Annotated in this window: 39 protein-coding genes (1 of these 39 running past the window's edge); 21 read left to right on the top strand and 18 right to left on the bottom strand. The window is 61.2% G+C overall.

Annotation, left to right across the window (positions count from 1 at the left end):
* Positions 1-141 precede the first annotated feature (141 nt).
* The 3 genes from RFM40_RS12425 to RFM40_RS12415 all read right to left on the bottom strand — a co-directional run bounded on the left by RFM40_RS12425 (position 142) and on the right by RFM40_RS12415 (position 1,721).
* Positions 142-366 (bottom strand): DUF768 domain-containing protein, encoded by a 225-nt coding sequence (locus RFM40_RS12425; protein WP_320277594.1) that lies wholly within the window; start codon positions 364-366, stop codon positions 142-144.
* Positions 363-545, bottom strand: coding sequence for a hypothetical protein (locus RFM40_RS12420; protein WP_320277593.1), 183 nt, complete (start codon positions 543-545; stop codon positions 363-365). Before RFM40_RS12420 ends, RFM40_RS12425 begins: the two co-directional genes overlap by 4 nt.
* Positions 546-1,412: 867 nt before the next feature.
* Positions 1,413-1,721, bottom strand: a complete 309-nt coding sequence (locus tag RFM40_RS12415; RefSeq protein WP_320277592.1) for a hypothetical protein — start codon at positions 1,719-1,721, stop codon at positions 1,413-1,415.
* Between the two features lie 386 nt (positions 1,722-2,107).
* Here RFM40_RS12415 and RFM40_RS12410 point away from each other — a divergent pair, with 386 nt between their 5' ends.
* The gene (locus RFM40_RS12410; protein WP_320277591.1) at positions 2,108-2,398 is read left to right on the top strand and encodes a hypothetical protein; all 291 of its coding nucleotides are present in this window, start codon (positions 2,108-2,110) and stop codon (positions 2,396-2,398) included.
* A gap of 141 nt (positions 2,399-2,539) precedes the next feature.
* Here the strand turns inward: RFM40_RS12410 and RFM40_RS12405 are convergent, their stop codons facing one another.
* Positions 2,540-2,986 carry a Cif family virulence factor gene (locus tag RFM40_RS12405; RefSeq protein WP_320277590.1) on the bottom strand — a complete coding sequence of 149 codons (447 nt, stop codon included), beginning with the start codon at positions 2,984-2,986 and terminating at the stop codon, positions 2,540-2,542.
* 4 nt (positions 2,987-2,990) lie between these two features.
* Positions 2,991-3,824 carry an ATP-dependent DNA ligase gene (locus RFM40_RS12400; protein ID WP_320277595.1) on the bottom strand — a complete coding sequence of 278 codons (834 nt, stop codon included), beginning with the start codon at positions 3,822-3,824 and terminating at the stop codon, positions 2,991-2,993.
* Positions 3,825-4,001: 177 nt separating this feature from the next.
* Between RFM40_RS12400 and RFM40_RS12395 the strand changes: the two genes are divergently transcribed.
* Together RFM40_RS12395 and RFM40_RS12390 are read left to right on the top strand one after the other, a co-directional pair.
* Entirely contained in the window at positions 4,002-4,187 is a 186-nt protein-coding gene (locus RFM40_RS12395) for a DUF3606 domain-containing protein (RefSeq protein WP_320277589.1), read from the top strand.
* Positions 4,188-4,444: 257 nt separating this feature from the next.
* A complete protein-coding gene (locus RFM40_RS12390; protein WP_320277588.1) occupies positions 4,445-4,726 on the top strand; it encodes a hypothetical protein in 282 nt (93 codons plus the stop codon).
* Between the two features lie 477 nt (positions 4,727-5,203).
* Here the strand turns inward: RFM40_RS12390 and RFM40_RS12385 are convergent, their stop codons facing one another.
* A complete protein-coding gene (locus tag RFM40_RS12385) occupies positions 5,204-6,502 on the bottom strand; it encodes a hypothetical protein (RefSeq protein ID WP_320277587.1) in 1,299 nt (432 codons plus the stop codon).
* A gap of 62 nt (positions 6,503-6,564) precedes the next feature.
* Between RFM40_RS12385 and pglW the strand changes: the two genes are divergently transcribed.
* The 6 genes from pglW to RFM40_RS12355 all read left to right on the top strand — a co-directional run bounded on the left by pglW (position 6,565) and on the right by RFM40_RS12355 (position 24,337).
* A complete protein-coding gene (pglW, locus tag RFM40_RS12380; protein ID WP_320277586.1) occupies positions 6,565-10,725 on the top strand; it encodes a BREX system serine/threonine kinase PglW in 4,161 nt (1,386 codons plus the stop codon).
* A 113-nt stretch (positions 10,726-10,838) separates the two neighbouring features.
* A complete protein-coding gene (pglX, locus tag RFM40_RS12375; RefSeq protein WP_320277585.1) occupies positions 10,839-14,564 on the top strand; it encodes a BREX-2 system adenine-specific DNA-methyltransferase PglX in 3,726 nt (1,241 codons plus the stop codon).
* On the top strand, positions 14,561-18,256 hold the full coding sequence (locus tag RFM40_RS12370; protein WP_320277584.1) for a DUF6079 family protein: 3,696 nt from the start codon (positions 14,561-14,563) through the stop codon (positions 18,254-18,256). Before pglX ends, RFM40_RS12370 begins: the two co-directional genes overlap by 4 nt.
* Positions 18,253-20,946, top strand: coding sequence for a BREX-2 system phosphatase PglZ (gene pglZ, locus RFM40_RS12365; RefSeq protein ID WP_320277583.1), 2,694 nt, complete (start codon positions 18,253-18,255; stop codon positions 20,944-20,946). Before RFM40_RS12370 ends, pglZ begins: the two co-directional genes overlap by 4 nt.
* Complete coding sequence (brxD, locus tag RFM40_RS12360; RefSeq protein ID WP_320277582.1) at positions 20,943-22,259, top strand: BREX system ATP-binding protein BrxD; 1,317 nt, start codon at positions 20,943-20,945, stop codon at positions 22,257-22,259. The genes pglZ and brxD overlap by 4 nt, the downstream gene beginning before the upstream one ends.
* Positions 22,256-24,337: a DEAD/DEAH box helicase gene (locus RFM40_RS12355; protein ID WP_320277581.1), complete on the top strand. Its 2,082-nt coding sequence runs from the start codon at positions 22,256-22,258 to the stop codon at positions 24,335-24,337. Before brxD ends, RFM40_RS12355 begins: the two co-directional genes overlap by 4 nt.
* 202 nt (positions 24,338-24,539) lie before the next feature.
* Here RFM40_RS12355 and RFM40_RS12350 read toward each other — a convergent pair whose 3' ends face one another.
* Positions 24,540-24,740 (bottom strand): helix-turn-helix transcriptional regulator, encoded by a 201-nt coding sequence (locus tag RFM40_RS12350; RefSeq protein WP_347349855.1) that lies wholly within the window; start codon positions 24,738-24,740, stop codon positions 24,540-24,542.
* Between the two features lie 140 nt (positions 24,741-24,880).
* Between RFM40_RS12350 and RFM40_RS12345 the strand changes: the two genes are divergently transcribed.
* The 4 genes from RFM40_RS12345 (at position 24,881) to RFM40_RS12330 (ending at position 30,606) form a co-directional block, all read left to right on the top strand.
* On the top strand, positions 24,881-25,324 hold the full coding sequence (locus RFM40_RS12345; RefSeq protein ID WP_320277579.1) for a hypothetical protein: 444 nt from the start codon (positions 24,881-24,883) through the stop codon (positions 25,322-25,324).
* A 24-nt stretch (positions 25,325-25,348) separates the two neighbouring features.
* A complete protein-coding gene (locus tag RFM40_RS12340; RefSeq protein ID WP_320277578.1) occupies positions 25,349-26,878 on the top strand; it encodes a hypothetical protein in 1,530 nt (509 codons plus the stop codon).
* Between the two features lie 233 nt (positions 26,879-27,111).
* Positions 27,112-29,895: a VPA1269 family protein gene (locus tag RFM40_RS12335; RefSeq protein WP_320277577.1), complete on the top strand. Its 2,784-nt coding sequence runs from the start codon at positions 27,112-27,114 to the stop codon at positions 29,893-29,895.
* A gap of 24 nt (positions 29,896-29,919) precedes the next feature.
* Positions 29,920-30,606, top strand: a complete 687-nt coding sequence (locus RFM40_RS12330; RefSeq protein WP_320277576.1) for a hypothetical protein — start codon at positions 29,920-29,922, stop codon at positions 30,604-30,606.
* An 876-nt stretch (positions 30,607-31,482) separates the two neighbouring features.
* Here RFM40_RS12330 and RFM40_RS12325 read toward each other — a convergent pair.
* A complete protein-coding gene (locus RFM40_RS12325; protein WP_126097629.1) occupies positions 31,483-32,646 on the bottom strand; it encodes a M20 aminoacylase family protein in 1,164 nt (387 codons plus the stop codon).
* Positions 32,647-32,861: 215 nt separating this feature from the next.
* Between RFM40_RS12325 and RFM40_RS12320 the strand changes: the two genes are divergently transcribed.
* Both RFM40_RS12320 and RFM40_RS12315 read left to right on the top strand, forming a co-directional pair.
* The gene (locus RFM40_RS12320) at positions 32,862-34,028 is read left to right on the top strand and encodes a D-alanyl-D-alanine carboxypeptidase family protein (protein WP_320224570.1); all 1,167 of its coding nucleotides are present in this window, start codon (positions 32,862-32,864) and stop codon (positions 34,026-34,028) included.
* A 14-nt stretch (positions 34,029-34,042) separates the two neighbouring features.
* On the top strand, positions 34,043-35,146 hold the full coding sequence (locus tag RFM40_RS12315; RefSeq protein WP_320224569.1) for a CobW family GTP-binding protein: 1,104 nt from the start codon (positions 34,043-34,045) through the stop codon (positions 35,144-35,146).
* A 12-nt stretch (positions 35,147-35,158) separates the two neighbouring features.
* Here RFM40_RS12315 and RFM40_RS12310 read toward each other — a convergent pair whose 3' ends face one another.
* The 5 genes from RFM40_RS12310 to RFM40_RS12290 all read right to left on the bottom strand — a co-directional run bounded on the left by RFM40_RS12310 (position 35,159) and on the right by RFM40_RS12290 (position 39,058).
* Complete coding sequence (locus RFM40_RS12310) at positions 35,159-35,401, bottom strand: sulfurtransferase TusA family protein (protein WP_320224568.1); 243 nt, start codon at positions 35,399-35,401, stop codon at positions 35,159-35,161.
* Positions 35,402-35,411: 10 nt separating this feature from the next.
* Entirely contained in the window at positions 35,412-36,707 is a 1,296-nt protein-coding gene (locus RFM40_RS12305; RefSeq protein ID WP_320224567.1) for a murein L,D-transpeptidase family protein, read from the bottom strand.
* A 209-nt stretch (positions 36,708-36,916) separates the two neighbouring features.
* Entirely contained in the window at positions 36,917-37,867 is a 951-nt protein-coding gene (locus RFM40_RS12300) for an acetyl-CoA carboxylase carboxyltransferase subunit alpha (protein WP_320224566.1), read from the bottom strand.
* A 99-nt stretch (positions 37,868-37,966) separates the two neighbouring features.
* A complete protein-coding gene (locus RFM40_RS12295; protein ID WP_320224565.1) occupies positions 37,967-38,881 on the bottom strand; it encodes a site-specific tyrosine recombinase XerD in 915 nt (304 codons plus the stop codon).
* Between the two features lie 24 nt (positions 38,882-38,905).
* The gene (locus RFM40_RS12290; protein WP_040989318.1) at positions 38,906-39,058 is read right to left on the bottom strand and encodes a hypothetical protein; all 153 of its coding nucleotides are present in this window, start codon (positions 39,056-39,058) and stop codon (positions 38,906-38,908) included.
* A 194-nt stretch (positions 39,059-39,252) separates the two neighbouring features.
* Between RFM40_RS12290 and RFM40_RS12285 the strand changes: the two genes are divergently transcribed.
* Genes RFM40_RS12285 through RFM40_RS12275 form a run of 3 tightly spaced genes read left to right on the top strand, consistent with a single transcriptional unit; the run spans position 39,253 to position 41,889 of the window.
* Entirely contained in the window at positions 39,253-39,864 is a 612-nt protein-coding gene (locus tag RFM40_RS12285; protein ID WP_320224564.1) for a shikimate kinase, read from the top strand.
* Positions 39,861-40,991 carry a 3-dehydroquinate synthase gene (gene aroB / locus RFM40_RS12280; protein WP_320224563.1) on the top strand — a complete coding sequence of 377 codons (1,131 nt, stop codon included), beginning with the start codon at positions 39,861-39,863 and terminating at the stop codon, positions 40,989-40,991. The genes RFM40_RS12285 and aroB overlap by 4 nt, the downstream gene beginning before the upstream one ends.
* A gap of 10 nt (positions 40,992-41,001) precedes the next feature.
* Positions 41,002-41,889 carry an HlyC/CorC family transporter gene (locus RFM40_RS12275; RefSeq protein ID WP_320224716.1) on the top strand — a complete coding sequence of 296 codons (888 nt, stop codon included), beginning with the start codon at positions 41,002-41,004 and terminating at the stop codon, positions 41,887-41,889.
* Positions 41,890-42,000: 111 nt separating this feature from the next.
* Here RFM40_RS12275 and RFM40_RS12270 read toward each other — a convergent pair whose 3' ends face one another.
* The 4 genes from RFM40_RS12270 to RFM40_RS12255 all read right to left on the bottom strand — a co-directional run bounded on the left by RFM40_RS12270 (position 42,001) and on the right by RFM40_RS12255 (position 47,452).
* Entirely contained in the window at positions 42,001-43,545 is a 1,545-nt protein-coding gene (locus RFM40_RS12270; RefSeq protein WP_320224715.1) for a SpoVR family protein, read from the bottom strand.
* Positions 43,546-43,587: 42 nt separating this feature from the next.
* Positions 43,588-44,898: a YeaH/YhbH family protein gene (locus tag RFM40_RS12265; RefSeq protein WP_320224562.1), complete on the bottom strand. Its 1,311-nt coding sequence runs from the start codon at positions 44,896-44,898 to the stop codon at positions 43,588-43,590.
* A gap of 19 nt (positions 44,899-44,917) precedes the next feature.
* Positions 44,918-46,867 carry a PrkA family serine protein kinase gene (locus tag RFM40_RS12260; protein WP_320224561.1) on the bottom strand — a complete coding sequence of 650 codons (1,950 nt, stop codon included), beginning with the start codon at positions 46,865-46,867 and terminating at the stop codon, positions 44,918-44,920.
* A 219-nt stretch (positions 46,868-47,086) separates the two neighbouring features.
* Positions 47,087-47,452 carry a hypothetical protein gene (locus RFM40_RS12255; RefSeq protein ID WP_320224560.1) on the bottom strand — a complete coding sequence of 122 codons (366 nt, stop codon included), beginning with the start codon at positions 47,450-47,452 and terminating at the stop codon, positions 47,087-47,089.
* A gap of 282 nt (positions 47,453-47,734) precedes the next feature.
* Between RFM40_RS12255 and RFM40_RS12250 the strand changes: the two genes are divergently transcribed.
* The 3 genes from RFM40_RS12250 (at position 47,735) to RFM40_RS12240 (ending at position 50,984) form a co-directional block, all read left to right on the top strand.
* Positions 47,735-48,547: an alpha/beta hydrolase gene (locus RFM40_RS12250; RefSeq protein WP_320224559.1), complete on the top strand. Its 813-nt coding sequence runs from the start codon at positions 47,735-47,737 to the stop codon at positions 48,545-48,547.
* 308 nt (positions 48,548-48,855) lie between these two features.
* Positions 48,856-49,920 (top strand): SGNH/GDSL hydrolase family protein, encoded by a 1,065-nt coding sequence (locus tag RFM40_RS12245; protein ID WP_320224558.1) that lies wholly within the window; start codon positions 48,856-48,858, stop codon positions 49,918-49,920.
* Positions 49,917-50,984 carry an acyltransferase family protein gene (locus RFM40_RS12240; protein WP_320224557.1) on the top strand — a complete coding sequence of 356 codons (1,068 nt, stop codon included), beginning with the start codon at positions 49,917-49,919 and terminating at the stop codon, positions 50,982-50,984. Before RFM40_RS12245 ends, RFM40_RS12240 begins: the two co-directional genes overlap by 4 nt.
* A gap of 13 nt (positions 50,985-50,997) precedes the next feature.
* Here RFM40_RS12240 and RFM40_RS12235 read toward each other — a convergent pair whose 3' ends face one another.
* On the bottom strand, positions 50,998-51,213 hold the 3' portion of the coding sequence (locus tag RFM40_RS12235; RefSeq protein ID WP_320224556.1) for a BolA family protein. The gene runs 87 nt beyond the window's last position; only the last 216 of its 303 coding nucleotides appear in the window; its start codon lies beyond the right edge, outside the window; it ends in the stop codon at positions 50,998-51,000.

The following is a 51,213-nucleotide window of genomic DNA, read 5'->3' as shown; positions in this document are numbered from 1 at the left end:
GGACGGCCATTCGGGACTGTAGCAGAACCTCGATCCGAGTTTGACCAGCTACAGGTAGAAGAGCGAATTCCGCAGCGCGAGCCAAGGTGTCCTTCGTTGTGGAGGATGGCAATTTAGAATGGGTGAAGCGCCGCCCGGCAGTCACTCGGATTCGAAATCTGGCGGGCCATCTATTGCCGCAAGTATCGCTTCATAGGCACTGCCGATTTCCTCCTCGATCTCATCCTCGGAAATACCCGCGGCCTTCGCATCGGCGAACAGTTTGGTCGTCACCTCCGCCACAGAAATGATGTCGGTGCCGACGCTGCCGCGCATCACGTTGTCGGTGATCCACTTCCCAAAGAATTCTGCCCCGCGTTCGCTCATAGTCGGTGCCGCGCCTTCAGGAAGTGAGCCTCTCGAAGCAGGGAATTCCAATCGGTCCCGATCAACGTGATCAGCTCGCGGGCTTGCTCTTCGGTAATGTCTGCCTCTCTGACCAGGCGATCGGCCAGAACCTTCATCGCCCCACTTTGCGAACCTGATCTATTGTCATCGTCGCTCATGAAAACGACCTCCTAATCGTTAGAACGATCTAAAGTGCGGACTGTTCAGGTCAGGCAAAAAATTCGGCGTCGGCTGAGCCAGGGATCATCCGCGGACCGGGCCGCTGACGATCGTGCCAGAAAACGCAAAGGACTGACTCACCGCCGACAGACCTCCCGATTTTTCTTCGCGTCAGGCCTGCCGTGTGAGATAATTCGGAGGGGCGTTGAGGGCGTCGACAATGTCATTGTCCCGCTACAGTGGTGTTTACGAACCCGCTGATCTGGCCATGCTCCAGCGGGTGTTTGATCGGACGACGCCTAGCCAAGAAAGACCGTGAGCAGCGGGAGTTCCTGGCTATGGAATTGTTCCAAATTTTCGACGACGGCACCCACGACGAAGCTGACCTATTGCGCGCCCTCTCTAAGCAGCGACAACGCGCTGGTTAAAAGCCCGCCGCCTCAGGGAGAGAACGACGGGCTTTTGCTTGGGCTTTAAGAGCTGGCGGCCAAGGGGGAAGACGGCCACCTCCGAATAATGGCCGGGCTAGCATTCAGTTCCGAACATTTTGCGAAATCTGAATGGCAAAAGAGGGCTGGTGGGAACATCGCGGCACACACGGCAATAGATCACCTTGATCAGTTCCCAATGCATCGCGCCATGATCAGGCCCGAGCCGCTTCACCAGCTCGGCGACATCGAGCCCCGGTTTTCCGTTTGCAGGTGGTGAGGCAGTCGACCGATATGCCAGTGCCGGCCTTCAGCTTCTTGCCGAGCGTGTCTTCTGTGAATGGCAATTTCATTGTCATGGCGATCCTCGTGAATGGGTCGCCGCACCTCGGAGGATTATATTCCTGGTCGCCGATCGTTAGCCAAGGGCTTCCGTGATCACTTCTGGTCTGGCTTTGAGATCGTCGCCCAGGTGCCATCTGGCTGGCACTCATTGCCTTCATGGACGGCGCCAGTGTTGAAGAATTTTTGTTCGAAGACACAACCGGACGCTGCCGCCTTGCTGGTCTCCCATACAAACGAGGGCGTGCACAACATGACACCCTCTCCTGCGCGAACCGTTGCTCCAGGAGAATAGCTCGTCGATCCCAGCCAGCATCGTGGCTGCTGCTCTGGAGCAACTTGCTCTTGGGCGAATGCCGCATTTGAGACCATCAGAAACGCTGCTGTCACGAGCATCATGCGCATGGATCACTCCTCTCGAAATGGCGAAGCGTATGCTCCGCCGCGAAGGAACTTTACACGGCTAGACTTTCGGGAACCTCCCGTAGCCCGGCTCGCTTATCGAGGTGACACAGGATTTGCGGGCCGGGCTAGCGTCGACAGCTCCGGAGGGGAGAATGGTTTACGTCGACACCGCGATAGATTGTCCAGTTACCAATAAGTCTGCAATCGCGACCGAGGTCCTAAACTCCGGAGCATTGGTCCGACTGCACGTTGAAAAGCGCTTTTTCGGGAATAAAGCGACGGGGCGCGGCGTTAAAGACATGAAGGGACGGCCGTCCCTGCCGGGCAACTTAAGGTAGCGCATCGGACGGGACGTTGAACTCCAAACAAGCAATTGGAGACCGATGATGCGAACACTTATCATCATTGCAGCATTTTCGCTGCTCGCCGGCCCCGCGTCGGCAGCCGATCACCTTTTTACCGCCACGGAGGCAGGCGGTTTGACGACCGACAGCCAACCGTTCCAGAACGGCATAAACAACACGGCTCCGACAGGCGAGGACGTGCCTGGTGGGGGAAGTCCGCTGTCGGGTGAAGACCATACCGTCCCGGCCACCGACACCCAGACGGGGGCCGCGACCAAGGACATGCCGGCGGCCACGCAGGGCAAGACGGCGCCATCAGCCAACGCCCACTGACAATCGCGTCGCTTCGTGACAGGCCGTTGGCGCGGCAGTTCTCGCGCCCGTCTGGCTGATATCAAATTTTGATGCTGGACGGGCACGCGGTCCGTCAGAAGCGATGGAGCGCAAATCGGACGGCCACAGCAGTCGCGGGTGCTATGGCCTCGGCGGGAAATTAAGCGCGCTGGTTTGCCAGTAGAACTTCCATTCACCCGTTCGGAGCTTCGTATAGATTTTGCAGACGCGACCCTTCCAGTGAAAATCAGCGCCTGTCGCTCTGTTTCGCCAAAGGGTGTCGATGTCGACCACCGCGAAAGCCGCGTCCTCTGTTGGAGCCACTTCGATCTTCGCGGTCTTGCGGTGATTGTGGATCAGGTCATGAGCGGCAAAAAGTTCGTTGTAGCCCTGATGCCATCCTTCTTTATCGAAACGCCCCAACACGAACACCCAGTCGATTGGATCGTGCGCGTCTGCGTTCGGGGCAAATGGCCACGCCATGTCAGGGTGGATCATGGCAAGGAAGGGCTCGATGTCTTTTTCATCCCAACCCTTCGTTTCCGCGTCCACCAACCTTTGTATCGTTTCACGCACCTCATCTGACATGACGCTACTTCTCCTCTCGGAAATTTTTCAGCGAAGCATGCCGCAGCTTGTCCTCGCCCTTCAGGAACTTCACCTGACCGACCAGGCCAGGCTTCAGCCATTCGGCCTTCTCCTTCGCCAGTCCCTTCGGCGGGAGAGCGCCGCCCTTTTCTTGAGCCATGGCCCATAGCTCCTGCCGCTTGTCGGCTTTGAACGTCACGAAAGCGCCGCCCATGTAGCGGCCGTTTTCGGCCATGAGCACCATCGCCGGCTTGCCGGTCTCGCGCTTCACGCCGATGATGTCCATTTCCCTCTCGACGTAGCACTTGATCTTGCGCCAGTTCATCGTGTTGCCGCTGCGGTAGACGCTGTCCAGTCGCTTCGAAACGATGCCCTCCAAGCCCGCTTCGCAAGCGAGGTAATAGACCGCAGCGCCATCACCCGGCAGCGCTTCGCTGAATTGAATGTGGCCGCCGGCAGGGATGAGTGCCTGCAGGATTTCGAGCCGGTCCTTCAGCACCATGTCGCGCAGATCGTGGCCGTTGAGATGCAGGAGATCGAACGCGACCAGGTAGAGATCCTGCGGTCGCCTGGCGATCGCCGAGCGCAGCGCATGGAAGTCAGACAAACCGGCTTCGTTGGTAACAATCGTCTCCCCTTCGATGATGAAGCTTTCCGCCTCGATCGACTTCGCCTGCGCGGCGAGCGGTCGATATTTGGCGGTCCAGTCTATTCCGGTCTTGGTGTAGAGGCGGATGCCGTCAGCATCCTTGATGAGCTGGGTGCGATAGCCGTCGAATTTGACTTCGTGGCTCCATCCGTCGCCCTTGGGCGGCTGCTCGACGAGCTCGGGCTCCATCGGACGAATGAAGGACAGCCGGGCGCCGCCGGCAGGCTTACGCATCGAATACCCCACGCAATACTCGAATTTGATTTCAATATCGCACAGCTCCAGGCGTTCCGTTAGCGATTGCTGAAAAAGCAGGTTGGAACGTTCGTCCCCTGTCTTGGTTTTCCCTCGCAGGGAGGAACAGCCATGACAGACGACAAAACGAAGCGCGATTTCCGGGACCGCGACCGCGTATCTGCGGACGAGGACTACGAGGTCCGCTACTTCGCCAAACAGCACAGGATTACGCCCGAGCAAGTTCGGGAACTGATCGGCGAGCACGGCAGCGACCGCAAGACCTTGGCACGCGAGGCCAGGAAGTTGCACGGGTGACGAAGCTTTCGGACCTTGGACCGCCCATCGTGGGGCACCGACACGGGGCCGACCCTCCCCGCGAACTGGATCACTTCTACGATTGCCGGAAATGCGGCCAGCCAGTCGACCGGCGTGATCTCCGGCAAGTCATTTGGCATGAGCAACCGGACCATGAGCCGCTTGAACTGGACAGTTGATCTCAGATTGTTTTTCCGGGACCCGGAACAAATATCGCGCGTCGAAGTTACTTAGCGCTGCTCACGGGGACTCACGCGATGCTCCTTGCCCTGGACGATGCGATCTCGACGGCTGTTTTGGCCGGCAGAGGCGCAGACGCGGAAATCTTCGGAGTGATCGACCTCACCAGCAAAATTGAAGCCCGGATAGGCGCCATCAGCTTAGGGCGCGCCATCCAGTTCGTCGCCAATGCGTCGGTGCTTGGATACGACGTTCGCGGTGCAATCATTTTATACGGGGAACCAGGAACGCCAAGCTTGAGGGTATGGGACTGCGAACACCTTTGGGCGCAATACGGTGGCGCCCTGCTCCAACCATAGCATGACGACGCCTTGGGAACTGGTTATAGCTCCCTGATCGCTGAACACCTTCCTGGCCGCCTTGAGTCCGTGCAATGCATGTTCGTGACCTGGGATCGTTATCACCGGCGACCGGCGCTCGGGTGATCGCTGACGAGTACCTTGGGAGGGCTAGAATGAAGCCCTGGTCCGAAACAGCATCGTTCATGGGTGAGTGTCCCCGGGCACACTTGGGCGGCTGCCTGAGGATTGTGTCGGCCTAATCATGTTGGTTAAGAATACCGGGAAGCAACTCCGTGCCCTCCAAGTGGGGTGGTTCCGAATGAGCATCTCCGATCCAGACACCGGACGACCCCATATGCCACCATCGCCCCTTCGGGCGATTATGCGATCACTTCAGGACTACGAAGCGAGGGTTGCCTATCTTGAGGCACTGGTGGCCAGGCAGGCGCTGGAAATAGAACGCCTGAGGAGCTTGGTTGGGGATGCCGAAGATCTCTAAAACTCGTCTTCAAGGTTTTGGAGAAATGCCCTCGACAGGACAGGGTCGATCCGATCGGCATTCTCGTTCGCCCATTGTGCCCAGGCATCAAACTGCGCTTCGGGCACCGCTTCTGTGCTCGCAATCGCCCTTCGCGCGGCCTCGACATAGGCCCTGATGTCCTGGGCTTGGCGGAAGGCTGCCGCCTCGCCGACCAGCCTATCGATGCGCTCTCTTTCGGCCTCGGCACGCGCCTCTGCTGCGGCGCTGATGGCTTCCTCGTGGCGCCTGCGCTTTTCCTCGATGATCTGCTGCTTGCGTTGGACAAGCCACTTGTGATGGCCGATCTCGCGATTGCGATATTGCAATTCGCCAAACACGATAACGCTGACGACGATGTCGGTCGCCTGCCCCTCAACCGGGTCGTTCGGCTGATCAGTCCACTTCTTGTGCGTCGGTTGCGTACTGTGGCTCTTGATCTCCACTGTCATAGCTGCCGACGCTGGCCTGTTCGCATCGCTCTCGTGCCGCCAGCCATACCTGCTGATTCCAGGGTGGTCCGCGCTTAACGACACTGCCAGCTCGCCAACGATCACTTCGAAGTCGTCTGGATCTTTCTTGCGAGCAATAACGTTCATGCCGTAGCGCTGGAAGGCCATAAACAGCCCGGACAGCAGTCGCAGGCGCCGCCTTTCGAATGGGAAATCGAACAAGGGACCATTTGACAGCGAAACGTATTTCGCACGCAATTGCTCCTGTCGGCGACTTTCGTCTTCCTGCAGTAGGCGAGCTATCTGATGATGCGCGCGGTCGAGGTTTCGAGGAATGCTCACCGCGCCGACGAGCTTCCTCACTCTCTGCGTCAGCTCTTCTTCGCTCTCAGCGAATTCTGGCGGCGGAGGTATGTCGATCTCATCCAGGTTCGGGGGAGCTGAATATCTATCCCAATATGTGCGCCCGGTTCGGATGATTTCCGGCATACCGAATCCTCGGACTGGCAAAGGCTCGCCCCGAGGCTTGTATCCGGCCTCGACCCGCGCCCAGTAGCCTCGCGGCGGAAGCGGAATATTGTGCTTGCGGCACAGCTTGGCGAAGGCAACGTCGGAGATGCCGTATTCCGAAGCTACGGCTCGGACAGGTCTCGACCAAACCAGCTGATGGAGTTCTTGACGGCTGAAGGATCGCGACATTTCACCAACCTTGCATGGACGATGCGAATATCTGGGGAGAGGGGACAGGATGAGCATCCGCCGGAATCCATCGCAAGTGGGCCACATCGGATCCTGGTAGGCCCAAAGCAGTTCGGCATCGGCCAAATTTGCTCTCCACGTCGTGCCTCTATTCGAATATGTAAGGTCCGGGTTGTGTGGGCTTCGTTATGCCGATGAGATCAGGTCGTTGGACGGCGGTGAGCCAGTCCGCCTTCGAATGGGAGCGAGACGCGCTGGATTTCCTGCGCGAGCATCTGCCTGATCATGAGCCTTGGCGCGCTTGGTCGAACTTCGAGTTCATCGACGATGAAGGTCGCGTAAACGAGGTCGACGTTCTCGTGCTCACGCCTGTTGGATTAGTCCTCATCGAAGTGAAATCGCGCCCGGGCACATTGCGCGGCGATGCCTATAGTTGGACCTGGATAACGGAAGGGCGTCAGGTCACGACCGACAATCCTCTGCCTCTAGCTAACCGGAAGGCGAAACGACTCGCCTCGGTGCTTCGCCGACAGGAGGTGCTCGGTAGAGGCTCGTCACGCGCGGCGCCTTGGATCGAGCCGCTCATTTTTCTCTCCGCGGTCCGCAAGAACCCTGTTCTCGATCCTGGTACCGAGAAGCGGGTTGTTCTGCGCGGCAGCCCGGGTGCACCTGATGACGTCGGTGTCATTGGAACCCTCCTCCAAGCGCACGAGCTTGGCCTCGCACGTCGAGGCACGCCCGACATTGCCGTAACTCGGTCATGGATTCGAGCCATCGAGCAGGCAGGGATTCGAGCGCCTGGGCGCGGCCGTCGCGTCGGCGACTACGAACTCGGCCAGCTCCTGGGAGAGGGAGAAAACTGGCAGGATTTCGCTGCCCGCCATGCGGCCACTGGCGTGAATAGACGGGTTCGCATTTATCCGTATGCGCGTGCCGCAACCCCGGAAGCTCGTGACCGCTTGGCACGCACTGCGCAGAGGGAGTTTCGAGTTCTGGAGGGCGTTGAGCACGCTGGCATTCAGGGTGTGCGCGACTACCGCGAGGCGGAACTCGGCCCAGCGCTCATTTTCGAGCACGACCCCAACGCTGTGCGACTGGATAGGTACCTGGCCCAAAAGGTTGGCGGACTGTCGCTCGCCCAGCGTTTGGCTCTTATCCGGCAGCTTGGCGAAGCAATGGCCTACGCTCATGGCAAACGCATCTACCACCGCGGGTTAGCGCCTCAGAGTATCCTTGTGCGTGATCCAGAAGGCGACACCCCTCGGCTCCAGATCACCAACTGGCAGGTGGCGAGCCGAGGCGGAGGAACAAGCGCTGGAACCGGCGTGACTTCTGGAACTCAGCACATTGAGGATCACCTCGCTGACCCCGCCAAGGCCTATTTGGCTCCTGAAGCTATTGCAGGTGGAGACGAAAGTGCAGCGCGAGCTGACGTATTCGCCCTCGGTGCTATCGCCTATCATATCCTCACCGGGCGAGCGCCGGTGACCAATCCATTGGATCTGCCGACGAGCCTGCGAGACGGCAACGGTCTTCTCATCTCCAGTGCCATGAATGGCGCAGGACGTTGGCTCGAGGAAATGGTGCGCGTCTCTACCGCGCCAGTCGTTCGTGATCGTCCTCGGGACGCGCGAGAATTCCTTGATTATCTTGCCGAGGCGGAAAAGGAGGCCCTTCCCGCGGAGCCGATGCCCTCAACCACGGTCGACCCGGCGATCGCCGGGCCTGACGACCTTCTCGATGGCAGCCTGAGTGTTAAACGTCGTCTCGGCCAGGGCGGCAGCGCGGATGTCCTCCTCGTCCAGCAAGAGGGGGGCGATGAGGAGCTGGTGCTCAAAGTTGCGTTAGACGATGCTCACGCCGACCGCATCCGTGCCGAGGCGGATGTTCTTCGTCGTCTCCACCACCAGAACATCGTCCGCTTCGTTGCGGAAGTAGAGACCTCCGGCCGCCCGGCAATCCTGATGGAGCGCGCAGGAGACAAGACGCTTGCCCAATGGATTCGCGGTGGCGACCCGCTCTCTCTCGACCTGATGCGCCGCTTTGGCGAACATTTGCTGTCGGCGATCGAGCACCTCGAGCAGGAGGGTATTGCTCATCGTGACATAAAGCCGGACAACATCGGCATCTCGAAGACTCCTGGAAGCGGTGCCTACCGCCTGGTCCTCTTCGACTTTTCACTTTCGCGTGCACCGGTCGAAACCATCACAGCAGGGACCCGCCCGTACCTCGAGCCATTCCTGCCGGATCGCAAGCCTCCTCGCTGGGACTTGCATGCAGAACGGTACGCGGCCGCCGTAACCCTTCACGAAATGCTGGCTGGCGCACCTCCCTCCTTCGGTGACGGGCTTACCGATCCACGACTGACAGACGATGAGGCGACAATTGCCGTCGACCGGTTCGACCCGTCACTTCGCGATGGCCTTGCGGCCTTCTTCTCGCGTGCCTTGCGGCGTGATCCGGCTGAACGTTTTGGGAATTCGGAGGAGATGCTTCGTGTCTGGCAAGAGGCCTTCTCGGCTCTGGACCGCGCCAAATCCCCAGAGGACAGCATCGAGCTAATTGCTCGGCGGCTTGACCGCTCCAGCAATATCGCGGAGGTCGGCTATGGGGTCGAGGCTCGCGCAGTGCTCGATCAGATGGGCATCCACACCGTTCATCAGCTCCTTGGTGTCCCACGCCTCAAATTCCGTTATCTCACCGGGGTGGGCGACCGCATCCGCCGCGAAATTCGCGAGCGGGCGAAGCGCCTGGCGCAGCTCCGACCCGATCTTGTTCCCGGTGGGACCATCGACGACGGAGATGGGCGTGCGAGCGTGGATCGCCTTGCGGAGCAGCTACTGCCGCGCCGGCCGGCTGGGGATGAAAGGCAGGAAGACAGGATTCTGGCTTACTACCTCGGCATCGACGATGACGCTCCGGCTTGGCCGAGTGCTGGTGACGTTGCCGTTGCGGTCGGAACCGCCCGGAGCGCGGTGGCCGATGCACTCGAAGCCGCTCGCGATCGTTGGCATAAGAGCGCCGATCTGAATGCCCTTCGCAGCGAGATCCACGTATTGCTGGCGTCTGCTGGCGGCGTAGCGACCGGCGATGAACTGACCGCACAGGTGCTTGCCGCACGCGGGTCTGTGGAAGACGACGAGCGGCAGCGGTCCCGCCGAGCACGGGCGATAGTTCGTGCTGCAGTGGAACTAGAGGCTGCCGTATTGCCAGTTCGCTTTGCCGCTCATGCCGAATCTGCTGGTGCAGTGCTGATCGCGGCGTTGCCTGAGGCAGCAGAATATGCCCGTCGGTTGGCTCGGCGCGTTGACGCCCTTGCGGCAGAGGACCCATTACCGAGTCCTGGTCGTGTCGAGGAGGAGCTCGGGCTCGCGCCCGTTCCGGAAGGCGCTGGGCCGCTCACGGCGGAGCGGCGCCTGCGTCTCGCCGTCGCCGCTTCAAAAGGGGCTGCCCTATCCGCGCGAGGAGAGCTCTACCCGCGTGGCATGCCTGCTATCACGGCCCTTCGGCTTTCATTAGGCGCGCTCGCCGGCCCAGAAGTCCTGCGAGAGGATCAGGTCCGGGCACGCGTTCGCGGTCGCTTCCCGGAAGCCTCCCCGCTTCCGCCGCGACCAGAACTCGATATCTTGCTGGATCAAGTCGATGCGGGGCGTGTCTGGAGCGAGCCGGCTGGGGGCGAGGCCGGCTACCACGCGCGTACTGTTTCGAGCACGGGCACCGGTACGATGACGATCATCCGTCAGCCGACGTTCGCTCCGGCTGCGGAGGTAACGCCTGAAGTCCTGAATGCAAGGGCCATCGAGGATAAGATCGCGTACGCTGCCGAACGAGGAATCTTCCTTGCCTTGACGGTCGAGCCGCGACGCGCGCGCGATGCGGAAGCAGAGCTGCTTCGCCGATTCGCTCGGCAGACCGTCAGCCTTGAGCGCCTGATGCTCCGGTCGATGCGGACGGAAGCGGAGGCGCGGCGAGTTCAGTGGCCTAAGGCTTTGGCAGCTGACGCGGCCTCTCGCGACAGCACTGACTTCAAGAATCTCCTTCGTCTCGCCTCCAAGGCGGCGGTGCGGGTGAAAGAGGATGTCCTCGCGCTACGCACGCCGACACTTCTGACCCGGCCTGGCCTTGTCGCACGTTACGACCTCATGGAAATGCTCGTGGTCTTTTCCCAGGCCTCCGGCACGGCAGGTGGGCCTCCAAGCATATGGCTGTTGATTCCGCAGGCTGAACAGGGGTTGCCACAGATCGACGGTGCGGTCCTGCCCGTCATCTCCGCGGCGAACTGGGCCAGGCTTACGGAATCCTGGCTAGCGAATGCCCACAGGGCAGGCGGCGGTCGCAGCGCCGCCTAGGCGGCGCTATCTCGGTGACGTATAGCGTATTGATCTTCGGCGAGAAGGATTCGTCTGATCGATCGCAAGTTCTGGCGATCCAATAAAAAGCAAGACAGGGAGATATTTAAGTCATGATCGATCCGGCGGGGCTACTCGGGGACCTGAAAAAGCTCAGGAAGAAACTCGAAGAAGACCTAAGGGGCTATCACGCTGCGTCAACCGGACGTGCAGCCGTTGAAACGGAGTGGCGGGAGGCGCGAGGTACAAGGCGCACCGCCGACACCTTTGATACCTTCTTTGGCGCGGCCGTGGACCAGTCAGCGGTGCACTGGATTCTGGCGCTCGTGTTCCTCCGCTTCCTGGAAGACAACCGTCTGATCGACCGCCCAATCATCGCCGGTCCCGGCGAGCGGCTGGATCTGGCGGTGCTTCGCCAGCGAAACTGGTTCCAGTTGAGGCCGGAGGACAGCGATGCCGAGTATCTTCTGGCGGTATTTGCGGAGGCCGCGCAGCTACCTGGCCTGACTGGCCTGTTCGATCCCTCACACAATCCTTTGTTTCGCTTACCTGTCTCGGGTGACGGAGCGATCGCTTTGTTCGACTTCTTTCGTCAGCGATCGCCCGACACCGGCGAGCTATTCCACGATTTCACTGATCCGGACTGGAACACGCGTTTCCTCGGCGACCTGTACCAGGACCTGTCGGAGGAGGCGCGCAAACGATTCGCCCTACTGCAGACGCCTGAGTTCGTTGAGGAGTGGATCCTCTCCCGCACCCTCGATCCTGCTATCCGAGAGTTCGGGTACGAGGAAGTGCGGATGATAGATCCGACCTGCGGTTCGGGCCATTTCCTGCTCGGCGGCTTCGCATGGATGCTGGAAGAATGGCGGCGACATGCGCCGGAAATGCCGCCCGCTGCACAGGCCCAGCGGGCTTTGGACGCAGTCGCAGGCGTAGACTTGAATCCTTTCGCGGTAGAGATCGCCCGTTTCCGGCTCCTGGTGGCTGCGCTGCGGGCTGCCGGCGAGACGCGCCTCGCCGCTGCGCCTGATTTCCGTTTCCAGCTCGCCACAGGCGATAGCCTGCTGCACGGACATCACTTCTTTCGAAGAGAACTCGGTGGGACGGATGAAGGCTTTCGGCGCACCGTACGCCACCATTACGAAGCTGAGGACACTGATGTACTCGATGCGGTGCTCGGGCGCCAGTACCACGCCGTAGTTGGCAATCCCCCGTATATCACGCCCAAGGACTCGGCTATGCGTGATGCCTATCGCGAAATATACCACAGCTGCCACCGGACCTATGGCCTTGGCGCACCCTTCACCGAGCGGTTTTTCGATCTGGCCCAGGAGGGAGTGCGGGATCGCGCGGCTGGCTTCGTCGGACTCATCGTCGCGAACAGTTTCATGAAGCGGGAATTCGGCAAGAAGCTGATCGAGGACGTGCTGCCGAAGCTCGATGTCACCCACGTAGTGGACTGCTCCGGCGCCTACATTCCGGGTCACGGCACGCCGACCGCTATCCTGTTCGGGCGCAATCGGGCGCCGATGGCGCAGGTAGTGCGGACTGTGCGCGGCGTGCGGGGCGAGCCCTCGGCACCCTCGGATCCGGGAAAAGGCTTCGTTTGGTCGGCCATCGTCGCGCAGGCCGATTTAGATAAATCAGAGAGCGCCTTCATCAGCACCGAGGACACTTCGCGCGATTCGCTGGCCCGACATCCCTGGAATATGGGCGGCGGAGGGGCGGCAGAAGTCCAAGAATCCATCGAGCAAGCTCCTCAGATACTTGGCCAAATTTGCACTGAGATCGGCCGAACTACTCACACTGGTGAGGACGACTTCTTTGAAATTGGCCGGCCGCAGTTATTCCCGGGTCTCACCGTACCGATGGTGCTTGGAGAGCATGTTCGCGACTATGCACTTCTCTCGGGAACTGCCGTGCTGTTCCCCTATGACCGTCGCACGGGACGAGTTGTGCGGTCACCGAGTTCCTTGTTTACCCAAAACGCCTGGATCTATCGCACTGGCCTCAAAGCGCGTAGGGACTTCGGCCAAACGATTGAGGAGCGTGGTCTGTGTTGGTTCGAACACAACATGTTCTTTCCTGATAGATGGCTAAGACCTTTGGGGATCGCCTTTGCCTTCGTCGCTACACACAACCATTTCGTGCTCGACCGCGGCGGCAAGGTGTTCAACCGTTCCGCGCCCGTTATCAAGCTTCCGGCGGACGCCCCGGAGGACGATCATCTCGGGCTGCTCGGCCTCCTCAATTCCTCCACAGCCTGCTTCTGGATGAAGCAGGTGTTTTATCCCAAGGGCGGCGATCAGCTCGGTCAGGAGGGGGCTAGACTAAGTAAGACGCCCTGGGAGGATCGGTACGAATTTGCAGCCACGGCGTTGGGACGATTTCCTCTCCCCTCGGGGCGTCCCTTCGATCTAGCTCGCGCCCTGGACAGCGAGGCGCATCGCCTCTCGACGAACCTGCCAGCCGCACTATGCGCGCGCGCCCTTTCGACGCGCGAAGTCCTGGATATAGGCCGCGCCGAGGCCCAAGCGGCCCGCGGCCGCATGATCGCGATGCAGGAAGAGCTCGACTGGCGATGCTACTGGATGTACGACCTGCTGAAGGACTCACCTCAGCATTTGAACCCACCGCCCCTGCGCCTCGGCGAGCGCGCTTTCGAGATCGTTATGGCGCGCCGCATAGCGGCAGGCGAGCTCGAGACCGCCTGGTTCGAACGTCACCGCTCGACGCCCATCACCGCTCTGCCAGCCCACTGGCCAGCGGACTACCGCGCCGTCGTCGAGAGCCGCATTGCTCTGATCGAGTCAAACTCAACTATCGGCCTCATCGAGAGACCCGAGTACAAGCGCCGCTGGCAATCCGAGCCGTGGGACCAGATGGAAAAGGAGGCGCTGCGCATCTGGTTGCTCGATCGGCTGGAAGATTCACGATTCTGGCCCCTGACTGATCCGCGCATCCTCTCCACACAGGCACTCGCGGATGTTGCTCGACACGATACCGATTTCCTTTCGGTCGCCGCGCTCTATACTGGCCACATGGCCTTCGACCTGGATGCGCTGGTGGCAGAGCTGGCGGCAGGCGAGTCCGTGCCCTTCCTCGCTAGGCTCCGTTATACCGCAACGGGTCTACGCAAGCGTGCTGATTGGGAGGCGACTTGGGAGAAGCAGCGAGAAGAGGACGCTGTGGATGCTGCGGTAGAGGCGCGTCGCGACGAGTTCCTTCATGCGGCATGGAGCAGCATAAATCTCCGTCGAGACGACGAAAGCGCGGAGGACTATGCCTTCCGTATGGCGGATGGCCTCGGCGCGGAGGATGTGCGCAAGTCGGCCGAAGCCGCGATCACAAGGGAGGCAAAGCGGCGCAGGGAGGTGGAAGTCGGGAATATTCCCGTGCCTCCGAAGTACAGGAATTCCGATTTTCAGACTCAGCACTTCTGGCGGTTGCGGGGTGGCCTCGACGTGCCGAAAGAGCGCTTCGTCTCCTTCCCGCATTGCGCCCGCGACGCAGACGCAAGCCTGCCGATCCTTTGGGCCGGTTACGACCATCTCGCTCGCGCACGTGCCATAGCCGCCTGGTATGTTGAGCGCAAAGATGTGGACGGGTGGCCAAAGGAGCGTCTGACACCGTTGCTGGCGGGCCTGCTGGAGCTAGTTCCCTGGTTGCGCCAATGGCACAATGAAATCGACGCCGAAACGGGACTTCGCATGGGGGATTTCTTTCGAGGGTATATCGAGGAGCAAGCTCGGGAGCTCGGCCTCACATTAAATGACCTCTGCGCCTGGACCCCGCCGGCGCAGGAGCGCGGCCGCGGACGGAGGGCCGCAGCATGAGCGAAGCCCGCCCGCTATTGCACGATCTTATCCACATTCCGGAGAGGGTCCAGACCAACGATTTCGTTCTGAAGCTGTCGGAAGGCGTGACTGACACCGCGGCCGCCGAGACCATCAAGAACTATGTCGTCACTCCGCAGCTCGCAAAGGCTTTCAATGAGGCGCTGGGCTTCATTCGCGGGAGCGTCGAAAGCGGCCGCAGTGCTGCCTGTTACCTCGACGGCTCGTTCGGATCCGGCAAGTCACACTTCATGGCAGTGCTGGATCTGCTGCTGGTTGGAAATGTGAAGGCCCGCAGCATTGCCGAGCTTGCCAACGTTGTTACTCGCTATGAGCCAATCCTGAACGGTCGGCGCTTCCTGATGGTGCCCTACCACATGATCGGGGCGCGGGATGTCGAAACGGCAATCCTTGGCGGGTATGCAGACCATGTCCGGCATCTGCATCCGGATGCGCCGGTGCCAGGATTCTATCTGGGGGAGAAGCTGTTCGAAGATGCGCGGCGCCTGTGGGTAACTATGGGCGACAGGGCGTTCTTCGCAAAGCTGAATGAGGGAAAAGAGGGTGGGGGAGACGGTTGGGGAGATCTCGGGTCTGAATGGGATTCTGTTTCCTTCGAGTCGGCTGCCGCAGAGTCGCCGGAAGGAGAGGAGCGTCAGCGCCTCGTTGGCGATCTGATCGGCACCTACTTCTCAAGCTACGCAGATGTTGCCGCCGCGAGAGGCGAGGCATTCCTGGACCTCGACCGCGGCTTGGTGGTGATGAGCCAGCACGCCAAGCGTCTTGGATATGACGCTGTCGTGCTGTTCCTTGACGAACTCATCCTATGGCTCGCGACGCGCGCCGGCGACGTGGACTTCGTGTCAAACGAAGGATCAAAGCTCTCGAAGCTGGTGGAGGCGCAAAGGTCGGAGCGCCCGATCCCCATCATCTCCTTCGTCGCCCGTCAGCGTGACTTGCGCGAGCTCATCGGTGATCACCATGCCGGGGCACTCGAGGTTCGGTTCCTCGATACGCTCAAGCATTGGGAAGCCCGCTTCGACAAAGTGAAGCTGGAGGACCGAAACCTACCGGTCATCGCCGAGAAGCGCCTGCTGGCGCCTGTGAGTGAAACGGCCCGTCAGGAGATCGACGCTGAATTCGACCGGGTCATGCGTCAGCGGCAGCAGGTGCTGGATACGTTGCTCGGTTCCGACGGCGAGCGCGACCTCTTCCGGAAGGTCTATCCCTTTAGTCCAGCGCTTGTGCAGGCACTGATCGCGGCCTCTTCAGTCCTTCAACGAGAGCGGACCGCCCTGAAGCTGATGCTGACGCTGCTCGTGAACAAGCGGGCGGAGCTGCGGCTTGGCAACCTTATTCCTGTGGGCGACTTGTGGGACGAGATTGCCACTGGCGACCAGCCCTTCTCCGAAGGCATGCGAATTCAGTTTGAAAACGCCAAGAAGCTCTGGAACCAAAAGCTGCAGCCCTTGCTGGAGCAGGAACACAATATAACCTGGCAAGAGCTGCAGGAGGGACGAGCCGACCCCCAGGTGAAGCGCCGTTTCGAAAACGATGCACGCATCGTGAAGACTTTGCTGCTCGCCGCACTCGTTCCGGAGGTTCCCGCATTGCGGGCACTCACAGCGCCGAGGCTGGCGGCCCTTAACCATGGCACCGTCGTATCACCCGTCCCCGGGGGCGAGGGCGGCATCGTTTTGCAGAAACTTCGAAGCTGGGCATCGCGGGTTGGCGAAATCCGGATCAGCGACGATCAGGTGCCGGCCGTCTCGCTTCAGATCACTGGTGTCGACGTCGAGCCAATCCTGGCGAATGCAGCCCAAGCCGACAATGATGGGACGCGCCGTACCAAGCTGCAGCGAATCCTATTCGACATGCTGGGGATTGCAGCCGACAATACTCTGCTCAGTGCGCAACCCTTCCAGTCCTATGACCATCTCTGGCGTGGCACACACCGTGACGTGGACCTCTATTTCGAGGTGGTCAGGGAGCTGAGCTACGAGCGCCTTCGCGGGCGTGGATCGCCTGTGCTGGCGTTAGGCATGCCCTTCGATCCGAAAGGCCGATCGCCTGCGGATCATTTGGCCCATGCCCGCAATTTCAATGAGGAGAACGCCTCCGGCGGTATTGTCTGGCAGCCTTCTCATCTGAGTGACCGAGCAATGAAGGATCTCGGGACACTGGTCCGGATCGATTTCCTCCTTGCTGGTGCAGGCGATCGGCTCACTGAAGCGGCTCGCCACCTGTCGGCAAGTGACAGGGAGCAGGCGCGCGCCATTCTTCGCAGTCAGCAAAGCGCACTGCATCAGCGGATACGGGCCTGTCTCGAGGCTGCCTATGGCATCCGGCCCGACAATGACGGTTGCGTTGGAGCCCAAGTGCTGCCTGAGGATCGTCTCGTCTCACTCGACGGGACCTTTCGACCGCAGATGCCGGTCGGCGCCGATATGAAATCAGCTATCTCGGCTTTGCTCGATCGCTACTTCGAGCACCGATTCCCGGACCATCCTCAGTTTGAAAGCGAGGCTCGCGATACGGTGCTCAAGCGCGTGCTGGAGCGGGTACGGCAGGCTGCCGGCGAGCCGAACCAGCGGGTGTTGATCGATGACCATTCCGACCGAAGGCACCTCAGCGCAATCGCTGTGCCGCTAAAACTGGGCGTGATGAGCCAAACCCATCTTCAGCTGTCGCCTCATTGGGCCGAGCGTTTTGCCAGGCAGCATGCCCGAGCAGGTGGCGGACCGTTTACCGTCGGCCGGCTTCGCGAATGGATGGACGAACCGCGGCCGATGGGGCTGCAGCCAAAGCTGCAGAACCTGGTAATCCTCGCGTTTGCGGCCCAGGCCGATCGTGCGCTGGTCAGGAACGGTGCTCCTGCTCAGGTCTCATTGGATCGGATCGACGATGCAGTCGAGTTGAAAGAGGAGGCACTCCCAGACGAAGCGACCTGGAATAAGGCCCGCGAGCGGGCCTCTGCGCTGTTTGGTCTAGTGCCGGGAGAAATCCGGAAAGGGACCGCAGTTGAGCGCTTAGCGGTCGAACTGAAGTCCAAGGCCAGCGAAAAGCGCGGCCATCTCATGGAGTTACTGCGAGACCTGCGGCCCCGCGCGGACGCGCTAGGAGTCCCGCCGACGACAGAGCGGCTCGTGACAATCCGCGCCGCTCAAGCGGTTGTCAGCGAACTTGTCGCCGCAGCCGATCCGCTTGCCACTATTGAGAGCCTTGCCTGTGCAACACTGGAAACGAGCGAGGCAGCGGTGTCGCGACTGCTGGCTGGCGTCGAGGACCTGCGCGGGGCCGTGTCGGCCGCACCCTGGGATATTATCCAGACCGCGCTGAGCCTCAGTGATCATCGTCGAGCGGCAGCTGAAGGATTGCGCGAGAAGTTGGCTGAGGCAATGGCGGCGGATGAGCATGTGATGCCGCTGAGGCCCGTACTTCGGGACATCCAAGCACGCGCAACAAGACTACTCGCAGAAACGAAGCCTAATACCGAGGCACCAACAGTTTCCCCATCGACACCGCCGCCTGCGGATGAGGAAATCCTCGACGAGCGGCCGCAGACGGTGCTCGATGCTGCTGAAGCTACCACGACACTCGACAAACTGCGGGAACGCCTGGCCTCCGAGCCGGGCAGCAGACTGACGATCGCCTGGAGGCTAACTCGGTCCCGAGTTGGAGGTAACGATTGAGTCCTCTGCTCGCGCCTGACCTGCCCGAAATCGAGCGCGAGCTCGACGGCCTTCTGCAGAAGAATGCGGACGCGCGAATCCTCGCAATGCGTTCGCCTAGCCGACGGACCTGGCCGGAATATGTGGAGCGTGGCGGTCGCAGGTTCCGCATAGCGTGGTGCCCGTCCGAGCTAGAGGTGCGGGAGCATCTCGATGACGCTGAAGGAAATGATAGTGGCGGGTTGATCGTTCTGACTCCACTGGATGCCGCATCCCTGGGCGACGATGTCGTGGCTCGCTTCCCTCGTGCTCGCCTGGAACAGTCCGACCGATGGTCGGCCTTGCGAGGCACCTTCCGCGCCAGCAAAGTAGACCCTAGGCTACGCGCACATGGCTGGCTGGCCGACGTCCTCCTGGAGCATTCTCCTGTTGGCGGCTACCCACCGGTTGCCGGAGGTGCCCTCGATCTGGAGAGCGCATGGCGGGCGGTATTGGAGGATGTGCTCGGGATCGCCGATGGCCGTACAGACACGGCCGCGCTGCTTGACTGGGCCTTGGATGCCTCAAATCTCGACCGATTTAACCGCCTGTCGGAACAGGCGCGAAACGCGGTGGCCGAGCGCGTTTCGAGTGAGGGCGGGCCAGCAGCAGGAATGGTGCTCGCCGCAGCCGCAGCCGGGCGTGGTGCCGATGCTCTCCCGATCGCGTTGGCGTGTGGCGTTGTGTTCGCCGAGGCGAACCCCGATCAAGTCTTGCGCGAGGCTGCAATACGCTTGGAGCCTTTGGTGGGTGGTGGGCAGGTGAATCCTGAGGCAGCCCGTATCTTGGCCGAGTCGGGCAGCCGCGTGCTCGACCGACTGACCCGGGAGTCATCTGGAGCTGCCGCAGCGATCGAATCGCGCGCTGCCTCCATACTGACAGTGATACGCGCGGAGTCGTTCGCGGCTCTCAGTCAGGCACTTCAGATCGGCCTTGATGCGCGCATGCGAGACGCCGCTGTGGCGATACTTCGTGCCGTTGAAACCCGGCTTACTGATGACGTCGAGACGGCCTGGAGGCTCACACGTCGCGCCGATCGTCACGACAGGGCTGGAAATAACCGAACGCGCGTTGATCGGCTCTTGATGGCTGTCCGCCTCTTGAGCTGGCTCACGGGACGGCCCAACGCTGCATCTTGGCGTAGCATCTCGGAAGCCTCAGCAGCATACTTTAGTGACGGCGCTTTCGTTGATCGTGCCCGGCACGCCATCCGGTCCGGCGATCCACTTCCTGATGTGTCAGCGACCTATTCTCGACTGGGCGAAGCGGTCACTGCAATGCGAGAGGACGAAAACCGCGCTTTCGCCGTGACCCTTCGGGAGTGGAATTCCGGCGGCTCAGTAGGCGACACACCTTTGCCAGTCGAGCGGATTCTCTCCAGTGTTGTCGCTCCCATGGCAAAGGAAGCTCCCGTACTGTTGCTCGTTCTTGACGGCCTCAGTCTCGCTGTCTGGCGCGCTCTTGCCGAGACAATTGTTGGGTTTGGCTGGTCAGAGCTAGTGCCGACACAAGGTCCGATTATTGCTGCCGCGGTCCTGCCATCGGTGACAGCCGTGTCGCGTACTAGCCTGCTCTGTGGATCATTGAGGCAAGGTGACCAAGCGGTTGAGCGAGCTGGCTTCGCGACCAATGGATCATTGGTCGCAGCTTCGCGATCGGGCTATCCGCCGCATCTGTTTCACAAAGCCGACATCGGGGCCGGGCCAGAGCTCGGTGAGGAGATCAGAGCGGCCGTTGCCGATCCACAACGGCGCATCGTCGGCGTCGTCCACAACGCCGTAGACGCCCAACTCTCCGGAAGCGATCAAGTCGACCTCGCATGGACAGCGGAGGGCCTTCGACAGGTGGCGGCGCTCCTCCACGTCGCTCGGAGTGCAGGGCGCACTCTCATAGTAACGAGCGATCACGGACATATCCTTGACGAAGCGACCGTGCAGCTCAGCGGCGACTCGGGCAGCCGGTGGCGATCGCCAGGTACGCCGGCAAGTGATCAGGAGGTCGCTCTAGCAGGCGGACGGATCCTATCGCCTAGTGGCGAGAAAGCGATCGTCGCGGCGTGGAGTGAACGAGTGCGGTTCGGAGCACGACGAAGCGGCTATCATGGTGGAGCCAGCCCTCAGGAGGTTCTTGTGCCCGTCGCTGTGTACACAGCCGGTGCCGCGCCTGGTGGCTGGTCAGAAGCACCGTCGCCGGAACCCTCCTGGTGGCGTGGAACAAGCGAAGATGTTTCGCAGTTGGGTGTCGCCACAGTGGTAGTCCCGCAACCTTCCCGGCGGCGGCAAGCAGTATCGCGACAAGCTGACTTGTTTGCACAGGAACGGGCAGAGGATACCCGAAGGCCACTCCAAACGCCCGTCGAGATGGCTTGGCTGGACGACTTGTTCGTCTCGGAAACCTTTTCCGCACAGCGACGCCTCGCTGGTCGTGGCGCACCGCAGGATGACCAGGTGCGAGGACTAATCAGCGCTCTTGCCGCGCGAGGTGGACGAATGACACGCATTGGGTTGTCCCAAGCGCTTGGGATGCCTGCGTTCCGAATTGCGGGCCTCATCAGCGCAGCACGTCGGGTGCTCAACCTCGACCAGGCTCAGGTTCTCAAAGAGGAGGCCGACGACGTTGTTCTCAACGAGCTGCTCCTGAAAGCACAGTTCCATCTGGGAGACGGCCGTTGATTGGCGCGGAGAGGCGGGCGGCAATACTCGACGCGCTGCGTCGTGGAACCGTGCCGCGCGAAGGCCTAAGCGCCTTTGCGGTCGGAATGGACCGCTTCGAGGCCGCCCTTGATGCAGACCTGGCGGCAGTTGCCAGTGGGCGCGCCGGCTTCAAGGCTGTGCGCGGCGAGTATGGCTCGGGAAAGACCTTTATGGCGCGCTGGATCCAAGAGCGCTCACGCGTTGCGGGCTTCGCGACATCAGAGGTCCAGATCAATGAGACCGAAACGCCGCTGCACCGTTGGGAGACCGTGTACCGGCGCCTAGTCGAGCGCCTTGCCACCTCCGATACACACGATGGAGCCCTGCGGCCAACTGTCGATGCCTGGTTTTATACGCTCGAGGAGGACATCCTGGCCGAGGGCCGGATCGAGGCAACGGACGTTGAAGGGCTGGCCTCGGCCACCGAGGCGCTTATGGAGCGCCGGCTAGCTGCGATCGCCCGCACCGCGCCGGCCTTTTCAGCTGTCCTTCGAGCCTACCGTCGCGCCCTGATCGCAGAGGATTCCGCCCTTTCGGAGGGCCTTATTGCATGGCTTGGCGGTCAACCCAACGTGGCAGCAGCTGTAAAGCGCGCCGCCGGTGTTAAGGGCGACCTCGACTCCTTCGGAGCAATGCACTTTCTCGCGGGCCTGCTGACCGTTCTCCGCGATAGCGGGAGGTCGGGGCTTATCCTCGTCCTCGATGAGGCTGAAACGCTTCAGCGTATGCGCGCCGATACTCGCGAGAAAGGACTCAATGCTCTGCGTCAGCTGATCGACGAACTCGACGCGGGACGCTATCCGGGTCTGTATCTCGTTATTACCGGCACGACGGCCTTCTTTGAGGGGCCGCAGGGCGTGCAGCGGCTGCCGCCACTCGCACAGAGGCTCCACACCGACTTTGCCACCGACGCTCGGTTCGACAATCCGCGCGCTGTCCAGGTTCGCCTGCAAGGCTTTGACCTCGATTCGCTTGCCGCTGTCGGTCGCCGTGTACGTGATTTGTTTGTCGAAGGGGCACGCGATCCGTCCAGGATCGTTGCGTTGGTCGACGACAACTATCTCGTTGACCTCGCGCACGGCATCGCCGGACGACTCGGCGGTCGCGCAGGAGTCGCGCCACGTCTATATCTGCGCAAGCTCGTAGCCGAGGTGCTAGACCGCGTTGACCAGTTTTCGGATTTCGATCCCCGCCGTCACTACGCTCCGACCGTTAATGAGCGAGAGATGACCTCTGCCGAGCGTGCAGCGGCCGGAGCTAGCGACGTGGACGAAGTCGAGTTCGACTCGTGACGGCAGCTTTCGACGCTCTCCATCCAGCTTTGCGCTACCATATCGTAAGTACCCTTGGCTGGCCGGACCTTCGTCCCACACAGGCCGAAGCCGCTGCGCCTGTCATGGCAGGTGAAAACGTCCTGCTTCTTGCACCTACCGCCGGTGGGAAGACGGAGGCAGCGATATTCCCATTGCTGTCGCGACTAGTGGCGGAAGGCTGGCGTGGGCTTTCCGTCCTCTACGTGTGTCCACTCAAAGCGCTTCTGAACAATCTCGCGCCACGCCTCGAGCGCTATGCGGGATTCCTGGGCCTGCGGGTCGGCGTTTGGCACGGCGATGTCGGAGACTCAGTGCGCAGGCGCATGCTGCGCGACCAGCCCGAACTGCTACTCACAACGCCCGAGTCGATAGAAGCCATGATGATCTCGGCGCGCTTGGACCATACTGACTTTCTCCAGAACGTCCGTGCTGTCGTCGTCGATGAGCTTCACGCCTTTGCGGGCGATGATCGAGGTTGGCATTTGTTGTTCCTGCTGGCGCGGCTCGAGCACTTAACAGGTCGCCGCCTGCAACGGGTCGGGCTGACCGCCACCGTGGGAAACCCTGGCGAGCTGTTGACCTGGTTCACCGCGGTGCAAGGAGGGCGTATCGTCGGCGAGCCGCATCCGGCCACCGACGGCGACGTGACCGCTGATCACGTCGGCTCTGTCGCCAATGCCGTAACTGTCATCGCTCGCCTTCATCGTGGGGAGCGTCGACTGGTCTTTGCGGACAGCCGGACTCGCGTTGAAGAGGTCGCGGCAGGACTGCGAGCCGCCGGAGTAAGAACATTCGTCTCGCATGCCTCTTTGTCACTCGATGAGCGACGGCGAGCCGAAGCCGCCTTTGCCGAGGAACCGGACTGCGTCATCGTGGCTACCTCAACGCTCGAGCTTGGCCTAGATGTTGGCGACCTGGATCGAGTTATCCAGATTGGAGCTCCGCCGGGGGTGGCTTCCTTTCTGCAGCGAATGGGACGTACCGGACGTAGGAGCGGATCTACGAGGAACTGCCTCTTCCTCGCGACAGACGATAAGGAACTGCTTACCTGCCTGGCGGTGACCACCCTCTGGCGCGAGGGGATGGTTGAAAAGGTCGTTCCGCCGCCACGGCCATCGCATCTGTTCGCGCAGCAAATTATGGCACTTGCGCTCCAATCGAGCGGCATCTCGCGACCAGACATCGGTGCTTGGCTCGGTAATCTCGTTGACGTTGTTCCCGAGGATGAGCGTCGCGCCATCTTCGACCACATGCTCGCAACCGGAATCCTTGCCGAGGACGTCGGGGTTGTTGGGCTCGGACCTAGAGGAGAGCGGGAGTTCGGGAGGCGTCATTTCAGCGACCTCGTTGCGGCCTTCAGCGAACCCCTCCTTCTATCAGTGCGTCACGGCCCAACTAATTTGGGTACTGTGCATCCTGCGAGTCTGGTTCCAAGGGGCACCGGTGATCGCCCGGTGCTCTCGCTCGGAGGCAGGGGCTGGGTGGTTGTCGATGTCGACTGGCGACGCAGGGCGGTCTCCGTCGTGCCGGCTGAGGGCTCTGGTCGTTCCCGGTGGCTCGGCTCCAGCCGCGCCATGACGGAGGGTGTCTGCAGGATGATGGAGCGTATCGTGGCTGGGGTTGAGCCTGGGTGCAGGGTTTCGCGTCGTGCTGGGGAGGCTCTTGTTCAGATACGCGATCGCCTTGCCTTCGTTGACGGAGACTCGCTTCCTATAGTGCGGGACAGCGCGGATCGCGCCGTTATCTGGGCGTTCGCCGGCGGCGCAGCGACGTCATCGATTGCGGCGGGTTTGACCGAGCAGGGTCTCGCGGTTGTTGGCTTCGACGATCTCACCATCACGTTGCGAGTCAGTAGTCTGGAGCAGGCCGCTGAGGCGTTGCGCAAGATCGATCCGATGTCTGCCCGTCCGACTTTACCAGATGATCTTGAACCGTCGCTGAAATTTGCACTTTGCCTGCCGCCCGAAGTGATCGAACGTGTATTGGCAGCAAGGACCAGCGATACGGCTTCCGTGGCTGCGACCTGTGGACGGCGTCTGCGGCTGATCAATTCTTGACGAGCTGGAACTCGACGAGCGGCGCGAAGGCAAGGCATGCTTGCGTCGGGATCATCTCGGCGCAGTAGTACCGCTCCGCCTCCTGCAAGGGTTCTATTAGAAAATCCAATTTCCCTTACACGCGGGCTGTCCGGCATCACCGGAATACGCACGCGGGTATTCCTTTACACGCAGATACCAGAGAAAGCGTTCCGGGGGGCCGCTATCCGGCCGCTCTCCGCCGCTCACGAAGGCGGACGCCGGGCCCCTGGCTGTCTTCATCGATGAAAATCACTCCAACTGCTTCCAGGGCGCCTTTGATTGCAGCCAGGTTGTTGGTGTTGGGGGTGCGGCGCCCCTTCTCAAAGTCCACAATCGTGTTGCGAGATACCCTCGCTGATTGGGCGAGATCAGCCTGGTCCATCGCAACAAGTGCTCGACCAGCTCGGCACTGCTCAGGTGAAATCATCTAGGATATCAACGTTGTGCACAGAGTTGACAAGACGCCCACGAATCAGACATGGTGCTCAACCTAGAACTTAGTGCAGGCTAATAGGATTCACAATGCGCCCGACAAGGATTCGTGCGCACGGCGAAGCATTGGTGTCAAAGGATTCAAATTCGCCGTCACGCCAGCTTTTGAATCAGCTTTCATTTGTCCTCTTGCCACCGGATGGCGAGCCCAACTTTTGGACTGTCCTTCCTAGTGACGATGAAACCGCCGACGAGCTTCGAGGTCGCCAGTACGGCTCGCAGTTCACCGAAGCGATCTTGTCAGGGCTTGGTACCTTGACGCTCTCCGAAATCATCCAGGCGATGCCGCGCCCCCTAGGTTCACTCGAGCACGGGTTCCTAAGCACAGTAGCGCTTGCCATCGGGGTTGGCCCAGACATCGCGAGAGCCGCCGTGCGGTATGCAACGGACAAGCAGAAGGTGGAGTTAGCAGATGGTGAGGGGGTGGAAAATGAAGGCCAGCGCAAATCAGGGCGGCCTTCCTTGGAGAAATAGTCAGCAAAGCTGGAGCGCGTTCAGATGCTTCATTTCAAATTTCCCGCCCTGACCAATGTCGCGAGAGGTTTGCATCACCTGATCGTTTGGCAGCGAATTGAGGGCACCGAGAATTCCCTGCGTCGAGAACTCCCTGTCCTATACATCTGTCACCAAGATGGGCGCCCTCCCGAGCTGGTTCAGGGCATGTTAGAGTTCTCGAAAGCCCACGCATCGAGATCGGCGACTTGGCACCTTTATCGCCTTCGGGCTGTTGGCGCGCTAATCGACTACGTCGCCCAATGCTGGCCTTGGTTCCAAGGGCAAAATCGCGATCGTGCCAGAAAGCTTTTCAGGGCTTTCGTCGAGGCGATGGTGAAGGGAACCATCCAGGTAAAGGATGGCCAACTCACCGATGGGTCCGGGCTGTACTGGCTCTCATCTAACGTTCGGGAAGTCGAACGGCGGATGGAGGCGCTCCGTGACGTTGCGCGATGGATGGATACCGAGGGTTACGGTTATGGCCTCGCGAACGCTGTACTGCCAGAAATCCCGTCAGAGCCATCGGGAGTGCTTGCGTTTCTGTACACCTCCCAAGTCGTCAAGCGGATCTCGCTGCTGGACTACCTTTCACCGCACAAGAGCGCCAAGCCGCTTAGAAGCAGGAATCTCTTTGGACGCCCTGGGTCCAAGAGTGAGGCGATCTTTGCTTTCCCCGACGATCGGGTGGAAGACCTGTTGAGGTATGGATTCCCTAATGATTTCAGCGGGATGTTGAACTCCATGTTCATGCTCGGCGGAGGTCTTCGAGAGAGCGAAGGGCTACATGTCTGGGTGTCAGACATCCAGCACGTCGAAGGTGAGGCCGTCCTCTACCTCTATCATCCATCAGATGCGTGGATCGATGATCCTAGCGGGCAACGGGTCACTCGCCGACGATACTTGATGGATCGTTTCAACCGTGTCCCGCGAAGCGACCTGCTAAAGGGCCCAGAGGCGGTTGGCTGGAAGGGACTTCGTGGAGACATCAACGGCGCCTTTGTTCATTGGTTGCCTGGGTCTGGGTTCGCGCAAGCTATTGCAGCCGCAGTTAGAGTCTACATGCGAACGGTGAGGGACCCATTGATGCGAATACGGCGCCACATGGGACTGCCCGACCACCCCTACTTGCTGGTTTCGACCGGTGCCATGGGCGGGGGCTCGCCAGGTGATCCTTACACGATAACCGCGTTTAGGTCCTCCTGGAGGCGAGCGGTGCCGCGGGCGTACTCCGCTGCCAACCTTGAGATTCCAGATATTGTCAAAAGAAATGGCCTTACAGAGCACGCTTGCAGACACCGTTATGCCCAAAACCTGGTCGCTCTTAAACTTGACGGCGCGCTAATTCAGCAGTGCATGCGCCAAGTCAACCCATTTTCGCATATTGCCTATTTGCAGCGGACCGCCTCCGAGACCAGCGCTTTACTTGAGGCTGCTGCCGAGAATGCCCCCCGTCCAGATTGGAGCATGTCGCGCTTCCTTTCGACGACAAACGCTTTGTTGTCGGAGCGCGACCGGAGACATGGCTTGCTATGACCGCTCACTTCCGAAAGTTCGTCGCGAAAGACGGCAGGTCCGTGCTTGTGAGCACAGCAGAGGTTCAACTTGCCTCAACGACAGGGCACCCGGTTCCAATAGGACTGCTCCAATGCCTTAACAGTATTTTTCGGGTGACTAAAAAAAGACGGGCCACCGGCCCGTCAGCAAAACCGTCAATAATCGAAAGAACTCACGTTGGCGTATTGCGAAAACAGAAGCATACATTCTGCATGTCGCCACATCTATTTACGAAACGCTCCGCCGAACGTATTACCTTCACGTTTGCCAATGAAATCCTTTCCCAGTGCGCCTTAGGCAAAAGCCTGAAGAAGGCGCTCAAGAAGGCTGGCCTATTCGCGTTTCTCGACAGGCTGGATCCACGGACAGTGGTTACCTATCGGGCTCATTTAGATGGGCTTCTCGCATCGCTTTGCATGGCGATCAACGGAGTAGAAGACGCCGCCGATATTCCTGTGGAGGCATTCGAATTTTGGCTTTCGCATTTCCGAACGCAGGACGGCTTTAGATGGCGAGGCGACCTTTGGGGACCAGGCCAAGCTACTCACTTTCAATGCCTCAAGGAAGTGGTCACTGCCTTCGCACGGTTCAGCAATACTCCCGAGCTCGTGAAGCATTCGGGCCAAGTACGACTGCAATCAAACGGGACTGATACCTGGAAATTCTTCCGCGCCAGGGCTCAGGAGGCGCAGGGCGTCGAGGCTGAATGGCTGTCCTTTTACGATGACTGGACATCCGGGGCGCGGGTAAGCCGATCGGATTCCCAACTGATGCTAAGGTCGATCTGCGAATGGAGCAAGATCAACTTTCCTTCATCCTCCGTAGCGGAGATAATGGCAACGCAGCAGCGCAGCCAAAAGCTTTCAGCAAAGATAGAGTCGGGGCGCGGCGGCCGTAGGAATACGTCAAACATCTTGCGCCTGACGGCGAGATTCTCGACGTACGTCGAGGACACACTTCGCTCGCTCGGGGTAAAAGACGCTCTGTGGCCCCTTGTAACGAAGTCAGACCAAGCGAAGGCGCAGCACAATGATCGTGCTAACGGCGGCGGCAGCAAGTCGTCCGAAAGCCGCTCGAACCCGCTTCCTCCATATCTGTTTCCTATTGTTGAGGAGATACTTGAAGAGGGCGAGAACGGTTGGCCCGGGAAATGCAGCCTATTCCAGGAGACTTACCTCGATGCCAGAGGAAACCCGCAACGCGTATATTGTCCGGTGATTCCGATTTTCTTTCAGATACTACTTATCCTTCCTTTGCGAGGTGTGCAGCTAAACAGATTTGACAGCGGAGAAGGAGACCTCAACCTGTTCGACGGCAGCGCCCGGACCTGGATTGAGAATGATGGGGAGGCGGCAGGTTACTGGCGACGCCATGAGGGAAAATCAACGCCTGATAGGGGCTATGCTCGGAAGGTGGGAAACGAGCCAGAGCAGATCACGGGCTTTTTTATCAATACCAACAAGACTGGCGAACCTTACGTTATCCCTTGGGAGCAGCCAAAGGCGCAACGATTGCTTTCATATCTTCGCGTCTGGCAAGGCGAGCATTACCCGATCCGCACACCCATGTCGCCGGATCAGTACGTGCGAAAAGACGAAAAGCTCGACGACGATAGCATCTCGCTGCTTCCTTCTATTTTCCCGCTTTTCAGACTTCCTGCCGGCAGGCGCGGTCATGTGCCTGGCGCGCCGCCAAGTTGGAGGCGCAGGGACCAAGCTTGGCAGGAAGTCATGCTCGAAACCGAGCGGCGGTGGAATGAACGAAATCCGACCCGCCAGATCAAAATCGTCAAGCGACAACAGAAAACAGGACAGCCATACGGGGCGCTTTACAACGTACACGGTCTACGGGTCGCGGGCTTAACGCGGCTTTTTATGTCCGGTGTTCCGATAGAAATACTTAGTAAAGTCATAGCTGGACATGCAGGTTTGATTATGACGCTGTACTATCTGAAGTTTAAGCCAGCGGATATTCATCGTATCTTGGAAGAGGCGCGCGAGAAAGCCCCCGCGCTGTCACAGGAATTCATGGAGAGTTTCCGCCACTGGGCTTTCGATGAAGCGAAACGGAAGGCCGTCGCGCTCGATGATAGCGCGATACAGGCTGCGGTAGAGCAAGAGCCAGCAAATAAGCTGATGTATTCGGACGTGACCTACGGGATGTGTCCGTGGGCTGGAACCAGGTGCAGCGACGGGGGACAGGCGATACCGGGCACCAAGAACAACAAAGGCCAATTCCGCCACGGTCCCGTAGAAGGGGGCGAAAAGAACTGCATCATGTGCAGGCACTTCATCAGCGGTCCCGCCTATATGAACCAACTTTGGCTCTTCGGCGTTACCCTGTTTGAGCGCTTCAGTCAGACTGCGCTGCGAATTGAAGCACTTGAAAAGCAGCGAGAAACTTCGATTGCCGCCCAGCTCAGTGCAAACACCGAACGCGAGCGGCGGTCGCAACAAACGCACATTACTGCTCTGGAGATTCAGATCGACGCGCTTTCTTCAGCGAACGTTCTGCTGCTGAAGGCTGTAGCCCGCACAAAGCGCGTCTTGGAAATGTGCGAGCAGATCAGGCAGGACGCCCAAGGGCGATCAGGCGTTGACCTTATCGTGCAGGACAATGCCCCGGTGGTGGAGCTAATGGAGATATCGGAGTTCGAGCGAACCGTAATCATCACTGCCTCAACCCGACTGTTTCCGATGATGCACGACGGCGAGACAGAGGCCCGCCTGCAGGCTTTTCTCGACAAGATACTCTGGGAAGCCGGCAAGACACCCCTTACCTTTGCGCCGCTCTCGGAAGACCAGAAGCGCTTCGGACGGGACGAGTTGGCAAGACTGTTAATGGAGAAACTCGATCGAGCCGAGACTCAGGCACTGGTCGAGGGGCGGCTCACGCTTCACGACGTCGGGCTAGCACCCGAGGTCGATCGTCTCCTTGATCTGCCCGCGCCGCTTTACTCCGGTTCTATCGAGCACGAAGCCATGAAATCCATGTAGCCGTTAGCAGGTTGACAGAACATCATGACGTCGCGCACTTCCTTAATCCTTGAAGCAGCCAAAAAGCGTTCTGAGACATTTCTCGATGCAGTGGGCGCAGAGCGAACTGAGAAATTTCGACGAAATTGTCAGAATATCGGATCAATATGCTTTCAGTTACTGTCTCTTCGCCAACCGCGCGAACCTACATCGATCGTGGTTGCAGAGGAGGGTGGCATAAAGTTTAGCCGCTTCCCAAGGAAGCAGACACTCGACAACACATACGCCGCTTGTTTGGCGATTTGGCGGGAGGCGTATGACGAAATCTGCAACATTGCGGCGGTTAAGTCGAACTTGGATCCGGAGAACCTGACTTTTACTCGATCGGAGTTAGCTCCGTTAGACGAAGGAACCCGGAATCGAATCGATTTGCTTCTTGTGCTTTTTCGTGAGTCGACAAAGCGGAACAACAATCTCCAGAAGTTAATTTATAACGACCGACCCCTGGATGAAAATGGCCAGCCCAAGCTGCTGGCAGCCCCCTCGCTGAGCGAGGATGCTAAGGAAGAGTTATCGGCCTGGCTCGGGCGCCTTCAAAATGGCACAGCTTTGTTAGAGTTGGATGAACTGGGCGTTAGGGTTACTCATAAGTCTCGCCCAGGTACTCTTGTTATAACAACGAAGGTGATCGATGCCCTGAAAGTTTTGGTTGCGTACCCTCAGACCGAATAGATGAGGTTCTTGAGAAGACCCTACAGGGAGGTGTGCCATAGCCATCCGCAATATCGGCAACGTCTGCTATGGATGGGCAATCGATGGGAAAGCGGTGGCTCGCTAGAGCGGGCTCTTGCATCCACAACTTCTGCTCGCACAAGGCCCAGGGCCCAGGCACGAGCTGATTTTTTTCGAGCGCAACCTATGGCTCGAAGGCAGGTCGGCAGAGAACTGAAGTCCCTAACCAGAAATGGTGTCCACGGCAGGAATCGAACCTGCGACCCCAGGATTCATACCACTTCGGCTTCCGCCGCCGCCCCAACGAGGGCGTTTGTGGTCTGGACTGTCCCTTCGCCATAGGCTCCAAAGGAGCCTTTAGGCACCGCCCGTCCAGTCTCTACACCTTCCCAGCGAACCGGGCTTGGCTCGGGATTGGCTGGCCGACATCGGCTTAAGCTTTCCCCGACTTTGAGCGGATTCACCATCGCCGTTTCCGACAGAGGTGCCCAATTAAAAAGGAATCCTGTGCTCTGTCCAACTGAGCTACGTGGACCAATCTCTCCTTACTAACAAAGCGGTCGACGAACGTCATGGAAATTTTTTGTGGTTATCCCGACGTTTGGCTCATCACCCGTCGTAGCTGCTTCGAAGTTAAAACGGTAGCAATACCGATTGCGGAACACCATATGTCGCAAGGCATTGAGCGCTTTCGGTAGCTAAATTCACCCTTAAACGCGCTCTATCCTACTGAGCTACGGGACCACGCGGCCCGACACATAAACGCTTCGGGCCGGTTCGCCAAGAGGCGTTGCTGGCGTGCCGGGCAACACTTTGCTCCGTGACGCCGGCCGTGCGGGCGGCGAGGCGAATCTCGCCGCCGCGCGGTGGAGGCGCTCAGGCGGCCAGCGCCGTCTCCGCCAGCCGCACCCAGTAGCTCATGCCATGCGGGATGACCTCGTCGTTGAAGTCGTACGCCGGATGATGCAGGCCGGCCGAGTCGCCGTTGCCGATGAAGATGAAGGCGCCGGGGCGCGCTTCCAGCATGTAGGAAAAATCCTCGCCGCCCATCACCGGCTGGATGGCGCGGTGGACATGGGCGTCGCCGGCGACGTCGGCGGCGATATCGCTGGCGAAGACCGTCTCTTCGGCATGGTTGAAGGTGACGGGATAGTTGGCGTCGTAGTCGACCTCGATCGTCGCGCCAAAGGCCGACGCAAGGCCGGCGCAGATGGCGCGGATGCGCTCTTCCGCTTTCCTGGCCACTTCCTTCTTCAGCGTGCGCACCGTACCAGCGATCTCGGCTTGTTCCGGAATGACGTTATAGGCATCGCCGGCGTGGAATTTGGTCACCGACACCACCACGGCCTCGACCGGATCGGTGCTGCGCGAGGCAATGGTCTGCAAAGCGCCCACCAACTGGCTGGTGATGACGATCGGGTCGATGGTGCCGTGCGGCATCGCCGCATGGCCGCCATGCCCCTTGACGGTTATGGTGAATTCAGCGGTCGCCGCCATGATCGGGCCGGGCTTGATGGCGAACTCGCCGACGGGAAGGCCGGGCATGTTGTGCATGCCGAACACCTTCGAGATGCCGAAGCGCTCCATCATGCCGTCCTTGACCATTTCGTTGCCGCCGCCGCCGCCTTCCTCGGCCGGCTGGAAGATCACCGCCACGGAACCGGCGAAATTGCGCGTCTCGGCGAGATATTTGGCGGCGCCGAGCAGCATGGCGGTGTGGCCGTCATGGCCGCAGGCATGCATCTTGCCGGCGACGGTCGACGCATAGGGCTTGCCGGTTATCTCGTTGATCGGCAACGCGTCCATGTCGGCGCGCAGCCCGATGGTCGGACCCTCGCCCTTGCGGCCGCGGATGATGCCGACGACGCCGGTCTTGCCGAGCCCCGTCACAACCTCGTCGCAGCCGAAGGCCTCCAGCTTGTCGATGACGAAGGCGGCGGTCTGGAACACGTCGAAGTTCAGTTCCGGCGTCTGGTGCAGATGGCGTCGCCAGCCGGCGACTTCTTCCTGCATTTCCGCGGCACGGTTGAGAATTGGCATAATCGGTCCATTTCTTTGTTGGGGCAGGCGGTTCAGGTCGGTTGCCCGGCAATTGTGATTGTGTGGCGCTTTGCCATTTTGGCGTCACATAGGCTAAATAGCACGGCATAATGCGGCACGGCGTCGAGGGACGGTCCGCACCATGCTGGCCATCGCGTAACGAAATCTTACGGAGCCAGCGGCAATTACGGCAAGAGGCGATTTCGGAATTGAACATGCGGCAAAGGCATTTCCTCAACCTATTGCTTGCGGGCGCGCTGGCGCTACCGGTGCTTTCGGCTGCTGCGCGCGCCAATCCGGTGGTGCTTTTCGACCTGAAGAGCGGCAAGGTGCTCGAGCATCAGGACGCCTTCAAGCGCTGGTATCCGGCCTCGCTCAGCAAGCTGATGACGGCCTATGTCACGTTCCGGGCGATCGCCGCCGGCGAGGTGGCGCTCGATTCGCCGATCAAGGTGACGAAACATTCCGCCGGCGAGCCGCCGAGCAAGATGGGCTTCAAACCGGGCTCGGTGATGCGGCTCGACAATGCGCTGAAGATGATGCTGGTCAAATCCGCCAACGACATCGCCATGGCCGTCGGCGAGAATATCGGCGGATCGCAGGCCGCCTTCGCCGACCGCATGAACGCCGAGGCCGCCAGGCTCGGCATGGTCGGAACGCATTTCGTCAATCCGAACGGACTCTATTCGCCGGACCAGTACACGACCGCGCGCGACCTCGCTGTCCTGGTGACGGCGCTCCGCAACGACTTCCCGCAATATGCGCCGTGGTTCTCCATCGAGGGACTTGCCGTCGGCAAGAAGGCGATCCCGAACTACAACCTCCTGATCGGCCGCTACGCCGGAGCGGACGGTATGAAGACAGGCTTCGTCTGCTCGTCGGGCTTCAACATGATCGGCTCGGCGACGCGCGACGGCCGCACGCTGGTTGCCGTGGTGCTTGGCGAAAGATCCGCCATCAGCCGCGCTGAAGCCGCGGCGAAGCTGCTCGACCAGGGTTTTGACACGCCGGCGGCCGGCTCGACGACGCTCGCGGCGCTCAAGCCCTATGGCGACACGCTGTCGCCCAACGACATGCATGACGAGATCTGCAAGAAGAAGACGAAAGAAGAGCAATCCGAGGCAGCGCCCACCGTGGATACCAAGGACAAGCCGAAATCGCCTTATCAGGTGAAGCTCGACCACCCGACGCTGATCGCGGTCGGCCTCGGCGGCGCGACCGGACCGGCGCCCAAGGCCTTCGTCGACCAGACCGATCAGAACTATGCGGATGTGCCGCTACCGAGCTGGCGGCCCGACAAGCCACTGCCAGCCGGCGCCGCACCCGCCGCCACCGCTTCTGCGGCGGCGCAGGGGGATCAGCCGGCCAAGGCCGCGAACTAGCGATGGCTGGGCGGATGAGCGGCGGTTTTCCCATTCCCGTCTCGGTGCTCACCGGTTTTCTCGGCGCCGGCAAGACGACGCTGCTCAACCGGCTGCTCAAGGATCCGCAGCTTGCCGACACGGCTGTCATCATCAACGAGTTCGGCGAGGTGGCGATCGACCATTTGCTGGTCGAGCAGGCTTCGGACGGCATCATCCAGCTTTCCGACGGCTGCCTCTGCTGCACCGTGCGCGGCGACCTCGTCGACACGTTGGCCGACCTCGTCGACCGGCTGCAGACCGGCCGCATCGCCCGGCTTGCGCGCGTCGTCGTCGAGACCACAGGGCTTGCCGATCCCACGCCGGTGCTGCAGTCGATCATGGCGCATCCGGCGCTGGTGCAGGCTTTCCGGCTCGACGGCGTCATCACGCTGGTCGATGCCGTCAACGGCGAGGCCGCGCTCGACGGCCATGTCGAGGCGGTGAAGCAGGCGGCTGTCGCTGACCGCATCGTGCTGACCAAGACCGACCTCGCCGGCTCGGGCGAGGTCGAGGCGCTGCGGGCACGACTTCATCAGATAAACCCGAGCGCTGTCCTGCTCGACGTCAATGATCCCGCCACCAGCGCGGCGTCGTTATTCGATTGCGGCCTCTACAATCCCGAAACCAAGAGCGCCGACGTGCGGCGCTGGCTCGGCGAAGAGACAGCGCATGATCATCACCACCATGATGGTCATGACCACGACCACCATCATCATGACCATCGCCACGACAGCCGCGTACGCTCCCACGCGCTCGTCCACGAGGGACCGGTACCGTTCTCGGCGATCGAGATGTTCCTCGATCTTCTGCGCTCGACGCATGGCGAGAAGCTGCTGCGCATGAAGGGCGTCATCGAGCTGATGGAGGATCCGTCGCGGCCGCTGGTCATCCACGGCGTGCAGAAGATCCTGCATCCACCGGCGAGGCTGCCGGCCTGGCCGGACGGGCAGCGCGGCACCCGCCTGGTGCTGATCACGCTCGACATGCCGCAAGATTATGTCCAGCGGCTGTTTTCGGCGCTCACCAACAAGCCATCGATTGACACGCCGGACCGGACGGCGCTCGAAGCCAATCCGCTGGCGATCGCCGGATTGTAAGCCGAAAAGCAGTTAGCTTGAGGCCGGGCCGCCGCGCTCGACCAGGAAACGATGGCCGCCGTCGACCGCGGCCGTCTCGACAAGCTGGTGGCCGGCATCGGCGCAGAAGGCCGGAATGTCGATCACGGCCAGCGGGTCGGTGGTTTCGAGCCACAGACGGCTGCCGGGCCGCATCGCCGCCAGGCGTTTTCGCGCCTTGAGAACCGGCAATGGGCAGTTCAATCCCTTGAGGTCGTAAGTGGCTGGCCTGGGCAAGGCAAAAATCTCAGCCGCCGAACATGCCGAGCAGCTTCTTCTTCAGCTTCGACACCGTGCCCTCATCGGCGCTTGCCGCCTGGGTCTCGATCGCCGGTTGGGCGGGCGCGGCCTCGACGCCTGCGGTGACCACCGGCTGCTGGGCTGCCTGCTTGGCAGCTTCCTTCTCGGCCAGCGCCTGCGCCTTGGCCTGTTCCTTGGCGGCCTTGGCGGCCTCGATCGCCGCCAGCCGCTGCTCCTCGGCCTTGCGCTTGGCTTCCTTCTCCGCGTCGAGCGCGGCCATCTTGCGGCCGAGCGCGGAATCGATGCGGCCCATGCGCGTCGTCTCGGTCACCGAGCCGTCGGAGTTCATCGAAGGCGGATCGATCGGAACGCGTTCGCCGCGGGCGCGGCGCTTCGACCAGTCGGAAACGATGCTGGCTTCCTTGATGCCAGCGATGGTCGGCTTCGGTGCCGGGGTGCTCGACTTCAAGGCCGAGTTGAAGGCCGCGTCATAGCTCTTCTCATAGTTGGCGTAGGCCGTCTTCAACGAGTCCGGCTGGGTGCTTGCCGGGCAGGGGCCGGTCGGATCGAAGGTCGTGCCTTCGGGCGCCACCTGGTTGAAGACGTAGCGCTTTTCGCAGACGTCGACCTTCGGCGGCACCTTGGTGATCTCGAAATTGTCGTAGCCGACCTTCAGCATCTTCCAGAACTCGTAGTTCGGGTCGTTGCGGTAGCGCGCCATGTTGGCGGCGGTCATGCGGAACGGGAAAGCCTGGATCTGGAACTCGGTCTGGCCGCCCTGGAAGGCATCGCGGCCGAAGGCATAGATCTGCTCGATCTGCGCGTCGGTCATCGAATAGCAGCCGGACGAGGAGCAGGCGCCGTGCACCATCAGATTGGTGCCGGTGCGGCCGTTGGCGCGGTCATAGGTGTTCGGATAGCCGATGTTGAAGGACAGATGGTAGTTCGAGCGCGGATTCATCTGCGACGGACGTACCGTGTAGAAGCCTTCCGGCGCCTGGCGGTCGCCCTCGGTGTATTTGGGGCCGAGCTTGCCCGACCATTTGCAGATGTCGTAGCTGGCGACGAGATCGTAGCGGCCGTTGGTCTTGGCCTTCCAGATCTCCAGCTTGCCTTCTTCCTTGAAGATGCGCGCCATCACCGAGGAGGTGCGCACCATGCCCTTGGCCTTCATGTCGGCAAGGATCTTGTCCGGCAACGGCTTGTTGGCCTCCGGCGCGAAATCCTTCATCGACGAATCATTGCAGCCGGCGACGCCTATCGCGGCGATCAGGACTCCGGTGCGGGCAAGCTTGGCAAACATCGGTACGGCTACGTCTTTCTTTCGGGCCAACGGCTTCGGCATGGCCGGGCCCGCAGGCTGAACACCAATGGACCGTAAGCCCGTTAACCTTGAAAATTCCTTACCGCAAGCCTCGGCCAACCCCTCACGGCGATTTCCATTGAACCGAATCCGGCGGCATTTTTGTGGCGAAATTGGTCATCCTGGCCACAGTTGAATGCGCGGCAGGGTCAGAGGCTGCGGCCCATCGCCAGATATTTCTCGCGGCGCTGCTCACGGAAGTCGATGTTGGCGCCAGCAAAGTCCTTCATCGTCTTGGCGATGAGATCGCCGGTGGCGGCTATCACCGTTTCCGGCGCGCGCTGGGCGCCGCCCATCGGCTCGGGAACGATGGCATCGATGACCTTCATCTCGAGCAGATCCTGGGCGGTGATCTTCATGTTGGTGGCCGCGTCCTTGGATCGGGTGGTGTCGCGCCACAGGATCGAGGCCGCGCCCTCCGGCGAAATAACCGAATAGATGGCATGCTCCAGCATGTAGACGCGGTTGGCGGTGGCAATCGCAATGGCGCCGCCCGAGCCGCCTTCGCCGATGACGATCGAGATCGACGGCACTTTCAGCGCCAGGCAGGCCGAGGTCGAGCGCGCGATGGCCTCGGCCTGGCCGCGCTCCTCGGCGCCGACGCCGGGATAGGCGCCTGCGGTGTCGACCAGCGTCAAAAGCGGGATCTTGAAGCGGTCGGCAAGCTCCATCAGGCGCACCGCCTTGCGGTAGCCTTCAGGCCGCACCGAGCCGAAATTATGCTTGATGCGGCTTGCCGTGTCCGAGCCCTTTTCTTGGCCGATCACCGCCACCGGCTCGCCTCGGAAGCGGGCGAAGCCGCCGACGATCGCCTGGTCGTCGCCGAAATTGCGGTCGCCGGCCAAAGGCGTGAAATCGCTGAACAGACCCTTGATGTAGTCGACGCAATGCGGCCGGTCGGGATGGCGCGCGACCTGCACCTTCTGCCAGGGGGTGAGCGCCTTATAGAGGTCGCGCAGCGCATCGCGCGAACGCTTCTCCAGCCTGCCGATCTCCTCGGCGACATCGACCGCCTCGCCGTTTTCGGCAAGCTTCTTCAGCTCGAGGATCTTCAGCTCCAGATCCTGCACCGGCTTTTCGAAATCGAGGTAATTGTACATGCTTGGGCGGACCGATCCGTCGGAAGGCAATGGCGGGCGGAACCATGGAAATGCTGGCTCCGGGCGGTGGAACGTCGCCCTCACATAGCGATATGAGGCCTAGTCGGCAAGCGGATGATGGTCGTTGACCAGCCGCACCAGCCGCTCCTCAAGCACGTGGGTGTAGATCTGCGTGGTGGAGATATCGGCATGGCCAAGCAGTTGCTGAACGGCCCGCAGATCCGCGCCGTTCTGCAAAAGATGGCTGGCAAAGGCGTGGCGAAGCACATGCGGCGAGATCTTGGCCGAGGCGATGCCGGCCCGGGCCGCCAGGCCCTTGAGATCGCGCGCGAAGACCTGCCGGGAGAGGTGGCCGCTGTCGGAAGCGGCTGGAAACAGATAGGGACTGTCGGCAAAGGCGGGCCTGGATGCCCGTTCCGAAAGCCATGCCCGCATCGCGGCGCGCGCCTTGGCCGACAGCGGCACCATGCGCTCCTTGTCGCCCTTGCCGCGCACCATGAAGAAACGGTCGTCGCGCTGCGCCACCGTCACCGGCAGGCCGACCAGCTCGGAGACGCGCAGGCCTGTGGCATAAAGCACCTCGACCAGCGCGTGCAGGCGCAACGCCGCCAGCCGGTCGCCGTCCTGCGCGGCACCGGCCGCTTCCTCGGCCGCACGATCGAGTAGGCGGCCGGTCTCGGCTTCGGTCATCGTCTTCGGCAGCGGCCGGCCCTTCCTCGGGCTGTCCAGCGTTCCCGTCGGGTCGTCCCCACGCAGACCTTCGGCGTAGAGGAATTTGAAGAACTGGCGGATCGCCGACAATTTGCGCGCCTGCGAGGTCGGCGCGAAGCCTCTGGCCGCGATGTCGTCGAGATAGGCGCGGATATCGGCCGCTCCCGCTCGCGCCAGTCCGCCGCCGATGGCTTCGGAGGCGTCTTCCAGGTCGCGGCGGTAGGAGGAAAGCGTGTTCTCGGCCGCGCCCCGCTCGGCGCTCATCATCTCCAGGAAGGCTTCGATGCGGGCCGCGCTGTTCATCTGGCCGGGATCAGTTCTTCTCGGTTAGTTTTTCTTCGGATTGAGCTTCTCGGCGGGAATGCGCACGCTCATTTCCGCCTTCTTCGGTTCCACGAACATCGCCAGAGCGAACATCGCGCCATAGGCAATGCCTGCAAGAACCGCCAGCGTCACGACAAAGCGAAACAATGTCGGCATTCAGTTTTCGCCCGTCTTCTTGTTCTGCGATTCCAACCCCTGTGCCCTTATGGGACGCCAATCCAGCCAATTCAAGCAGGAAGGGTTTGTCGACGAAGGTTCCGGATGGAAAGTCGCGCGATCCGCTCCGCTTGCGGCGCCGTGCTTGACGCAAACAGGCTTTTGATGTCGATACGGCGCAAAGAGGGTTCCGCATGAACGCGCTACCAGCAAATCCGCCGAACGAAGGCCGTGCCGAGCTGCTCGAGCAGCTGGGCAGCCGCTCGATCGTCTTTGTCGGGCTGATGGGCGCCGGCAAGACGGCGATCGGCCGCAAGGTGGCGACGATGCTTTCGCTGCCCTTCATCGACAGCGACCAGGAGATCGAGAACGTTTCGCGCATGACCGTGCCGGAGCTGTTCGAGCGCTATGGCGAGCCCGAGTTTCGGGCGCTGGAGCAGCGCGTGATCCTGCGCCTGCTCGAAAACGGCCCGCAGGTGGTGTCGACCGGCGGCGGCGCCTTCATGAACGCGCAGACGCGCGAGGCGATCTCTAGTCACGGTATCTCGGTCTGGCTGAAGGCCGATCTCGATCTCCTGATGGAGCGGGTCTCGAAGAAGCAGAACCGGCCGCTGTTGAAGAATCCCGATCCGCGCGGCGTGCTGGAGCGACTGATGAGCGAGCGCTATCCGGTCTACGCTACGGCCGACATCACGGTCCTGACCCGCGACGACCGCAAGGAAGTCATCGCCGGCGAAGTGGTGTGCACGCTTTGTTCCTATCTCGGGATCGCCGCCATCGCGACCAGCGACGAGGTGGACCCGTGAGCCATACTGAGCCAGTGAAGGTCGAGGTCGGCCTCGGCGACCGTGCCTATGACATTTTGATCGGCCCCGGCCTGCTCTCCAGCGCCGGAACGGAAATTGCGGACCGCCTTCCCGGCACGCGCGCGGCCATCGTCACCGACGAGAACGTCGCCGCCGCACATCTCGAAACGTTGAAGGCCGGCCTGGAAAAGGGCGGCATCCAGGCGGCCGTCATCACGCTGCGGGCCGGCGAAAAGACCAAGAGCTTTGCTCACCTCGAAGAGGTCGTCGACAGCGTCCTCGCCGCCAAGCTCGAACGCCGCGACGTGGTGATAGCGCTCGGTGGCGGCGTGATAGGCGATCTTGCCGGCTTTGCCGCCGGTATCGTGCGACGCGGGATGAACTTCGTGCAGGTGCCGACCTCCTTGCTGGCGCAGGTCGATTCTTCCGTCGGCGGCAAGACCGGCATCAACAGCGCGCGCGGCAAGAACCTGGTCGGGGTCTTCAACCAGCCAAAGCTGGTGCTTGCCGACACCGGCGTGCTCGACACGCTGCCGATACGCGAGTTCCGCGCTGGCTATGCCGAACTTGCCAAATACGGCCTGATCGACCGCCCGGGCTTCTTCGCCTGGCTGGAGGAGAACTGGCAAAAAGTGTTCGCCGGCGGCCAGGAGCGGACCGAAGCCATCGCCGATGCTTGCCGCGCCAAGGCTGATGTCGTGGCCCGCGACGAGTTCGAGACCGGCGACCGCGCGCTGCTCAATCTCGGCCACACATTCGGCCATGCGCTCGAAGCCGCCACGAATTATGACGGCGCCCGTCTCGTCCATGGCGAAGGCGTCGCCATCGGCATGGCGCTGGCGCACCGTTTTTCTGCGCGCCTCAACCTGGCGAGCCCGGACGATGCCGAGCGCGTGGAAGCGCATCTTCGCGCCGTCGGATTGCCCTGGCGGATGGCCGACATATCAGGCGAATTGCCGGATGCGGAGGCGCTGCTTGGCTTCATCACCCAGGACAAGAAGGTCTCGCGCGGCGCGCTCACCTTCATCCTGACGCGCGGCGTCGGCCAGGCCTTCATCGCCAAGGATGTGCCGCCTTCGGAAGTGCTGTCCTTCCTCAAGGCGTGCCATCCCGATGGCTCAAGATGAGCCATTCCAGATGATCGACGCCGGCTGGATCGCCGCCGCCATCCTTGCCGCCATCGTTGTGCTGGCGCTTGTCTTGCGCACGCGCCTCTTCGCGGCGCTCGGCTATAGTCTGCAGCCGATCGAGCCGGTGGCGCCCGAGGACGATCTCTCGGACGAGAACGGCGACGATCCCCGCCGCGGGCAGGCGCGCGAGGACCGCAACCGGCTGGGCGAGCTTTTCGATCTCGAGGAGCTCGAAGTGTCGGATGTGATGGTCCATCGCACCAACATGCGCTCGGTCAACGCCGACGATCCGCCGGAAATGGTGGTGCGTGAGATCCTGCAAAGCCCGCACACGCGCATGCCGCTCTGGAAAGGCTCGCTCGACAACATCGTCGGCGTGCTGCACGCCAAGGATCTGCTCAGGGCCCTCAACGAGGTCGGCAACGACTTTTCCAGGATCGACGTGACAAAAATAGCGTCGAAGCCATGGTTCGTGCCCGACACCACCACCTTGCAGGACCAGCTCAACGCCTTCCTGCGCCGCAAGGCGCATTTCGCCATCGTCGTCGACGAATATGGCGAGATGGAAGGGCTGGTGACGCTGGAAGACATCATCGAGGAGATCGTCGGCGAGATCGCCGACGAGCACGATGTCGACATGCAGGGCGTCAAGCAGGAGGCCGACGGCTCGGTCGTCGTCGACGGCACGGTGCCGATCCGCGATCTCAACCGGGCGCTCGACTGGGACCTGCCGGACGAGGAGGCCACGACGATCGCCGGGCTCGTCATCCATGAGACGCAGACGATCCCCGAGGAGAAGCAGGCCTTCACCTTCCACGGCAAGCGCTTCGTCGTGATGAAGCGCGACAAGAACCGCATCGCGAAATTGAGGATCCGGCCCGCCGGCGAAGGTTAGAGCGTTTCACCGTTTCACGGAAACGGCAAACCGCTCTATCTCTTTGTTTTGACGCAATTCCGGACGGAAAACCGTTTCACACTTTTCCTGGAATTGCTCTAGAATCTGGTTTCAAAGTTCCTTTGTCGAGCGCTCGCTGAGCATCGCGCCGGTTTCGCCGTCCATAGCCGCCAGGCTGACGTCGTAGCCCCACAGCCTCCGGATATGGCGCAGCGTCGCGTCGCGGCTTTCGTCCTCGAGCAGGATGCCGTCCTTCACATTGTGCTGCAGCCGCAGATGCCGGTCGCCCAACAGGTCGACGTCAACCACCTGGATGTCAGGCCTGGTCGCCCCCACGTCGTAGCTTTGAGCCAGCGCGGACCGTATCTTGCCGTAGCCACGCTCATTGTGGATCGAGGCGACTTCGTAGTGCGGCTCGTCGGCGCCGTCGGCCAGGACGAAGAGCCGCCATTTCCGGATCAGGGTCGGGCTCAGATACTGGCGGATGAAGGATTCGTCACGGTGGTTGGCCCAGGCATCGAGCAGGGTCTCGCGCCAGTCGCCGCGGCCGGCGATGTCGGGAAACCAGTCGCGGTCCTCCGCGGTCGGTGCGGTCGAGATGCGCTGTATGTCCTGCATCATGTCGAGCCCGAGGGCATAGGGATTGATTCCGGAAAAACGCGGGTCGTCGAAGGCCGGCTGGAAGACCACGTTCGAATGGTTGCGCAGGATCTCGAGCATGGCGCCTTCGCTGATGCGGCCGCGGTCGAAAAGCATGTTCATGAGCGTGTAGTGGACGAAGGTGGCGCAGCCCTCGTTCATCACCTGGGTTTGCCGCTGCGGGTAAAAATATTGCGCAATGACCCGCACGATCCTGATGATCTCGCGCTGCCAGGGCTCAAGCACCAGGCTGTTCTTCTCGAGGAAGTAGAGCAGGTTCTCCTCGGGCAGATTGAGCGATTTCTTCCGCTCGGCAAAGCTCTCGTCCACGGCTTCCGGCTTGTTTTTTCCCTGCGAGGGGGGCAGCGTGCGCCACAAATCATTGTAGGAACGCTCCTCGTATTCGAGGCGTTCGCGAAGCCCTTCGCGCTGCTGCTCCGACGACAGCTTCGGCGGCCGATGGTAGCGGAAGACGCCTTGTTCCATCAGCGCGTGGGCGGAATCGAGGACCGCCTCCACGGCCGCCTGGCCATGCCGTTCCTCGCATCGGGAGATGTAGCTCTTGGCAAAATCCAGATAGCTCAGGATGCCTCCGGCGTCCGTCCATTGCCGGAAGAGATGATTGTTCTTGAAGAAATGATTGTGCCCAAGCGCGGCATGAGCGGTCACCAGGGCCTGCAAGGCCATGGTGTTCTCCTCCATGAGGTAGACGATGCAAGGGTTGGAGTTGATGACCAGTTCATAGGCCAAACCGCGCGCGCCCTTGCGGTAGAGAAGCTCGTTGTAAAGGAAATGCTTGCCGAACGACCAATGCCGATACATCAGCGGCATGCCTACCGAGGAATAGGCGTCGAGCATCTGCTCGGAGGAAATGACCTCCATCTGCACCGGATAGATGTCGAGGCGAAGTTCTTCGACCCCGATCGCTTCGATCTCGTCGTAGGCCCGCGACAGTCTCTTGAAATCCCAGTCGGCTCCAGAAAAAAGCAACTCGGATTTGCGCGCCTGACTGACCATCGGCCTCTGTCCCATCGGCCCCTGTCCCTTCGGCCTATGCCCTCACGCGCTCTTGCGCAGGGCGGGTTGCCTGGCGAAAAGCTCGCGAAAGACCGGATAGATATCGGCCGGAGCAGCGATGCGCCTCATCTGGAAGTTCGGCCATTTCTCGTCGATGGCGCTGTAGGCGCGCCACAGCGACGTCCCGTTTTCGGTCGAGCCGAAAATGTGGCTTTCCCGTTCGTCGATGATCTCCACATAGGCGAAATACTGGCAAAGATGCATCAGCCTGCGGTCGAGCAGTTCTATGCAGCGTTCCGAGTCGGTGGCGAAGTTGTCGCCGTCGGAGGCCTGGGCGGCGTAGATGTTCCATTCGGCGACCGGATAGCGTTGCTCGATGATGCGGTGCATTTCCTCGAGCGCCGTGGAAACGACGGTGCCGCCGCTTTGCGTGTGGTAGAAGAATGTATGCTCGTCCACCTCCTGGGCTTCGTGGGTGTGGCGAATGAAGACGATCTCGGTGCGATCGTAGCGCCGCGTCAGGAACAGATGCAGCAGCACGAAAAAGCGTTTGGCTAGATCCTTCTCGCGCTCCCCCATCGATCCCGACACGTCCATCAGGCAGAACATGACCGCGCTGGCATTCGGCACCGGCTGGGGGTCGAAGCGATTGAACCGAATGTCGACCGGATCGACATAGGCAATTCGCCTGCGCCGCCGTTCAAGGCGCTCAAGGTCCTTGCGCAGGGCCTCGATGCGGTCGCGTGCCGCCGCGTTTGGCGGTTTCGATTCCAGTTCGGCCAGTTGCCTGGCAACCGCGTCCAGTTCCTCTTGCTTGGGCCGCTTGAGCGCGATGCGGCGCCCGTGGCTGTTGCGCATCGTGCGCCCGACATTGATGTTGGTCGGCGCGCCGCTTGCCGTGAAGCCCGCCCGCCTCGGCTTGAAGCTCAATATCTGCTTCAGGCTGAGCTTGACCAGATCGGGCAGTTCGAGATCCTCGAAGAAGAGGTCGAGCACTTCCTCGCGCGACAGCACAAAGCGGAAGTCGTCTTCGGATTCGGCGGTCCCCGGACCCGAAGGGCCGGTGCCCCCGCCGCTGGGCTTGGGGATCAGGTCACCGGGGCTGAACGACCTGTTGCCGGGCAGGATATGCTGGCGCCGTCCGCTGTCCTTGGCGTCGCTGAAGGTCGGCTCGCTGGTGCCCTTGCGAGGCATCGGCACGGCATGCTCCCGGTCGAGCTCGGCGATGCGGCCTGTGCGGACGTGGTCGCGGATATTCCGCTTGAGCTCTTCCCGCGCGCGCCGCAGGAAGCGCTGACGGTTGCCCAGGCTTTTGTCCTTCGGGTTCAGGCGGCGGTCGATGAAGATCGGCATGGAACCGTCCCGGTTTTGCTCAGCCCGCCTTGTTCACGCGCATGTACCAGTCGACCAGCCGGCGCACCTGCCGCTCGGTATAGCCGCGTTCCACCATGCGCTGCACGAATTCATTGTGCCGCTTTTCCGTGACGCTGTCCTGCTTGGAGCCGAAACTGATCACCGGCAACAGATCCTCGACCTGGCCGAACATGCGCTTTTCGATGACCTCGCGAAGCTTTTCATAGCTCGTCCAGGACGGGTTGCGGCCATGGTTGCGCGCCCGGGCGCGCAAGGTGAATTTGACCACTTCGTTGCGGAAGTCCTTGGGATTGGCGATGCCAGCCGGCTTTTCGACCTGCGACAATTCCTTGTCCAGAACCTCACGATTGAGGATCTGCCCGGTATCGGGGTCTTTGTAGTCCTGATCCTCGATCCAGGCGTCGGCATAAGCGATGTAGCGGTCGAAGAGGTTCTGGCCGTACTCGCTGTACGATTCCAGATAGGCCTTCTGGATCTCGTGGCCGATGAACTCGGCATAGCGCGTTGTGAGCTCCGACTTGATGAACTCGAGATAGGCGGCTTCGGTCTCTTTCGGGAATTGCTCGCGCTTGATCGCCTCCTCGAGGATGTACATCAGATGCACGGGATCGGCGGCCACCTCCTTGGTGTCGTAATTGAAGGTCTGCGACAGGATCTTGAAGGCGAAGCGCGTGCTGACACCGGTCATGCCTTCGTCGACGCCGGCGGCGTCGCGATATTCCTGGACCGACTTGGCCTTCGGGTCGATTTCCTTGAGGTTCTCGCCGTCATAGGCGCGCATCTTGGTGTAGAGCGGCGAGTTTTCGTGCTCGGCAAGGCGCGTCGAAACGGTGAAGCGGCTGAGAATGTCCATCACTTCAGGCGCGCAGGGGCTGTTCGCCAGATCGCTCTCGCGCAGAAGTTTTTCGTAAATCTGCCTTTCTTCGGTGATGCGAAGGCAATACGGAACCTTGACCACGAGGATGCGGTCGAGAAAGGCCTCGTTGTTCTTGTTGTTCTTGAACTGCTGCCATTCCGACTCGTTGGAGTGGGCAACGACAATGCCCTGATAGGGGAAGGCGCCGAAATTCTCGGTGCCGTTGTAGCTGCCTTCCTGGGTTGCCGTCAGCAACGGGTGCAAGACCTTGATCGGCGCCTTGAACATTTCGACGAATTCGAGCAGACCCTGCGTGGTCCGGTTCAGGCCGCCGCTGTAGGAATAGGCATCCGGATCGGACTGGCTGAAGTGTTCCAATTGCCTGATGTCGACCTTGCCGACCAGGGCCGAGACGTCCTGATTGTTCTCGTCGCCGGGCTCGGTCTTGGCGATGGCGATCTGGCGCAGACGCGACGGCGACAGCTTGACCACGCTGAATTTGGAAATGTCGCCGGACAGCTCGTCGAGGCGCTTGGCCGCCCACGGCGAAATAAGCCCATTCAGCCGACGGCGGGCTATCCCATATTTGTCTTCCAGAAGATCGCCCATCCGATCGGGATGGAAAAGGCCGAGCGGCGATTCGAAAATGGGGCTGATCTGGTTGCCGACCTTGAGCGTGTAGATCGGGCGCTGCTCCATCAGCTTCTTCAGCCGTTCGGCGAGCGAGGACTTGCCGCCGCCGACCGGGCCGAGGAGGTAGAGGATCTGCTTGCGCTCCTCGAGCCCCTGCGAGGCGTAGCGGAAATAGCCGGCGATGCGCTCGATCGTGTCCTCCATTCCGTAGAAGTCGGAAAAGGAGGGGTACACCTTCACGGTGCGGTTCGAGAAAATGCGCCCGAGCCGCTCGTCCTTGCTGGTGTCGACCAGGTTCGGCTCGCCGATTGCCTCGACCATCCGTTCGGGTGCCGAGGCATACATCGACTTGTCCTCTCGGCAGCCAAGCAGATATTGCTGGAGGCTCAACTCTTCCTGGGCCGCGTTGGAATAAATCTCCGAAAACAGATCGAAGACGTCGGATTGGTTCTCTCGCATGATATTCTGCCCTCAGAGCCGCTCTGGCTTCCAGTCGGCCAAGTCGGCTCGTCTCGTATTCAACTGCCGGAAAGCATTGTGGTTCCCTCACATGAAGGAGAGCGTCTACAATCGGGCATCGACGTCTCAAAGCACCCGACTCAGACGGAATGCTCACCTATGGTATTTAGGTGGTGATGGCCGGGAGAGCTTCAAGGAGAATCTTGGTTTTTCCCCCACTTACATGTCGTGGTCGGGAACATAGAGACAGAACGAATGCCGGGAATTCGCGTCGCCGCCGGGCTTGCATTCGTGAAAGAACTCGTCACGCGAGCGCTTGATCCGACTGTCGGAGTAGGGAATGAGCTCTCCGGTGGAGAGCTGGTAGCCATATTTCGTTTCCTTCACATCGGCCGTGGGCGCCTGGTAGCAGTCCATTCCCGAGCAGCATGAGGTGTCGTACTGCCAGCCCTTGGGCGCCTGATGCGCGGCAGCCGGAACCGAAAGGAAAGCGGCGAGCGCAATTGCTGGAAGCAGCCGCAGAGACCGCAAACCGGCCGGGCGCCTGTTGCTATGCGCGGCTGGAACTCGATATGTCTTCATCATTGGTGGTCACCGTTCAGAGGCGCCGGCCGAATGCATCGGCTCTCCGGTCTGACTAGCAATCCGCCCGGCAATCAAAACTGTCAGACCCGGGAAATGTTCCATGGGTCCTCATCGGGCGATCGAGTTGCGCGCCGGCGCATTTGACGGCGCGAAAGGTGTGCTGGCCAACTGTTGACGAGCCAATCGTGCTGCCGATGAACAATCCGTAACTGGACGCCCGCCGCGCTCGCATGCACTCTTTGCCGAGGGGCGGTTAGGGCCGAGGGCGGTCAGGAGGTGATCATGATCGATCGGCGACATTTTGTCCTAGCGTCCGTCGCGGCACTGCTGCCGACAGATGCGTCGGCAGCTCGGCGCCTGCGCCAGCCGGCGCCGCGGACGCTCGACTATGGACCGGCCAAGCTCGACGTCTACGCACGCGACCGCGCCACGGGCGCTCCGGTCGTCTTGTTCATTCATGGCGGCGCCTGGCGGCTCGGCAACCGCAACAATGTCAACGCCAAGCCAGGCTTTCTGCTCGCCAACGGCTTCCTGTTCGTCTCTATCGACTACCGCATGCTGCCCAAGGCCGATGTCGCCACCCAGGCGAGCGATGTCGAGAAGGCCTATGCCTATGTGCGGGCCAATATCGCCAAATATGGCGGCGATCCCGACCGCATCGTGGTGATGGGCCACTCGGCCGGTTGCCATCTCGCGGCGTTGACGGGGTTTCGCGGCGGCTTGCCCGGCGTCGCCGGGCTGGTGCTCGACGATACCGAAGCCTATGACATCGAGGCCCTGGCCAAGGCGCAGGGCGGCACGCTGCGGCCGATCTACGCGCAAGCCTTTTCGGATCCAAGCCAGTGGCGGGCGCTGTCTCCGGCGACCTATATCGGCAAGGGCAAGCATCCGCCTGTCTTCATCGCCTATTCGAAGGCGCCGATCCGCGCGGCCGTGGCGCGTGATTTGGCGGATCGGCTGCGGACCGGAGGCACCAAGGTCACGCTGTTTGACGGCAGCGCCTATTCGCACATGGCGATCAATCGCCGCGTCGGCGAGGATGGCGACGCGCTGACCGCCGCGGTCATGGCTTTCCTGAAGGCGACGGTCACCTGATCGCCGACCCTTCTGAAACCGGATCACGTCAAAGTCGGTGGCAGCGGCCCGCGCCGACACATGCGAACGCTTCGAGGCGCCGCTCGGCAGCGCCCAGCATCGGTCAAGCTCCGCCGAGGAGTTCGACGGCATGGTTCGGATGCCTGTCGATCCATCTTTATGATTGGCCAAGCAAGCCGCGACCAATTGTGGGCGAGGCGGTGCAACCTTTGGGGAGAAGGGGCGCTCGCGTTTTAGTTGAACGTCACCCCTGAAATTGAACGTCACCCCTGAAATTGGACGTCACCCCCTGAAAGGTCCTGCCCGAGATGATTGATAAACGCGCGCAGGCGACCCTGATGGCCGCATTGTTGCTTGTCGTCGGGTTCGCTGCCTGGCCAACATATGCGGCCGAGCCAGCCTTGAACAATGCCCGCCTGATCGGACGGTTTCTCGACGCTGGCGATCAGGCGGTTTTCGAGTGGCCCGGCAGCGCGATCGAATTCGCGTTCGAGGGCAGTTGGCTGGACGTCGTGCTTGATGATCGCGGCAAGAACAGCCTGGTGCTGGATGTCGACGGCAAACTGTCCCGGATCGATCTGAAGAAAGGCTCCAACACCTACCGTCTCGTCGCGACGCAGGGCGCGGATCGCCACTCCGTCCGGCTTGTGCGCCGTACCGAGGCGCTTTTCGGAACCACCACTCTCAAGGATGTGCGCACCGATGGCACGCTTCTGCGGCCTGAGCCGAAGAAGCGCAGCCTGTTGGTGATCGGCGACTCGATTTCCGCCGGTTACGGCATCGAGGGCAAGGACGCGAAATGCAAGTTCAGCGCCGATACGGAAAATCAGTACCTGACCTATGCCGCGATCGCGGCGCGACGCTACGATGCGGACGTAATCACCTTGGCCGCTTCGGGAAAGGGGCTCGTCCGCAACTTTCAGGGAGCCAAGGGGCGCACAATGGCGGATTTGTACGACCGGGTTCTGCCCTCGCGGCGAGATCGCGAAGCGCTGCCCAAAACCGACATCATCATCGTTCATCTCGGGACGAACGATTTCAGCGGCGGTGCCCGGCCCGCCAATTTTGCCGCCAGCTATGCCGAATTGCTGGCGAAACTGCGCGCCAATGCACCTGATGCGATGATCTACGCCGGGTTCGGGCCATTGCTAACGGGGGAGGACTTCGCCGCGGCGGACAAGGCGGTGGACGACGTGGTCAAGCAGCGGCGTGACGCCGGCGACAGCAAGACGGCGATGATCCGCTTCACCAAACCGCCTGGGGCGTCGTTGCGCGGCTGCGACTGGCATCCCAACGAGGCCGGCCAGCAACGCATGGCCAATCAGCTCGAGGACAGGATCGAGGCGGACCTCGGCTGGACGCAAACCCGATGAAGGCAGCATCCGCGGCTGGCTTGCAAGACGCCGGCGCGCCGGCGCGTGGGCGGGCCGTCCATTCTAAACTGCTCGGCCTGCAGGTGCTGCGGTTTGCGGCCGCCTTTTTCGTGGTCCTGTTCCATCTTGGCGTCAGCTTGCAGATCGAATTTGGAAACCGGACCAACGTCTTTCACAGCGGCGCGATTGGGGTCGACATCTTCTTTGTCATCAGCGGCTTCATCATCGCCTACACGACCGATCCCAAAAAAGGCGCGCTGTATTTCGTCAGGCGTCGGCTTATGCGCATCGTCCCACTCTACTGGACGCTGACGGCGGGCATTGCGGTCCTGGCCATGCTGAAGCCCGGTCTGCTGAATTCGACCGTGATCAACGGCGAGACCTTGATCAAGTCCCTGTTCTTCGTCCCGTTCGCAAAAGCGAATGGAGCCGTGCAGCCGATCCTGTTTCTGGGTTGGACGCTCAACTATGAGATGTTCTTCTACGGCATCTATGCCGCGTGCCTGGCGCTCGGCCTGCGCAGCCCGCTCGTGCCGGCCGCAATCATCGTACTTCTCGTCGCCGCCACGAGTCTCGTGAAGTTGGATTACGTCCCGTGGCGGTTCTATACCAATCCTTTGATGCTCGAATTCGTGCTCGGCATTGGCCTTTACCTTCTTTACAGGCGCAGTCCCGCGATCTTTCACGGGCGGGCGCTGCCGATATTCCTCATGTTCGTGGCGGCTATGGCGTTGCGCGCGCCGCTGCTCGAGATCCATTGGCTGGTGGCCAACGGCATTCCGGCGGTGCTGCTGGTCGCCGCCGTCCTGCCATGGGCGCCGGCCCCGACGCCAATCGTCCTGTTCATGGTTCTGCTGGGGAACGTGTCCTATTCGCTCTATCTCTCACATCCCTACGTGCTTCAACTCGCCGTCAAACTGATGCCGGACCACGCCGGGACCGCCACGCAGGTCCTGCTGGGCGGTGCCGCCTGCGTGCTTTCAGTTGCCCTGTCGATCGCGCTGTACTTTATGATCGAACGGCCGGCGCGGCTTGCCGCGCCTGTCCCGAAGCCCCAACGATAAGGCTCGCTGCCCCCTACCAGGGGGTCCTCTCGCCGGGCGCGGCCGGCTCGATCGCCAGCGCGTGCACGCCGGCCTTCAGTTCGTCGGCAAGCAACTGGTTGACGGCGCGGTGGCGGTCGATGCGGCTCATGCCGGCAAAATCCGGCGAGACGATGCGGACGCGGAAATGCGTCTCGCCGGTGCCGTCGAAGGTGGCGTGATGGCCGGACTCGACATGATGATGGCCGGC

It is taken from the genome of Mesorhizobium captivum (genome assembly GCF_033977165.1).
Classification (GTDB): domain Bacteria; phylum Pseudomonadota; class Alphaproteobacteria; order Rhizobiales; family Rhizobiaceae; genus Mesorhizobium; species Mesorhizobium captivum.
This window is presented reverse-complemented; position numbering and strand designations above follow the sequence as displayed.

What these genes read in the sequence shown, in the direction of transcription:
- RFM40_RS12300 (WP_320224566.1), bottom strand. Translation starts at nt 37,867, where the DNA reads ATGTACAATTACCTCGATTTCGAAAAGCCGGTGCAGGATCTGGAGCTG.
- RFM40_RS12245 (WP_320224558.1), top strand. Translation starts at nt 48,856, where the DNA reads ATGATTGATAAACGCGCGCAGGCGACCCTGATGGCCGCATTGTTGCTT.
- RFM40_RS12305 (WP_320224567.1), bottom strand. Translation starts at nt 36,707, where the DNA reads ATGTTTGCCAAGCTTGCCCGCACCGGAGTCCTGATCGCCGCGATAGGC.
- RFM40_RS12330 (WP_320277576.1), top strand. Translation starts at nt 29,920, where the DNA reads ATGACGTCGCGCACTTCCTTAATCCTTGAAGCAGCCAAAAAGCGTTCT.
- RFM40_RS12350 (WP_347349855.1), bottom strand. Translation starts at nt 24,740, where the DNA reads ATGGACCAGGCTGATCTCGCCCAATCAGCGAGGGTATCTCGCAACACG.
- RFM40_RS12320 (WP_320224570.1), top strand. Translation starts at nt 32,862, where the DNA reads ATGCGGCAAAGGCATTTCCTCAACCTATTGCTTGCGGGCGCGCTGGCG.
- RFM40_RS12370 (WP_320277584.1), top strand. Translation starts at nt 14,561, where the DNA reads ATGAGCGAAGCCCGCCCGCTATTGCACGATCTTATCCACATTCCGGAG.
- RFM40_RS12275 (WP_320224716.1), top strand. Translation starts at nt 41,002, where the DNA reads ATGATCGACGCCGGCTGGATCGCCGCCGCCATCCTTGCCGCCATCGTT.
- RFM40_RS12325 (WP_126097629.1), bottom strand. Translation starts at nt 32,646, where the DNA reads ATGCCAATTCTCAACCGTGCCGCGGAAATGCAGGAAGAAGTCGCCGGC.
- pglW (WP_320277586.1), top strand. Translation starts at nt 6,565, where the DNA reads ATGCCGATGAGATCAGGTCGTTGGACGGCGGTGAGCCAGTCCGCCTTC.
- RFM40_RS12295 (WP_320224565.1), bottom strand. Translation starts at nt 38,881, where the DNA reads ATGAACAGCGCGGCCCGCATCGAAGCCTTCCTGGAGATGATGAGCGCC.
- RFM40_RS12405 (WP_320277590.1), bottom strand. Translation starts at nt 2,986, where the DNA reads ATGTCAGATGAGGTGCGTGAAACGATACAAAGGTTGGTGGACGCGGAA.
- RFM40_RS12340 (WP_320277578.1), top strand. Translation starts at nt 25,349, where the DNA reads ATGCTTCATTTCAAATTTCCCGCCCTGACCAATGTCGCGAGAGGTTTG.
- RFM40_RS12265 (WP_320224562.1), bottom strand. Translation starts at nt 44,898, where the DNA reads ATGCCGATCTTCATCGACCGCCGCCTGAACCCGAAGGACAAAAGCCTG.
- RFM40_RS12415 (WP_320277592.1), bottom strand. Translation starts at nt 1,721, where the DNA reads ATGCGCATGATGCTCGTGACAGCAGCGTTTCTGATGGTCTCAAATGCG.
- RFM40_RS12335 (WP_320277577.1), top strand. Translation starts at nt 27,112, where the DNA reads ATGTCGCCACATCTATTTACGAAACGCTCCGCCGAACGTATTACCTTC.
- RFM40_RS12260 (WP_320224561.1), bottom strand. Translation starts at nt 46,867, where the DNA reads ATGCGAGAGAACCAATCCGACGTCTTCGATCTGTTTTCGGAGATTTAT.
- RFM40_RS12240 (WP_320224557.1), top strand. Translation starts at nt 49,917, where the DNA reads ATGAAGGCAGCATCCGCGGCTGGCTTGCAAGACGCCGGCGCGCCGGCG.
- RFM40_RS12255 (WP_320224560.1), bottom strand. Translation starts at nt 47,452, where the DNA reads ATGATGAAGACATATCGAGTTCCAGCCGCGCATAGCAACAGGCGCCCG.
- RFM40_RS12400 (WP_320277595.1), bottom strand. Translation starts at nt 3,824, where the DNA reads ATGGAGCCCGAGCTCGTCGAGCAGCCGCCCAAGGGCGACGGATGGAGC.
- RFM40_RS12425 (WP_320277594.1), bottom strand. Translation starts at nt 366, where the DNA reads ATGAGCGAACGCGGGGCAGAATTCTTTGGGAAGTGGATCACCGACAAC.
- RFM40_RS12410 (WP_320277591.1), top strand. Translation starts at nt 2,108, where the DNA reads ATGCGAACACTTATCATCATTGCAGCATTTTCGCTGCTCGCCGGCCCC.
- RFM40_RS12250 (WP_320224559.1), top strand. Translation starts at nt 47,735, where the DNA reads ATGATCGATCGGCGACATTTTGTCCTAGCGTCCGTCGCGGCACTGCTG.
- RFM40_RS12395 (WP_320277589.1), top strand. Translation starts at nt 4,002, where the DNA reads ATGACAGACGACAAAACGAAGCGCGATTTCCGGGACCGCGACCGCGTA.
- pglX (WP_320277585.1), top strand. Translation starts at nt 10,839, where the DNA reads ATGATCGATCCGGCGGGGCTACTCGGGGACCTGAAAAAGCTCAGGAAG.
- RFM40_RS12270 (WP_320224715.1), bottom strand. Translation starts at nt 43,545, where the DNA reads ATGGTCAGTCAGGCGCGCAAATCCGAGTTGCTTTTTTCTGGAGCCGAC.
- RFM40_RS12290 (WP_040989318.1), bottom strand. Translation starts at nt 39,058, where the DNA reads ATGCCGACATTGTTTCGCTTTGTCGTGACGCTGGCGGTTCTTGCAGGC.
- RFM40_RS12420 (WP_320277593.1), bottom strand. Translation starts at nt 545, where the DNA reads ATGAGCGACGATGACAATAGATCAGGTTCGCAAAGTGGGGCGATGAAG.
- RFM40_RS12315 (WP_320224569.1), top strand. Translation starts at nt 34,043, where the DNA reads ATGAGCGGCGGTTTTCCCATTCCCGTCTCGGTGCTCACCGGTTTTCTC.
- RFM40_RS12345 (WP_320277579.1), top strand. Translation starts at nt 24,881, where the DNA reads ATGCGCCCGACAAGGATTCGTGCGCACGGCGAAGCATTGGTGTCAAAG.
- RFM40_RS12285 (WP_320224564.1), top strand. Translation starts at nt 39,253, where the DNA reads ATGAACGCGCTACCAGCAAATCCGCCGAACGAAGGCCGTGCCGAGCTG.
- RFM40_RS12390 (WP_320277588.1), top strand. Translation starts at nt 4,445, where the DNA reads ATGCTCCTTGCCCTGGACGATGCGATCTCGACGGCTGTTTTGGCCGGC.